General features: G+C 72.4%; 44 protein-coding genes and 1 pseudogene (1 of these 45 only partly in view). 26 read left to right on the forward strand and 19 right to left on the reverse strand.

Going from position 1 to position 41,190, the window contains the following annotated elements:
* Positions 1 to 1,115: the 3' portion of a carbohydrate kinase family protein gene (locus EXE50_RS14400; RefSeq protein WP_137705400.1), read on the forward strand. The gene continues 145 nt to the left of window position 1, outside the view; only the last 1,115 of its 1,260 coding nucleotides appear in the window; its start codon lies off the left edge, out of view; it ends in the stop codon at positions 1,113 to 1,115.
* A 109-nt stretch (positions 1,116 to 1,224) separates the two neighbouring features.
* On the opposite strand, the gene EXE50_RS14405 is transcribed toward EXE50_RS14400, so the two are convergent.
* Positions 1,225 to 1,860 carry a hypothetical protein gene (locus EXE50_RS14405; RefSeq protein ID WP_137705401.1) on the reverse strand — a complete coding sequence of 212 codons (636 nt, stop codon included), beginning with the start codon at positions 1,858 to 1,860 and terminating at the stop codon, positions 1,225 to 1,227.
* Positions 1,861 to 1,965: 105 nt separating this feature from the next.
* Positions 1,966 to 3,021: an asparaginase domain-containing protein gene (locus EXE50_RS14410; protein ID WP_137705402.1), complete on the reverse strand. Its 1,056-nt coding sequence runs from the start codon at positions 3,019 to 3,021 to the stop codon at positions 1,966 to 1,968.
* A gap of 279 nt (positions 3,022 to 3,300) precedes the next feature.
* On the opposite strand from EXE50_RS14410, the gene EXE50_RS14415 reads away from it, so the two are divergent.
* From EXE50_RS14415 to EXE50_RS14425, 3 genes are all read left to right on the forward strand, one after another.
* Positions 3,301 to 3,522, forward strand: a complete 222-nt coding sequence (locus EXE50_RS14415) for a hypothetical protein (protein WP_053770657.1) — start codon at positions 3,301 to 3,303, stop codon at positions 3,520 to 3,522.
* A gap of 177 nt (positions 3,523 to 3,699) precedes the next feature.
* Positions 3,700 to 5,358: a DUF255 domain-containing protein gene (locus EXE50_RS14420; RefSeq protein WP_137705403.1), complete on the forward strand. Its 1,659-nt coding sequence runs from the start codon at positions 3,700 to 3,702 to the stop codon at positions 5,356 to 5,358.
* Positions 5,359 to 5,482: 124 nt separating this feature from the next.
* Positions 5,483 to 6,286, forward strand: coding sequence for a TrmB family transcriptional regulator (locus tag EXE50_RS14425; protein WP_053770659.1), 804 nt, complete (start codon positions 5,483 to 5,485; stop codon positions 6,284 to 6,286).
* 15 nt (positions 6,287 to 6,301) lie between these two features.
* Here EXE50_RS14425 and mptA read toward each other — a convergent pair whose 3' ends face one another.
* Complete coding sequence (gene mptA / locus EXE50_RS14430) at positions 6,302 to 7,228, reverse strand: GTP cyclohydrolase MptA (RefSeq protein WP_053770660.1); 927 nt, start codon at positions 7,226 to 7,228, stop codon at positions 6,302 to 6,304.
* A gap of 271 nt (positions 7,229 to 7,499) precedes the next feature.
* On the opposite strand from mptA, the gene EXE50_RS14435 reads away from it, so the two are divergent.
* The 3 genes from EXE50_RS14435 to EXE50_RS14445 all read left to right on the forward strand — a co-directional run bounded on the left by EXE50_RS14435 (position 7,500) and on the right by EXE50_RS14445 (position 8,661).
* Positions 7,500 to 7,793 carry a 50S ribosomal protein L21e gene (locus EXE50_RS14435; RefSeq protein ID WP_006112901.1) on the forward strand — a complete coding sequence of 98 codons (294 nt, stop codon included), beginning with the start codon at positions 7,500 to 7,502 and terminating at the stop codon, positions 7,791 to 7,793.
* 1 nt (position 7,794) lies between these two features.
* A complete protein-coding gene (locus tag EXE50_RS14440; RefSeq protein WP_053770661.1) occupies positions 7,795 to 8,151 on the forward strand; it encodes an RNA polymerase Rpb4 family protein in 357 nt (118 codons plus the stop codon).
* A 75-nt stretch (positions 8,152 to 8,226) separates the two neighbouring features.
* Positions 8,227 to 8,661: a universal stress protein gene (locus EXE50_RS14445; protein ID WP_053770662.1), complete on the forward strand. Its 435-nt coding sequence runs from the start codon at positions 8,227 to 8,229 to the stop codon at positions 8,659 to 8,661.
* Positions 8,662 to 8,688: 27 nt separating this feature from the next.
* Here EXE50_RS14445 and EXE50_RS14450 read toward each other — a convergent pair whose 3' ends face one another.
* Both EXE50_RS14450 and EXE50_RS14455 read right to left on the reverse strand, forming a co-directional pair.
* Positions 8,689 to 9,438, reverse strand: coding sequence for a class I SAM-dependent methyltransferase (locus EXE50_RS14450; RefSeq protein ID WP_053770987.1), 750 nt, complete (start codon positions 9,436 to 9,438; stop codon positions 8,689 to 8,691).
* Positions 9,396 to 10,199, reverse strand: coding sequence for a hypothetical protein (locus EXE50_RS14455; protein WP_053770663.1), 804 nt, complete (start codon positions 10,197 to 10,199; stop codon positions 9,396 to 9,398). Before EXE50_RS14455 ends, EXE50_RS14450 begins: the two co-directional genes overlap by 43 nt.
* A 102-nt stretch (positions 10,200 to 10,301) precedes the next feature.
* On the opposite strand from EXE50_RS14455, the gene EXE50_RS14460 reads away from it, so the two are divergent.
* The 8 genes from EXE50_RS14460 to EXE50_RS14495 all read left to right on the forward strand — a co-directional run bounded on the left by EXE50_RS14460 (position 10,302) and on the right by EXE50_RS14495 (position 17,090).
* Positions 10,302 to 10,937: a DUF655 domain-containing protein gene (locus EXE50_RS14460; protein WP_053770664.1), complete on the forward strand. Its 636-nt coding sequence runs from the start codon at positions 10,302 to 10,304 to the stop codon at positions 10,935 to 10,937.
* A gap of 73 nt (positions 10,938 to 11,010) precedes the next feature.
* Positions 11,011 to 11,922 carry a 16S ribosomal RNA methyltransferase A gene (locus EXE50_RS14465; RefSeq protein WP_053770665.1) on the forward strand — a complete coding sequence of 304 codons (912 nt, stop codon included), beginning with the start codon at positions 11,011 to 11,013 and terminating at the stop codon, positions 11,920 to 11,922.
* Complete coding sequence (locus EXE50_RS14470) at positions 11,919 to 13,103, forward strand: mechanosensitive ion channel family protein (protein ID WP_394347758.1); 1,185 nt, start codon at positions 11,919 to 11,921, stop codon at positions 13,101 to 13,103. The genes EXE50_RS14465 and EXE50_RS14470 overlap by 4 nt, the downstream gene beginning before the upstream one ends.
* Positions 13,100 to 13,699, forward strand: coding sequence for a HemK2/MTQ2 family protein methyltransferase (locus tag EXE50_RS14475; RefSeq protein WP_137705405.1), 600 nt, complete (start codon positions 13,100 to 13,102; stop codon positions 13,697 to 13,699). Before EXE50_RS14470 ends, EXE50_RS14475 begins: the two co-directional genes overlap by 4 nt.
* 75 nt (positions 13,700 to 13,774) lie before the next feature.
* A complete protein-coding gene (locus tag EXE50_RS14480; RefSeq protein WP_053770668.1) occupies positions 13,775 to 14,791 on the forward strand; it encodes a 5-methyltetrahydropteroyltriglutamate--homocysteine methyltransferase in 1,017 nt (338 codons plus the stop codon).
* Complete coding sequence (locus EXE50_RS14485) at positions 14,791 to 15,864, forward strand: methionine synthase (protein ID WP_053770669.1); 1,074 nt, start codon at positions 14,791 to 14,793, stop codon at positions 15,862 to 15,864. Before EXE50_RS14480 ends, EXE50_RS14485 begins: the two co-directional genes overlap by 1 nt.
* A 154-nt stretch (positions 15,865 to 16,018) precedes the next feature.
* The gene (locus tag EXE50_RS14490) at positions 16,019 to 16,225 is read left to right on the forward strand and encodes a hypothetical protein (protein ID WP_053770670.1); all 207 of its coding nucleotides are present in this window, start codon (positions 16,019 to 16,021) and stop codon (positions 16,223 to 16,225) included.
* A 115-nt stretch (positions 16,226 to 16,340) separates the two neighbouring features.
* Complete coding sequence (locus tag EXE50_RS14495) at positions 16,341 to 17,090, forward strand: sugar phosphate isomerase/epimerase (RefSeq protein WP_053770671.1); 750 nt, start codon at positions 16,341 to 16,343, stop codon at positions 17,088 to 17,090.
* Between the two features lie 6 nt (positions 17,091 to 17,096).
* Here EXE50_RS14495 and EXE50_RS14500 read toward each other — a convergent pair whose 3' ends face one another.
* The 3 genes from EXE50_RS14500 to EXE50_RS14510 form a co-directional block, all read right to left on the reverse strand.
* Positions 17,097 to 17,915, reverse strand: coding sequence for a hypothetical protein (locus EXE50_RS14500; protein ID WP_053770672.1), 819 nt, complete (start codon positions 17,913 to 17,915; stop codon positions 17,097 to 17,099).
* Between the two features lie 75 nt (positions 17,916 to 17,990).
* Entirely contained in the window at positions 17,991 to 19,232 is a 1,242-nt protein-coding gene (gene eis / locus EXE50_RS14505; RefSeq protein WP_137705406.1) for an enhanced intracellular survival protein Eis, read from the reverse strand.
* Positions 19,233 to 19,337: 105 nt separating this feature from the next.
* Positions 19,338 to 20,438 carry an NADH:flavin oxidoreductase/NADH oxidase gene (locus EXE50_RS14510; RefSeq protein ID WP_053770674.1) on the reverse strand — a complete coding sequence of 367 codons (1,101 nt, stop codon included), beginning with the start codon at positions 20,436 to 20,438 and terminating at the stop codon, positions 19,338 to 19,340.
* Positions 20,439 to 20,551: 113 nt separating this feature from the next.
* Here EXE50_RS14510 and EXE50_RS17520 point away from each other — a divergent pair, with 113 nt between their 5' ends.
* Positions 20,552 to 20,713 carry a hypothetical protein gene (locus tag EXE50_RS17520; RefSeq protein WP_167551888.1) on the forward strand — a complete coding sequence of 54 codons (162 nt, stop codon included), beginning with the start codon at positions 20,552 to 20,554 and terminating at the stop codon, positions 20,711 to 20,713.
* A gap of 62 nt (positions 20,714 to 20,775) precedes the next feature.
* Here EXE50_RS17520 and EXE50_RS14515 read toward each other — a convergent pair whose 3' ends face one another.
* The 5 genes from EXE50_RS14515 to tbsP all read right to left on the reverse strand — a co-directional run bounded on the left by EXE50_RS14515 (position 20,776) and on the right by tbsP (position 26,067).
* Positions 20,776 to 21,369: a response regulator gene (locus EXE50_RS14515; RefSeq protein WP_053770675.1), complete on the reverse strand. Its 594-nt coding sequence runs from the start codon at positions 21,367 to 21,369 to the stop codon at positions 20,776 to 20,778.
* A 255-nt stretch (positions 21,370 to 21,624) separates the two neighbouring features.
* Positions 21,625 to 22,902, reverse strand: a complete 1,278-nt coding sequence (locus EXE50_RS14520; RefSeq protein WP_053770676.1) for an aminotransferase class V-fold PLP-dependent enzyme — start codon at positions 22,900 to 22,902, stop codon at positions 21,625 to 21,627.
* 101 nt (positions 22,903 to 23,003) lie between these two features.
* On the reverse strand, positions 23,004 to 23,342 hold the full coding sequence (locus tag EXE50_RS14525; protein ID WP_053770677.1) for a cupin domain-containing protein: 339 nt from the start codon (positions 23,340 to 23,342) through the stop codon (positions 23,004 to 23,006).
* Between the two features lie 89 nt (positions 23,343 to 23,431).
* Positions 23,432 to 25,123, reverse strand: a complete 1,692-nt coding sequence (locus EXE50_RS14530) for a YcaO-like family protein (RefSeq protein ID WP_137705407.1) — start codon at positions 25,121 to 25,123, stop codon at positions 23,432 to 23,434.
* Between the two features lie 122 nt (positions 25,124 to 25,245).
* Positions 25,246 to 26,067 carry a transcriptional regulator TbsP gene (gene tbsP, locus EXE50_RS14535; protein WP_137705408.1) on the reverse strand — a complete coding sequence of 274 codons (822 nt, stop codon included), beginning with the start codon at positions 26,065 to 26,067 and terminating at the stop codon, positions 25,246 to 25,248.
* 232 nt (positions 26,068 to 26,299) lie between these two features.
* Here tbsP and glyA point away from each other — a divergent pair, with 232 nt between their 5' ends.
* The 6 genes from glyA (at position 26,300) to EXE50_RS14565 (ending at position 31,970) form a co-directional block, all read left to right on the forward strand.
* Positions 26,300 to 27,547 carry a serine hydroxymethyltransferase gene (gene glyA / locus EXE50_RS14540; RefSeq protein ID WP_053770680.1) on the forward strand — a complete coding sequence of 416 codons (1,248 nt, stop codon included), beginning with the start codon at positions 26,300 to 26,302 and terminating at the stop codon, positions 27,545 to 27,547.
* Positions 27,548 to 27,624: 77 nt separating this feature from the next.
* On the forward strand, positions 27,625 to 28,035 hold the full coding sequence (locus EXE50_RS14545) for a DUF3054 domain-containing protein (protein ID WP_137705409.1): 411 nt from the start codon (positions 27,625 to 27,627) through the stop codon (positions 28,033 to 28,035).
* Positions 28,036 to 28,223: 188 nt separating this feature from the next.
* Entirely contained in the window at positions 28,224 to 28,478 is a 255-nt protein-coding gene (locus EXE50_RS14550) for a hypothetical protein (protein WP_053770682.1), read from the forward strand.
* A gap of 95 nt (positions 28,479 to 28,573) precedes the next feature.
* The gene (locus EXE50_RS14555; RefSeq protein ID WP_137705410.1) at positions 28,574 to 29,575 is read left to right on the forward strand and encodes an ornithine cyclodeaminase family protein; all 1,002 of its coding nucleotides are present in this window, start codon (positions 28,574 to 28,576) and stop codon (positions 29,573 to 29,575) included.
* 36 nt (positions 29,576 to 29,611) lie between these two features.
* Positions 29,612 to 30,154 (forward strand): metallophosphoesterase, encoded by a 543-nt coding sequence (locus tag EXE50_RS14560; protein ID WP_137705411.1) that lies wholly within the window; start codon positions 29,612 to 29,614, stop codon positions 30,152 to 30,154.
* Between the two features lie 94 nt (positions 30,155 to 30,248).
* Positions 30,249 to 31,970 carry an aldehyde ferredoxin oxidoreductase family protein gene (locus EXE50_RS14565; protein ID WP_053770685.1) on the forward strand — a complete coding sequence of 574 codons (1,722 nt, stop codon included), beginning with the start codon at positions 30,249 to 30,251 and terminating at the stop codon, positions 31,968 to 31,970.
* 28 nt (positions 31,971 to 31,998) lie between these two features.
* On the opposite strand, the gene EXE50_RS14570 is transcribed toward EXE50_RS14565, so the two are convergent.
* On the reverse strand, positions 31,999 to 33,645 hold the full coding sequence (locus tag EXE50_RS14570) for an ATP-binding protein (protein WP_240471123.1): 1,647 nt from the start codon (positions 33,643 to 33,645) through the stop codon (positions 31,999 to 32,001).
* A 2-nt stretch (positions 33,646 to 33,647) separates the two neighbouring features.
* Positions 33,648 to 34,364 carry a DUF5806 family protein gene (locus EXE50_RS14575; RefSeq protein ID WP_137705412.1) on the reverse strand — a complete coding sequence of 239 codons (717 nt, stop codon included), beginning with the start codon at positions 34,362 to 34,364 and terminating at the stop codon, positions 33,648 to 33,650.
* An 89-nt stretch (positions 34,365 to 34,453) separates the two neighbouring features.
* Here EXE50_RS14575 and EXE50_RS14580 point away from each other — a divergent pair, with 89 nt between their 5' ends.
* The 4 genes from EXE50_RS14580 (at position 34,454) to EXE50_RS14595 (ending at position 37,104) form a co-directional block, all read left to right on the forward strand.
* Positions 34,454 to 34,822: a universal stress protein gene (locus tag EXE50_RS14580; protein ID WP_053770688.1), complete on the forward strand. Its 369-nt coding sequence runs from the start codon at positions 34,454 to 34,456 to the stop codon at positions 34,820 to 34,822.
* Positions 34,819 to 35,409, forward strand: coding sequence for a GNAT family N-acetyltransferase (locus EXE50_RS14585; RefSeq protein ID WP_053770689.1), 591 nt, complete (start codon positions 34,819 to 34,821; stop codon positions 35,407 to 35,409). Before EXE50_RS14580 ends, EXE50_RS14585 begins: the two co-directional genes overlap by 4 nt.
* Positions 35,410 to 35,459: 50 nt before the next feature.
* The gene (locus EXE50_RS14590) at positions 35,460 to 36,083 is read left to right on the forward strand and encodes an adenylate kinase (RefSeq protein ID WP_053770690.1); all 624 of its coding nucleotides are present in this window, start codon (positions 35,460 to 35,462) and stop codon (positions 36,081 to 36,083) included.
* A gap of 115 nt (positions 36,084 to 36,198) precedes the next feature.
* Positions 36,199 to 37,104 (forward strand): DUF106 domain-containing protein, encoded by a 906-nt coding sequence (locus EXE50_RS14595; protein WP_137705413.1) that lies wholly within the window; start codon positions 36,199 to 36,201, stop codon positions 37,102 to 37,104.
* Positions 37,105 to 37,149: 45 nt separating this feature from the next.
* On the opposite strand, the pseudogene EXE50_RS14600 reads toward EXE50_RS14595, so the two are convergent.
* From EXE50_RS14600 to EXE50_RS14615, 4 genes and pseudogenes are all read right to left on the reverse strand, one after another.
* Positions 37,150 to 37,349 (reverse strand): annotated as a pseudogene (locus EXE50_RS14600) (PfkB family carbohydrate kinase); the annotation flags it as partial.
* Positions 37,350 to 37,353: 4 nt separating this feature from the next.
* A complete protein-coding gene (locus EXE50_RS14605) occupies positions 37,354 to 38,601 on the reverse strand; it encodes a DHH family phosphoesterase (RefSeq protein WP_053770693.1) in 1,248 nt (415 codons plus the stop codon).
* 74 nt (positions 38,602 to 38,675) lie between these two features.
* Positions 38,676 to 39,140 carry a universal stress protein gene (locus EXE50_RS14610; protein WP_053770694.1) on the reverse strand — a complete coding sequence of 155 codons (465 nt, stop codon included), beginning with the start codon at positions 39,138 to 39,140 and terminating at the stop codon, positions 38,676 to 38,678.
* 129 nt (positions 39,141 to 39,269) lie between these two features.
* A complete protein-coding gene (locus EXE50_RS14615) occupies positions 39,270 to 40,898 on the reverse strand; it encodes a heme-binding protein (protein WP_137705414.1) in 1,629 nt (542 codons plus the stop codon).
* Between the last annotated feature and the right edge of the window lie 292 nt (positions 40,899 to 41,190).

Genomic DNA, 41,190 nt, shown 5'->3' on the forward strand with positions numbered 1-41,190 from the left:
ACGAGTGGGAAGGCGACCCCTCCGGCGACGCGAGCGACGCCGACGGCGACGCGGACACCCACGGCGACGCCGGTAACGGGACCGCCGCCGACGCCGCCTCCGACGACGACGTCGACCCCGCGATCGATCGCGACCCGGACCTGACCCCGGACGACGCCGACCGCGTGCCGAAGGTCGTCTCGGCGGGCCACATCAACTGGGACGTGACGATCCACGTCGACAGCCTCCCCGAGCCGGACGGCGAGACGCGGATCGACCGGCTCGAACAGTCCGGCGGCGGCAGCGCGGCGAACGTCGCGGTCGGGCTCGTCGACCTCGGCGGCCAGTCGGTCGTCTACGGCAGCGTCGGCGGCGACGAGTCGGGCGCGCTGGCGCTGCGCGAACTCGCGAGCGCCGGCGTCGACCCCGGACAGGTGCTCGTCGACGCCGACGAGCCAACCTCGGTGAAGTACGTCATCGTCGACGGCGGCGGCGAGCTGCTCATGCTCGCGAACGACGGCGCCAACGAGTCGTTCTCCGCGGCCGGGCTCGACCGCGACACGCTCGCGGCCGCCGACCACCTCCACCTCACCGGCCAGCAGCCCGAGACCGCCGCGGCGCTCGCGACCGCGGCGGCGGAGGCGGGCGCGACCCGCAGCTTCGACCCCGGTCGCCGCGTCGCCGACCGCGAGTTCGACGCCGCGCTCCACGCGAGCGACGTGCTCTTCCTCAACGACCGCGAGGCCGACGCGCTCGACGCGGCGACAGATGTGGACCCGTGGGAGCCGGACGACCGCGTCGTCGCGATCAAGCTCGGCGACGAGGGCGCGACGGTGCGGACGCCGCACGGCAGCGTCTCGCACCCGGGGTTCGACGCCGACCCGGTCGACACGACCGGCGCGGGCGACGCCTTCGCGGCCGGGTTCCTCGCGGCCGCGCTCCGCGAGCCGGAGATCACCGGCGACGGGTTCTCGCACGACCCGCGCGACTATCAGGCGCCGATACTCGTCGGCAACGCCTGCGGCGCCGTCGCCACCGAATCGGTGACCGCTCGCACCGACCTCTCGTGGGACCGCGTCCGCGAGCGGATGGGCGAGTCGCCCGAGACGGACCTCCTGATCGAAGTACGGGCCTGAACCGGGCGCGGGCGTCGTTCGCGGGTCGCGCCCTCGCGCAGCGGCGCGGAGCGGGCCGCTCCACGTCGTTGTCGACCGAAACAGGAACGGTCGAGCCGTCCCCGGCGGATCAGATCCCGCCGGCGAGCCGGTCCGAGTCCGGGACGCCCTCGCCGTCGCGCACCGTCCCCGTTTCGCCCCAGCCGTCGGTGACGGAGAGCCGGGCCGCGTCGGGGAGCGGGTCGCTCGTGACCCGGATCAGCGCGGCCGAGTAGGTGATCGCGTCGCCGCAGGCGACGTCGTCGCTCCCCGGCCCCCGGACCGTCGCGTCCGCGACGAAGGTCCCGTCCTCGACGCCCATGCCGGTGCTATCGAACGTGATCTCGTCGTGACAGGTGTCGGGACCGACGGACTCGACGTAGACGAGCACCGACGCCGCGAAGTCGGTCTCCTCGACGAACGCGCGGACCGCTTCGGGCGCGTCGTCGAGGAGCCACGAGGCCTCCCCCTCCTCGGTGATCAGCGTGCAGAAGCCGCGCCGCTCGGTCCGGTCCCACGCGGGGCCCGAGAGGGCGGCACCGACCTGCCGGACGACCGTCGTTACCTCCTCGTCGTCGCTGTCGGCCCCGTCGCCGCCGTCTCTGTCGGTTCCGCCGCCGTCGGTCCCGCTCCCGTCCGCCGGGACGCCGGCCTCGGTACACCCCGCGAGCGCGGCGACGCCGCCGGCGACGCCGTAGAGGGCCGCTCGTCGCGTGAACTGACTCATACCTCCACATACGCGGGCGGTACATAAGGGTCTCGTGTAAACGAAAACAACCGTCTGACCGACACCGGCGGGCGATTCCGCCCGTTCAGCGCGTCCGCGGTCGTCTCACGCCGGCGCGAACAGCGCCTCGACCCCCTCGCCGTCGAGGCCGGCGGCGAGGCCGAGCGCGAGCGCGACCCGCGCCTTCGCGGCCGGGAGGTCGCCGGCGAACGTCACCCCGTGGTCCGCGAGCGTGACGGCGCCGCCCGGCGTCCCGTACACCGGCTCCGTCGGCCCGGCCGGTGGGCGGCCGGCGACGACGACCGGCACGGACGCGACCGCCTCGCCGAGCGCGTCGCCGAGCGCCGCCGTGACGTTGCCGAGGCCCGTCCCCTCGACGACGACTCCGCCGACGCCGGCGTCGAGCACGCGCTCGATCGCCCCGACGCCGACGCCGGTCCCGGAGTGGATCACCGGGACCTCGGGCACGTCGGACGCGCTCTCGATCGCGTCTGCCAGCGGGTCGACCGCGACGCCGCGCTCGGGGGTACGGACGAGCCGCGAGGCGTCGCGGGTGAACGTCGCGACCGGCCCCGTCCCCGGCGAGGTCATCGTCGACAGCGCGTTGCTGTGCCCCTTCACGACGTCGCGGGCGGCGTGGAGCTCGTCGTCGAACGCGACGTGAACGCCGCGCGAGAACCGGGCGTCCGCGGCAGCCCGGACCGCGAGCGCGAGGTTCGCTGGGACGTCGCTGGAGGGCTCGTCGAGGCGGCGCTGCGCGCCCGTGACGACGACCGGCGCGCCGAGGTCCGTGAGGAGGTCCAGGGCGAACGCGGTGTCCGCCAAGGTGTCCGTCCCGTGGGTGACGACGACGCCGTCGGCCCCCTCGCCGACCGCGTCGCGGGCGGCCGCCGCGGTCGCGAGCACGTCCCGCCACCGCACGTCGAACCCCGGCTGCGAGCACACCTCGGTCGTCGTCACCCGGGCGTGGTCCGACACGGCCGGCACCGCGGCCACGAGGTCCTCGCCGGTCTTCTCGGGCGCCGCGCCGTCGTCGCCGGGCTCCGAGGCGATGGTGCCGCCGCAGGCGACGACCGCCACCCGCGGGCGGCCGCCGTCGGCGCGCGCGTCGTCTCGGTCCCTCCGGTCATCGCGTCGGTCGCGGCGATCGGTCTCGGTCATGCCCCCCCTCGCCGCCCGACGGACAAAGCGGTTGGTGCCGCGGCAGTCGTCCGGGGCCGCGTTCGCCGGGGCGCCGCGGTCGGTCCCGCGTGACGCCCCGCGAGCGACCGGAGCGCGCGGATCGGAGACGATTCCAGAACAAAGGATTAGCGGGCTCTATGAACGGTTAAAACGTTTCTGCGGCGGTTGTGAAACGACTCGATCGGTCGAGAAACGCCGTGAAATTCGCCGAACCCTCGTCGGGGTATATGTGGGTCCCCGTCGTACGCGGAAGTGTCCATGTCAACCCCCGCTCCCACCCAGATCGCCTCCGGCGACCGGCTCGCCGGGCTGATGACCGGTACCGTCAAGGCGGCCGCCTTCTGGGCGGCCATCGCCATCCCGGCGGCGTACCCCGTGCTGCTGTACTCGGGGCTCGACGGCGGCACCGGGCGCCTGTTCGTCGCCCTCCTGTTCGCGAACGCCCTCGCGCTCGCGCTCGGCCACGACTACAAGCGCTGACGCCGGACCCCTGCCCGAACCGCCCGTCCGAACGCCGACACGTCGCGTGGACACCGACGCAGCGCCCTCCTCTCGCCCTCCGTCGTTTTCCGCACAGCCGCCGCTCTGTCCCCTCCGCTCCCCGCCCCGGCCGCCCGCTCTCGAAGCGCTTACCCCCGCCCCAGTCCGACTGGGGATATGAGCGACGAGACCCGCGTCGAGTGGCGCGACTGGGGCCCCGAGGCGTTCGCCGAGGCCGACGAGCGCGACTGCCCGGTGCTGCTCTCGCTGTCGGCCACCTGGTGCGAGGGCTGTCACGAGATGGACGCGATCACCTACGCGGAGCCGCGGATCGCGGCCAACGTCAACGAGGGGTTCGTCCCCGTCCGCGTCGACGTCGACCGCCGCCCGCGGGTGCGCGAGCGGTACAACATGGGCGGGTTCCCGACGACCGCCTTCCTCACGCCCGAGGGGACGCTGCTGACGGGCGCGGGCTACCTCGACGTGGACGGGATGCGGCAGGTCCTCGAGTCGGTCCGGCAGATGTGGGCCGACAAGGGTCGGGAGGCCGGGCGCGTCCCCCGCGCGCTCGACGCCGACCTGCCGCCCCGCGGCGAGGTGACCGACGCGATAGAGAGCCACCTGGCGGGCCAGCTGGAGGCCAAGTACGACGCCGAACACGCCGGCTGGGGGACCGACGCGAAGTTCCCGCTCCCCCGCACCGTCGAGTTCGCGCTGAAGCGCGACCGGAACCGGGCGCTCCGGACGCTCGACGCGGTCCGCGACCACCTGACCGACGACGTCGACGGCGGGTTCTTCCGGTACGCGGGCACGTCGGACTGGGGCGACGTGGCCTACGAGAAGCCGCTCGACACGAACGCCGCCGTCACCCGCGCGTTCGCCAACGCCTTCCTCTACACCGGCGACGAGGCCTACCTCGACCCCGCGCTCGACGCCGTCTCCTTCCTCACGGACGACCTCTGGACGGGCTACGGCGTCGGCGGGAGCCTCGGCCCGGGGCTCGGCCGCGCCTACTACGCCGCCCCCGCCGAGGACCGCGCCGACCTGGACGATCCCCGCCGCGACCTCACCGTGTTCGCGGGCGGCAACGCGCTCGCCGCGGACGCGCTCCTCGCGGTGGCCGCCTACACCGACGACGAGCGGGCCCGCGAGTACGGCGGGCGCATCCTCGACGGGCTCGAACGCGACCTGATCGACGCCGAGGCCGGCGAGGTGACGCACTACCGCGGCAGCGACGAGGCCGGCGAGTCCGACCTGCTCGAAGACGCCGCCCGCGTCGTCGGCGCGTACGTCCGCGCCGCCGGCGTGCGCGGCGAGGGCGCCGCCGTCGCCCGCGCGGTCGCGGACCGAGCGGTCGACCGGCTCCGCGTCGACGGCTCCTTCGTCGACGGCCCGCGCTCGGGCCCGGGGCTGCTCGACCGGTCGTTCCGCCCGCTCGACGCCAACGTCGAGATGGCGACGGCGCTCTGCGACCTCGCGGCGCTCACCGGCGAGGACCGCTACCGCGAGGTCGCGCGGGAGACCGCCGAGGCGTTCGCCGGCGCCACCGAGCGGCTGAGCGTTCAGGTCGCCGCCTACGGGAGCCTCGCGGCCCGGATCCGGCGCGGCACGACCGCCATCGCCGTCGGGACGGAGCCCGGGAGCGACCTCCACCGCGCCGCGTGGCGGGTCGCCGACCACGAGAAGGTCGTCGCGCCGAACGCCCACGAGGCCGACGCGCCGGCGCCGCGGACGGTCCCCGAGGGGACCGCGGTCGTCCTCGCCGGCGACGGCGCCTCGGAGCCGGCGAAAACGCCCGACGAGTTGATGGACCGGGTCGGCGACGTGCTCGCCTGAGATCCGGGACCGGGCTGGATCGGCGCGTCGGCGGCAGCGGTCTCGCTTCGACGGGCGCCCGCGAGGCACCTCGCGGATCGTAAACGGACGATGCGTTTATACGGGCGCCGGGGCATCCCAGCGTATGGCATCTCTTCGCGACCTGGGGCTCTCCGAGTACGAGGCCCGGGCGTACCGCGCGCTCCTTCGGACCGGGCCGACGACGGCCAAGGACCTCTCGCGGGCCAGCGAGGTTCCGATGGGACGGATCTACGACGTGCTCAACAGCTTGGAGCAACACAGCCTGGTCCGCAGTCAGGCCGCGAGCCGCCCGAAGAAGTACGTCGCGGTCGAGCCGGACGCGGCGCTCGACCGGCTGCTCGACGAGAAGAAGGAGGAGCTGCGGACGCAGGCCGAGCAGTACGAGTCCGTGGTCGACGACCTCTCGGCGGAGCTCGACGCCGGCGAGCCGGTCGACGGCCAGTTCTGGACCGCGGCCGTCGGCGCCGAGGAGGCGACGGACCTCCTCTTAGAGCGGATCGCCGCCGCGGAGCGCCGGGTCGTCGTGGTCGCGGGCGCGCCGGCGACCGGCTTCGACCTCGGAACGATCGGCGAGCAGGTGACCGCCGAGCTCGAGTCCGCGCTCGAACGCGGCGTGGAGATCCGCGTCCTGCTGTCGCCGGCGACGGTCGACGCGCTCCCGCGGAGCGTCGGGCGCCGGTACACCGCGGAGCTGGCCGAGGTGGACGGGTTCGAGGTCCGGACCTCCCCGAACGTGGACGGGACGTTCAACGTGTTCGACGAGATAGAGGTGTGTATCGAGGTCCCGCACCCGCTGTCGGCGGACGAGCCGTTCGCGATGATCGACGTGAAGGACATCGACTTCGCGACGAGCGTGAAAGAGCAGTTCGAGCCGCGCTGGGCGGACTCGGAGCTGCTGACGTTCTGAGTCCGTGGCGGCGGGCTATCGGTCGAGCTCGTCGCGGAGGTCGCCCAGCCGGACCTCGCGCTCGGCGTGGGCGTTGTGCTGGTGGATCGACTCGTCGTTCGACTGCTTCATGTGGATCACGGCGTCGTCCGAGAGGTGCGGGAACTCGGTGACGGTGCCCTCGGCGAGCGCGCGGACGCAGTCCTCGACGAACTTCGCGTCGGCGTGGGCCTCGTAGGTCATGTGGTCCTCGTCGGGCCGTTTCGCCATGTTGTAGATGCGCGCGCTCATCGAGTCGCGGGCGACGTCGATCACGTCCCGGAGGTCCACGTCCGGGTGGCCGTCGGTCGTGATCGTCAGGGTCGCGTGGCCGCGCTGGGAGTGGCCCGGTTGCGGGACGGCGTCGAGGAACTCCTCGGTCGTCTCCTCGTCGACGCCCAGCTCGGCGAGCTTCTCGCGGGCCCGCGACTCGCTCATCCCCTGCGAGCAGGGGCAGACGGTCATGCCGGTGACCTCGGCGCCGATCTCCTCGCGGGTGCCCTCCTCGGTGGCGGTCGCGCTGGCGACGATCGTCGCCGTGCTCTGGGTCTCGATGTCCGACGCCGGCGTGTGCTCGCGGGTGACGAGCTCCGCCGTCATCGACACCTCGGCGGTGGTCGTGTAGTCGTGCTTCTCCAAGAGCCGCTCGGCGGCGTCGCCGCAGACGTCCTCGACGCGGTACGCCTCCTCGCGGGTGATGTCTTCCAATATCTCGTCGACCGTCGCGAGGTTCCGCGACATGTCGATCCCCTTCCGCCCGCTCGGGAGGTCGACGAACACCTCGAACTCCGCCATGAGAACGATGGGGCGCTTGTCGCCGCGCGCCAGCTTGACGAGCTTCTCCACGCCGGTGACGCCGACCTGCGATAGCCCGACGGTGACGTCGGGGGACGACGCCTGTACGTCCGGCAGCTGATGACTCATTACGAACATGATAGGGACTCCCGGGATTAGCCCTTTCGGAAGGGGGAGGTTCGTCTGGTAGTCGCGCGCACCCGGCCGCGCGAGGAGCGGGTGGTGAGAGTAGCGGGTCGCGCGAGAAACCGGGTCGCGAGCGCGGCGTCCTCGAAGCCCCGTCGACCGAGCGGTTCCGGCGTCGTCGGGTCCCGCGGATCGCCGCGTGTGTGAGGAGCCAACGTCCTGCGGGTCGTAACGCACGATTTATAACGGCGGCAGCGGAAGGTATCCCAAGACCATGCCGAGTTCCAATGGGCCGCAGAAGGCGACTCGCGACAAGCTCTCGAACAAGCCCCGCAACCGCGGCACCTCCCCGCCGCAGCGAGCGATCCAGGAGTTCGACGAGGGGTCGCAGGTCCACCTCAAGATCGACCCGAGCGTCCCCAAGGGCCGCTTCCACCCCCGCTTCGACGGCCGGACCGGAACCGTCGTCGGCAAGCAGGGGTCGGCGTTCAAAGTCGAGATTCCGGACGGCGGCAAGACGAAGACCCTCATCGTCACCGCCGCCCATATGCGGGCGCAGCAGAACTGAGATGACGATCTTCAAAGAGAAGCTCGACGAGGAGTACGTCACCACCTCCGAGGCGAAGGAGATCCTCGTGGAGATCGAAGAAGAGCGGGCGGCCGACGAGGACCGCGACCTCCGCTACGAGTTGGCCCGCGCGATCGAGCACGTCAACCGGTTCGCGGACCTCGACGCCGACGAGTCCCGTGAGCTCGTCGAGGAGCTCACCGAGCTCGACCAGATCGACGTGCCGACCGCGGTGAAGATCGCCGACCTGCTCCCCGAGGACCGCACGGAGCTCCGCTCGGTGTTCGCCCAAGAGCGCTACTCGCTCGACGGCGACGAGCTCGACGAGATCCTCGACGTCGTCGCGAAGTACGCCTGACCGCGGGTCCCACCCGGCCCGGCGGGACGGGTCACCGACACGTTTTTTCAGATTTCCGCCCGTACGTCGAGCCGCATGTACCAGACCACCCTCGTGCCGACCGGCGAGGGCGACGCCGCCCTCGACGCGGTCGACGACGCGATCGAGATCACGGCGGCGGAGGGGACGGTACACGTCCTCGGCGTCGTCGAGGAGATTCCGATGTACGAGCGGTCGGGGAAGCCGGAGAAGTTCGACGAGGACGACCCCGAGCGCCGCGAGCGGCTGGCGGCGGCGGTCGACCGGGTCGCGACCGCCGTCGCGGACGCGGGCATCGACAGCGAGACCGCGATCGAGTCCGGGGTCCCCGCCCACGAGATCGCGGCGCACGCGGACGCGGTCGACGCCGACGCGGTCGTGATGGGCAAGCGCGGCCTCGACGCCGCGGCCGACGACCTCCTCGGCAGCACGACCGAGCGCGTCATCCGGACCGCCGACGCGACGGTCGTTTCCGTCCCCGTCTCCGAGTGACCCCGGCCGAGCGCCGGGCCCCGCGCGTCACCGATCGCGGCCGGCCTCGACGACGATCGTTCCGAAGAGCCGCCGGTCGCGCTCGCGCACGGTCGCGCCGTCGTCGAGCGCGCGCCGCGCCGCGGCGGTCCGCTCCGCGAGCATCCCGAGCGGGTCGTCGGTCCGGGCGTCGAAGAGCCGCCCGTTCAGCGCCACGAACGCCCGGAGCGCGGCGTTCGCCGCGCGGTTCCCCTCCGGGACGAACGCCGCGACGACGACGGCGTCCGCCAGGTCGCACCAGCGGCGCACGACCGCGTACGGGTCGGGGAAGAGCGACGTGACGAACGTCGCGAGGACGGCGTCCGCGGCCGCGACCGGCGGGCGCTCGGCGTCCGCCTCGACGAGCGAGACGTTCTCCCAGCCGCGCCGCGCGACGAGCCCCGCGGCCCGGTCGAGCATCCGGGTCGAGACGTCGACGCCGACGACGCGGCCGCTCGCTCCGACGGCCTCGCGGAGCGCGGGGAGGTTCACCCCCGGGCCGCAGCCGAACTCGACGACGGTGTCGCCCGGCGCGAGGTCGAGCGATCGGACGCAGGCGGCGCGGACGCCGCCGACCGACGCCGTGGCCCGCGCGAACCAGTCGTAGACGCGGGCCCACGCGTCGTAGCTGCGCCGGACCCGACGCAGTCGACGCGGGTCCGACTCCGCGGCGGGCGCCTCCGAACCCGCCCGGCCGCCCGCCGCGCCGTCGCGGGTCACGGGTCGGCGCCGACCGCGGCCGGGGGCGTCTTGGGCCACCACCGTGCCGGCCCGTCGCGGGCGACCGTCGACCGGCACTGCTCCGAGCCCGCACAGCCCCGCGGCCGCTGGTAGCTGATCCCGCGCTCCGCGAGGTACGACACGTAGCCGTCGTCGACGCGGTCCAGCTTCTCGTGACACACCCACCGCTCGCCGCACCGCCCGGCCGCGACGTTCCGGTACGGACAGGTGAACGTCGTCTCCTCGATACCGCCCTCGGAGGCCGTCTCGTCGATCCGGACGCCGACCGACCGGTACGCGAGCCGGAGCCGCCGGACGACGGCCCCCGGCGACGACGCCCCGAGGAACAGGACGTGCGCCAGCGCGTAGCCGAAGTCGTGGAGCAGGCGCTCGGCCCGCGTCAGCGACGCGCGGTCGCCCTCCAGCCGCGACCGGAGCGTGCCGTACCACTCCGCGATCTCGCGGACCTCGTCGGTCAGCGCCGCCGCCTCCGCGAGCGCCTCGCGCCGCTCCGTCAGCGCGGTCGGCCCGTCCGAGAGGCGGAACGACGGCACCGCTTCGACGTGTTCGAGCACCCGCTCGCGGAGGCAGTCGCCGTCCGCGTGCGCCGCGGCGCGTCGGCGGAGCTCGGGGTACCAGCGCCGCGTCAGGGCGCCGTACGCGCCGTCGAGCAACTCGTCGACCCGACCGATCTCCGCCGCCTCAGTCGGCCCGCCGCGGTCGGGGCCGTCCGCCTCGACCGACGGTCCGGGAAACGCCTCGACGAGTCGAACCAGCTCCTCGGGGTCCGGTTTCGCCATGGTACCACGTCGCACCCGACGCTATTGAATCCGACCGTCGGCGGCCGCGCCGCGACCCGCCTCGCCAGCGGTTTTTTCACCGCTCGGAGCGATAAACGATATATGGACAACGCCGACGGCGACGGGACGCCGGCAGACGACCGGAACGGGGGTGGCGCCGCCGCGGACGCCGGAGCGGAACAGAGCGACGACGGCGGCGGCCCCACCGCCGTCCTGCTCGACGTGCTGCCGAACGGGCGCCCCGACGACGACCGCCCGCAGTCCCGCAAGTCGCCGGTGGCGTACGCGCTCGGCGCGCCGTCGTTCGCGCTGTACGAACTGACGCTCGCCGGCGACGCGGACGTCTCGGTGGGCGACCGGATCGCCCTCGACGGCCCGGACGTCGGCCGCTACCGCGAGGTGTCGTTCGACGACCTCACCAGGAACGCGGCCGCGGAGGTCGAGTACGCGGTCGAGGCGATCGTCGAGGCCGACGAGGAGCGGTTCGTCGACTTCTACAACGAGGCCGGGCCGATCACCCTCCGGCTCCACCAGCTGAACCTGCTGCCGGGGATCGGCAAGAAGCTGCGGAACGACCTCTTAGACGAGCGGAAGCGCGGCCCGTTCGAGAGCTTCGCCGACGTCGAAGAGCGGATCTCCGGGCTCCACCGCCCCCGGGAGGTGATCCTCGAACGGATCGTCGAGGAGATCCGCGAGTCCGACCTGAAGTACCGGACGTTCGTCGGGCGCGAGGAGTGAGCCGCGCCGCCCCCGGGTCCTCCCGGTGTCCCCGAAACGAGACTTTTACCCGAACACCGCGTGTACCCCGGCTATGACCGACTCATCGGCGGGTGAGGGCACCGCGTACGGGCAGCGCGACCCCGACGCGCTCGCGAGGCGGGCCGGCGCGCGGGCGGACCCCGACCGCGACCAGCACTTCCTCGTCGACGACCGGGTCCTCGACCGGATCCCGGGCTACCTCCCGGACGACGCCGACCGGAGCCGCCTCCTCGAGATCGGCGGCGGCGCGGGGGCGCTCACCGACCGACTCCTGGCCGCGGCGACGGGCGACGCCGCCGCGACCGGCGACTCCCCGTCCCGCCGCGTCACCGTGATCGAACGCGACGGCGCCTTCGCCGAGTTCCTCCGCGAGGAGTTCGCGGCCGCGGTCGCCGACGGGCTCCTCGACGTGATCGAGGGCGACGCGCTCGACGTGGACCTCCCGCCCTTCTCCGCCTGCGTCGCCAACCTGCCGTACGGCGTCTCCTCGGAGATCGCCTTCCGGCTGCTCCCGGAGAAGAAGCCGCTCGTGGTGATGTTCCAGGCCGAGTTCGCCGACCGGATGGTGGCCTCGGCCGGCGAGTCCGCGTACGGCCGCCTCTCGGTGTCGGCGCAGCACTACGCCGACGTGGAGATCGTCGAGCGCGTGCCGAAGGAGGCGTTCGACCCCCAGCCGGCCGTCGAGAGCGCCGTCGTGCGCTGCACTCCCCGAGACCCCGACTACGTCGTCGGCGACGAGGCGTTCTTCCTCCGGTTCGTGAAGGCGCTCTTCACCCAGCGGCGCAAGACGGTGCGGAACGCGGTGCGGAACACGGCCCACATCTCCGGGCTCGACGACCCGGAGGCCGTCGTCGACGCGGCGGACGAGGAGCTGTTGCGCAGCCGCCCCGGCACGCTGGAGCCGGCGGCGTTCGCGGCGCTGGCGGAGCTGGCCCGCGAGCGCGGCTCCCCCGCGGAGGCGTGACGATGACGGGCTGGGTCGGCCTCGTGACGGAGCTTCAGCGCGCGCTCGCGGGCAACGCCGAGCGGTTCGCCGCCTCGGTGGGGATCGTCGTCGCGGTGCTCGGGGTCCGGCTCCTCACGCGGCGGCTGCGGCGCGGGGACAGGGAGCTCAGCTCGACGCAGCGGCTCCTGCTGTCCGCGGGCGTCGGCGGCGCCACCGCGCTGGGCGCGATCACGCTGATCGCGGTGTGGGACCAGAGCGGCGCCCTCTTCGAGACGGCCCGGTCGGCGCTGAGCGCGAACCAGCTGTCGAACGTCGTCCTCGCCGTGCTGCTCTTAGCGATCGCGTACGCGCTCACGGACTTCCTCGGGGGCGTCATCCGCGAGATCGGCGCCGAGAGCGCCTCGATCTCGCAACACCAGCAGGAGGTCATCCTGCGGGTCACGCAGCTGAGCGTCTACACGTCCGCGATACTCGCCGTCGTCGGGCTGTTCACCGACAACGTCGGCAGCCTGCTCGTCGGTGCGGGGTTCCTGGGTATCGTTATCGGCATGGCGGCGCGGCAGACGCTCGGCGCGATACTGGCCGGGTTCGTGCTGATGTTCTCCCGGCCGTTCGAGGTCGGCGACTGGGTGGTGATCGGCGACCACGAGGGGACGGTGACGGAGATATCGATCATGAGCACGCGGCTCCGGTCGTTCGACGGCGAGGTGATCACGATGCCGAACGACGACGTCCGGTCCGGGTCGATCGTCGACCGGTCGCGCCGGAACCGACTGCGGATCGAGATCGAGGTGGGCGTCGACTACGACACCGACGTCGAGCGCGCGGCCGCGGTGGTCGAGGAGGCGGTCGCGGGCGTCGAGGACGTCGCCGAGATGCCCGAGCCGAACGCCGTGACGAAGCGCTTCGGCGACTCCGCGGTCGTGTTGGGGCTCCGGTACTGGATCCGCAACCCGAGCATGCGCAAGCGCTGGCGGACCCAGACCGCCGCGATGGGCGCGATGAAGGACGCGCTCGAAGACGAGGGGATCGTCATCCCGTTCCCGCAACAGACGCTCTCGGCCCGCACGGAAGGCGCCTCCGGCCCCCAACTGGACGCCGCCGTCGAGAGCCGCGCGGCGACGCGCGGCGGCTCCGCCGACGCCGGCAACGCGGACGGTGCGTCGAGCGACGGCGACGCGGCGGAGGGCGACAGATGAGCGGCGACGGGAGCGGGGCCGGCGACGGCCTCGCGGCGCGACGCGGCGCCGACGACGCGGTCGTCTACCAGCCCGCGGAGGACTCCGGCCTGCTCGCGGAGGCGGCGGTCGCGGAGGCGCACGGGCGCGTGCTGGAGGTCGGCACCGGGTCGGGGTGGGTCGCCGAGCGGGTCGCCGAGGAGCGCGGCCTCGACGTGGTCGGAAGCGATCTCAACCCACACGCCGCGCGTCAGGCCCGCGAGCGCGGCGTCGAGGCCGTCGTCGCCGACCTGCTCTCGCCGTTCCGCGCGGACGCGTTCGACACGGTGTGTTTCAACCCACCGTACCTGCCCACCGACCCCGACAACGAGTGGGACGACTGGATGGAGCACGCGCTCTCCGGGGGCGAGTCGGGCCGCGAGCTCATCGAACCGTTCCTCGCGGACGTGGGACGCGCGCTCGCGTCGGACGGCGTCGTCCTCCTCCTCGTCTCCTCGCTGACCGGCTACGACGAGGTGCTCGGCTTGGTCGACGAGGCCGGCTTCGCGGCCGAGCCGGTCGTCGAGGAGTCGTTCCCCTTCGAGACGCTCACCGTGCTGGCCCTCCGTCGGGCGTAAGCCTCCGCAATAAATTACTGTAGAGAATAATACGTATTAGCAAATATTATACGTCGACATATCCAACGGTCGGTGATGACCGAACGTGTCGCGGCGACGCCGGGGCTGTACCCGCTCCCGGACCGGGCGAAAGAGACGCTCTCCGACCTGAAGGGACACCAGAAGGGGGACCTCCTGAGCGGCGACGAGGGCGAAGCGATCGTCGCGGAGTACGACGAGGTGCGCGCCGAGTACGTCGACCACCAACTCGACGCCGGCCTCGACCTGATCTCCGAGGGGCAGGGCCGCTGGGACGACATGATCGCGCACCCGCTGACCGTCAGCGACGCCGTCGAGACCGGCGGGATCGTCCGGTACTACGACAACAACAACTTCTACCGCGACCCGCGCGTCGTCGACGACCTCGGCTTCTCGGGCGACGTGGCGGACGAACTGACTGACGCGGCCGACCTGCTCGCGGCCGCCGACGGCGGCGACGACGCGTCGCTCGCCGCGACGCTCCCGGGCCCGTACTCGCTCGCGGCCCTCGCGACCGACGAGCACTACGGCGACGAGGCCGAGTTCCAGGCCGCGGTCGCCGACTTCCTCGCGGGCGAAGTCGAGGCGTTCCCGGCCCACGAGACGCTGTTCCTCCTCGAACCGTCGCTCGTCACGGACCCGCCCGCCGAGGGCGACGAGTCGACGGCGACGGACGCCATCGCGACGGTCGCCGACGCGACCGACGCCGACGTGGTCGTCCAGACCTTCTACGGCGCGCTCGGCGAGAAGCTGTACGCCCACCTCGTCGACGAGGCGGGCGCCGACGCCCTCGGGCTCGACCTCGTCGCCGGCGACCGCGACGACACCGTCTACAACGTCCAGGAGTTCGGCTCGACCGACTCGCTGTCGCTCGGGCTCGTCGACGGGCAGAACACCCTCGTCGAGGACGCGGAGACGGTCGCGGAGCGCGTCGAGTGGTTCGAGTCGCAGATCCCGCTCGAAGGGTTCGACAGGACCTACCTCACGCCGAACACCGAGCTGTTCTACCTGCCGACGAACAAGTACCGCGAGAAGCTGAACGCGCTCGCCGCCGCCGCGGAGGTGCTCGACTGATGGTCCGAAACCCGTCCGCCAACCGCGACCAGTTCCGCCCGCACGACCACCCGAACGACACGTTCCTGCTGTCGACCGTCGTCGGCTCGTATCCGAAGCCGAAGTGGCTCAACCGGGCCGACGAGCTGGTGGAGGACCCCGACTCGAAGTTCGACGAGTCGGACCTCGAAGAGGCCCACGACGACGCCTGTCGGCTCATCACGCACGAGCACGAGCGCGCCGGCCTCGACACCGTCGTCGACGGCGAGATGCGCCGCAACGAGATGGTGGAGTTCTTCGCCGACCGCATCGACGGCTACGAGTTCAACGGGCCGGTGAAGGTGTGGGGCCACAACTACTTCGACAAGCCGAGCGTCGTCGAGGAGGTCGCGTACGACGAGCCGTGGCTCGTCGACGAGTTCGAGTTCACCTCGAACGTCGCGGAACGCCCGGTCAAGGTCCCGATCACGGGGCCGTACACCCTCGGCTTCTGGGCGTTCAACGAGGCGTACCCCTCCACCGAGGAGCTCGTCTACGACCTCGCGGACCTCGTCAACGAGGAGGTCGAGAAGCTGGTCGAGGCGGGCGCCCGGTACATCCAGATCGACGAGCCCGCGCTGGCGACGACCCCCGAGGACCACGCCATCGTCGGCGAGGCGCTCGAACGCATCGCCGCGGGCATCCCCGAGGAGGTCCGCATCGGCCTCCACGTCTGCTACGGCGACTACTCGCGGATCTACCCCGAGATCAACGACTACCCGATCGACGAGTTCGACGTGGAGCTGTGTAACGGCGACTTCGAGCAGATCCCGACGTTCACCGACCCCGAGTTCGAGCCCGACCTCGCGCTCGGCGTCGTCGACGCTCACACGGCCGAGATCGAGCCCGTCGAGGAGATCAAAGCGAACATCCGGCAGGGCCTGCGCGTCGTGCCGCCGGAGAAGCTCACGGTCTCCCCCGACTGCGGGCTGAAGCTCCTCCCCCGGGAGATCGCGTACGGCAAGACCGAGAACATGGTCACCGCGGTCCGCGAGGTCGAGGCCGAGATCGATTCCGGCGAGATCGACGTGGAGAACCCGCTCGCGGACGACTGAGGCGCCGTCGACGGTTCGCCTCGGGACCGCTCTCGTGGCTCGCCCCTTCGGTGGCGCTCCGGGTCGGCGATAGCCCCTCCGAAGCCTCCGACCGCCGCGAGCACGGTCGGAGCGAGGCCAAACGTTTCGTACTGAGACCGCGTACGGCTCCTCAGTGAACGCCGTTCGGCTGCTGGCGAACCCCGCCGTTCGATGGGCGATCGCGTTCCTGTACCTCGGCACGTCGCTGACGCTGCTCGTCGGGCTCGGCGACCTCCCGAGGGCGGACCAGATCGCGGTGACGATCGCCTGCGTGATTGGCTTCTTCGTGGTTCCGATCGCGTTGAAGGGGTACGTGGACTCCGCGCCGGACCGGTACTGACGGACGCGGCCCCCGGCGGCCGAGCGATCGGGGTTCGGCGCGGCCGCGCTCGGTCCCGACCGCGCTGCGGGGTCCATCCCACTATTTATAAGACCGCGCCGACCCCACCACCGACATGGAGATCGGTCTCACCGTCGGCGACGACCTCGACCGCCTCGCGGCGTCGCCGGCGCGGTTCGACTTCTGCGAGGTCGGGGTCGGCGAGCCGACGCTCGTCCCCGGCGAGATCGACCCGGGGCGGCTGACGGACGCGCTCGCCGGTCGCGACCTGCTCGTCCACCTCCCGTACAGCCAGCGGCTGACGACGTACGTCCCCGAGGTGAACGACGCCATCGTCGACTACCAGCGCCGGCTCCTGTCGGCCGCCGGCGACCTCGGCGCCGAGAAGGCGGTCCTCCACGCCACCTCCGCCGACCGCGACGACGTGGACTTCCGGGAGACCGCGGCCGACCAGCTCCGGCGGGTCGCGGACGCCGGCCGCGAGGCGGGCGTCGAGGTCGTCGTCGAGAACGTCGGCCACCAGCACGCGGGGCTCCAGCTCTCCGTCCTCGGCGACCTCGCCCGCGAGACCGGGACGCCGGTCTGCTTCGACGTGGGGCACGCCTACATGGAGGGCGGCAACAAGGCGATCAAGCGGTTCCTCCGGAGCCACGGCGACCGGGTCTCGCACCTCCACTGCCACGACGTGCGCCGCCGCGGCGACACGCACCTCCCCGTGGGCGCCGGCGAGGTCGACTACGACCTCGTCGCGTCCGAACTCGTCGACTTCGACGGCACGGTCGCGCTCGAAGTGTTCACCGACGACGAGGCGCTCCTCGTCGACTCCGCGGAGCGCGTCGCCGACCGGCTCGGCGCCTCCTTCTGACGGGTGTCAGTCCGCTCGCTCGCCGTCGCTTCGGCCGTCCGCATCGTCGTCCGCGCTCCCGTCGTCTCCGTCGCCGTGCGCATCGTCGGCCTCGACCGCCTCCGCGTCGGTCTCGTCCCCCGCAGCGTCCCCGTCGATCTGGCGCTTTATCGACTCCAGCTCGGACTCGACGTCAACCTCCGGCGGGTCGTCCTCCTCGCTCTCGGCGTCGCCGTCGCCGCCGTCGCCGGGCTCGGTCACGTCGATCCGGACCGGGCTGTCGTCGTCCCGCCCGGCGTCCGGCGCGCTCCGCGGTCCGTCCTCGTCGCCGCGGCCCCGGTCGCGGTCGCGCCCGAGCCGGCGGTCTCGCGCGGCGTCCGCCTCGCGGCGCCCCTCGTCGATCCGGGACTCGATCTCCGCGGTGAGGTCGCGCGCGTCGGCGATGATCGACCGGGAGGCGGCGTCCTCGGGGAGGTCGGCCTCCGAGAGCGCGGTGCGGAGCTCCGACAGCGACCGGGCGAGCCCGGCCGTCGCGCCGTCGCGGACGTCGGCGAGGCGGTCGCCCGCGCCCTCGGTCCCCTCGGCGACGCTCCGGCCGGGGTCGGCGAGCCGGAGGGTGCCCCGGAGCAGTTCGAGCGACTTGATTGTCGTCTCTAACAGCGCGATGAGCGTCGGAATCGTGTACTGCTCGGTGAACCGCACGAGCTCCGAGAGCCGGGGCGGCCGCGGCGGCCCGCGGCGGTCGCGCTCGTTCTCCCGGAGGTCGGCGCGGAGCTCGCTCAACACCGATTCGAGCTCGTCGAGCCGCTCCTCGAGGTCGTCGTCGCGTCGGTCGCGGGAACTCATGCCGCCTCGTAGGCGGGCCGCAAATAAAAAGCCCGGCAGCGCCGCGTGGCGCCCCGACCGGTCGCGGCGCGCCGCTCAGAACCCCTCGCGCAGGAACGTGCGCCGCGGCGGGAACAGAGCGGTCAGGTCGGCCGCGAGGCCGTCCGGGGCGTCGCTCGCGAGGTCGAGGTCGGCGTGCGCCCGGAGGTCGTCGACGCCGCGGTAGCCGGCGTACAGCTGCGAGAGCGCGCCGACGCCGGCGGTCACGTCCGCGACCGCGGAGCCATCCCCGTCGACGTCCTCAACCCGCTCGGCGGCGACCTCGCCGTCCGCGATGGTCACCCGAATCGGTCGGTCGTGCCAGTCGACGAGCGGGTCGTCGACGGCGAGCGTGAACGCGGCGTTGAGGTCGGGGTCGGGCGCCAGCGCGGTCAGTGCGTCGGGGACGTCGACGAGCCGGAACATGGGGCCGGCGCGGACCTCCTCGGTCACCGCGCGCGGGTCGTCGACGCGGTCGAGGAGGCTCACGTCGGCGGGGAGGCGGAGCCGAACGCGCTCGACCTGCGAGTCGTGGTCGCGACAGAACCGGAAGACGCGGTCCCAGTCGGCGGGGTCGGCGACGGCGGCGTCGGAGACGACCATCGCGCGCCCGTCGCCGTCGTCGCGCTCCTCGAAGGTGTACGAGAGGAGTGCCCGGAGGTCGCCGCCGCGCTCGAAGCCGTACACGTACGGGTCCGTCTGCCACCCGCGGAGGCTGCGCTCGCGCCACCACGCCTCGGTCCGCGCCATCGTGAAGTCGTGGCGCTCCGCGGTCGCGGCCAGCAGGTCGGCGGCCGCGCCGTGGTCGTCCTCGTCGAGCCGACGGAACCGCCCCGTCTCGTCGCCGCGCTCGCTCGTCGCGAACGCCAACTGCTCCGGCGGCGCTTTCACCCGTCGGTACCGGCTCACCGTCGCCCAGCCGTACCGGCGGTAGAACGGGTGCTCGAAGGGCCACAGCACGGAGAAGCGCACTCCGTCGTCGCGGTACTCGGTCAGCGACTCGCGGAGGAGCCGCTCGATGTGCCCGTTGCGCCGGTGCTCGGGCGGCGAGGCGACCGCAGAGAGGCCGGCCACGTCGCGGTCGCGTCCCCGGATCCGGAGCGAGAAGTCGTGGTGCCCGCACACCGCGACGGGCTCGTCGCCGTCGAACAGCCCCCGGTAGTCCGCGAGGTGCTCGCGGTCGTCGTCGTCCTCCTCGGGGTCGTACGGTCCCTCCTCGGGCGAGAAGGCGTAGCGCATGAACGCGCTGAACTCGTCGCCGCGCTCCTCGGGGAAGGGCCGGTAGTCGAGGTCGCCCATACGCCGTCGGCGCCCGGGAGCCTGATAAGCCTTCCCGGCGCCTGCGCGCGGTTCTCATGCTCCGATCGCCCGGTCGCCCGGTCGGCGGTCGCCCCGGCGGCTCGTTCAGTCGAACCGACCGCGACGGTACTGGACCGGCCACTCGGCCTCCTCGCCGAGCTCGTGGGCGGCCTCCAGCGGCCAGTACGGGTGGCGGAGCAGCTCGCGGCCGAGCGCGACGAGGTCGGCCCGCCCGTTCCGGACGAGGGCGTCGGCGTGGGTCGGCTCCGTGATCCCGCCGACCGCGGCCACGGGCACGTCGGTCCCCTCGCGGACCGCCTCGGCGTAGGGCACCTGGTACCCCGGGCCCGCGCTCGGAATCTCCTGGTCCGGGTGGATACCGCCGCCGGAGACGTCGATCAGGTCGGCGCCCGCCTCGGCCAGCAGGGGGGCCAACCGGACCGAGTCGTCCACGTCCCACGAGTCGCGGTCGGGGAGCCAGTCGGTCGCGGAGATCCGGACGAAGACCGGCTTGCCGTCGGGCCAGACCTTGCGGACGGCCGCGACGACCTCGCGGAGGAGCCGGGTGCGGTCCTCGAAGCTCCCGCCGTACTCGTCGTCGCGGTCGTTGGTGACGGGAGAGAGGAACTGGTGGAGCAGGTAGCCGTGGGCCGCGTGGACCTCGGCGACCTCGAAGCCGACGTCCCGCGCCCGTTCGGCGGCGGCCGCGAAGGAGTCGATCACCGCGTCGACCCCCTTCCCGTCGAGCCGGCGCGTGTCGGCCAGGTCGTCCTCGTCGACCTCGGAATGCGGGTACGGCTCGTCGGTGGCGGAGACGGTCTCCCAGCCCGCGGGCTCGTCGGCGGGGATCGGACCGCTCCCCTCGCCCGGCGGACTGTGAGAGGCCTTCCGCCCGGCGTGAGCCAACTGAATCCCGGGCGTCGCGCCCTGCGACCGGACGAACTCGACGATCGGTTCGATCGCCTCGGCGTGCTCGTCGGACCAGATCCCGAGGCAGTCCGGGGTGATCCGCCCGCGGGCCTCGACGGCGGTCGCCTCGGTCATCACGACGCCGGCGCCCCCGGCGGCGCGGGCGCCGAGGTGGACGCGGTGCCAGTCGTTCGCCAGCCCGTCCTCGGCGGAGTACTGGCACATCGGCGACAGCATCACGCGGTTTCGGAACTCCGTGTCGCGCAGCGTGAGCGGCGTGAACAGCGTGTCGGTCACGCTGCGGCGAACGACCCCCGTGAGCTAAGGCCCTCCGATCCCCTGCCCGGATCGCCGCTGCTGGTTTAGGCCGACCGAAATCTATAACACCACCGGCCTCTGACCGACTGGTAATGACAACGGGAGACCGGATCGAGCGGGACGTCGAGTCGGCGGCCGACGAACGGCCGACCGTCGCCGCGACCCGCTGTTCTCAAGAGCGGACCGTCTTCGCCGAACAGGGCAACACCGACGCGTGGATCGCGACCGACCTCACGGTCGAACTCGAACGCTGACGAGCCTCCTCTGGCCGCCGCCACGGCGGCTCCGCTTCCGGCGCCGTTCGGCGCCCCCGACTTCACTCCTCGGAGCGGAGCGTCCCGCGGGGCGAGTCCGACGTGCGCGGCGGCGACGCGGTCGCCCGCGCCGCGGCCGTCTCGCGCTCCCGTTCCCCGTCGACGAGCGTGCGGATCCGATCGAGTATCGAATCGAACCGACCGCGCTCGGACCCCTTCTCGAAGTAGGCGTCCGCGCCGGCGCCGAACGCCGCCGCCTCGCGCTCCTCGCCCGGACACGTGGTGTGGAAGACGACCGGGACCTCGTGGCCCGCCTCGCGGAGCCGTCCGGTGAGGCCGACGCCGTCGCCGTCGGGGAGCCGCTGCTCGGTCACGACGCAGTCGACCGCGACCCGCTCGCCGTCGACCTCGACGCCCTCCTCGACCGCGTCGACGGCGGCGGCGACGCGGTCGACGGAGCGGATCCGGACCCGTTCGGTGAGCCGCGTCGCGAACGCCTCTAGCAGCTCGGCGGAGCGCGCGTCGGGCTCGACCTGGAGAACGGTGATCGGCCTGTCGGCCTCCCTCGCGGGTCGGTCTGCTGACTGTGCTGATCGGTCGGCGGCTGCGTTCGTGTCCGCGTGCGCGTCGGACGGCGGAGATGTGTGGTCGGTCATTCGTTTGGCGGCGGGCGACGACTCGGCGAAAGACAACTTACTACGAGAGTTGTAATTTCTCTTCGGACAATAATTGCCGGAGCGGTGTTATAATAATTGTGCGATCACCGTTGTCACGGCGCCTGCGCCGATTATTCGGTGGTATCATCGAAGATACGCCGAGCGGTTCCCCGACGGCGCGGGCGGCGCGTCGTCGGATCGCGTTCGCGTCCGATCACCCGACCGCGGCGGCGGGTCGGCGGGGCCCCGGCCAACTCAGGCGAACAGGTCGCGCGCCTCGCGGACCGCGTCGACGAGCGCGTCCACCTCCTCGACGGTGTTGTAGAAGTAGAAGGAGGCGCGCGCGGAGGCGGCGACGCCAATCTCGTCGTGGAGCGGCTGGGTGCAGTGGTCGCCGGCGCGGATCGCGACGCCGTAGTCGTTGAGGATGCTGGAGAGGTCGTGGGCGTGGACGCCCTCGACGTTGAACGCGACGAGGCCGCCCCGGTCGTCGCCCGGCGGGCCGTATATCTCGACGCCGCCGAGCGCCGTCAGCTCGTCGTAGGCGTACTCGGCCAGCAGGTCCTCGTGGGCCTCGATCCGGTCCATGCCGATATCCTCCAGGTACTCGATGGCGGCCGCGAGGCCGACCCCCTGCGCGATGGAGGGCGTCCCGGCCTCGAACTTCCACGGTAGGTCCTCCCAGGTGGAGTCCTCGAAGGAGACGCGGCGGATCATGTCGCCGCCGTAGAGGTACGGCTGCATCTCCTCTAAGATCGCCTCGCGGCCGTAGAGGGCGCCGATCCCGGTCGGGCCGCACATCTTGTGGCCGGAGAAGGCGAGGAAGTCGACGTCCAGCGCCTCCACGTCGACCGGCCGCGTCGGCACCGACTGCGCGGCGTCGGCGAAGACGTAGGCGTCGTGGTCGTGCGCCACGTCGGCCAGCTCGCGGATCGGGTTCACCGTGCCGAGCGTGTTCGACACGTGGACGACCGAGACCATCTCGGTGTCGTCGTCGATGAGCTCGGCGGCGTGGTCCATGTCGAGCCGCCCCTCGTCGGTGACGTCGATGAACCGCACGTCGGCGCCCGTCCGCTTGCCGATCTGCTGCCAGGTGACGAGCGAGGCGTGGTGCTCCATCTCCGAGAGGACGACGTTGTCGCCCGGGCCGAGCTCCGCGAGCCCCCACGCGTAGGCGACGAGGTTCATCGCCTCCGTCGTGTTCTTGGTGAAGACGATCTCCTCGCGGCCCGCGGCGCCGATGAACTCCGCGACCGCGTCGTGGGCCTCCTCGTAGGCGACGGAGGCCTCCTGGCTCAGCTGGTGGATCCCGCGGTGGACGTTGGCGTTGTAGCTCCGGTAGTAGTCGGCGATGGCGTCGACGACCGGGTCGGGGGTGTGCGAGGTCGCCGCGTTGTCGAGGTAGACGAGGGGTGTGTCGTCGCCCTCGCCCTCCCCGGCGGTCTCCGGGTCCCCGCCGACCTTCCGGTCGAGGACCGGGAAGTCGGCGCGGAGCGCCTCCACGTCGAACGGGTACTGTTCTTGGACTCCCATTACCCGTTATCGGGCCCCGAGCACTAACACACCTTCGGTCCGGTACGTCTTGCGGCTATCGCAGACGCGCCGAACGCCGCGATCCGCGGAGGTTCGCCCCGCTACTCGCCCCAGTCCGGGTTCGCCCGCGGCGGCGCGAAGACGTCGAAGCCGACGACGGGTTCGTCGGTCCGGTTCTCGGCCGCGTGCGGCTCGCCGCCGGGGATCACGTACGTGTCGTCGGGGCCGACGACCCGCTCCTCGCCGTCGACGAGGAACGTCAGCCGGCCGGCCGTGATCACGCCGATCTGCTCGTGCGGGTGGTCGTGTTCGGGCACGCCCTCGCCCGGTTCGATCTCGAACCGCTGGATGCTGGTCTCGTCGCCGACGGCCCCTTGGCTGAGGAACGCGCCGTCGACCGCCTCCACCGCCCTCACGTCCGCGTCTGGTGCGACGTCCATACGCGCTCCGGCGGTCCGGAGGCACCTAAATCCGCGGGGACGGGCAGCCGGTGCCGGGGGCGACGCCGGTGCCTGCCGTGTCCTCGCCCTCACGGGAACGGGTGGTACGGCCGGTCGAGCGCGGGCTCGAACCCCATCGACCGCGGCACCTCGCGGGCCCGGTCGCCGAAGAACGGGTCGCCGGTGAACAGCGGCTGCGCGCCGGGCACCAACACGCGGACCGCCTCGAACCCCAGCGACGCGAGGTCGCGCGTCGTCACCCGCGCGACGTACGGGTCGAGCCCGACGGCCTCGACGCGGTCGACGACGGCGCCGAGTTCGGCCTCGCCCGACAGCTCCGGCTCGCCCAGCCCGTCGGTCGAGACGGTCGCGTCCGGGTCGAAGAACGCCGCGGTCTCGGCGGGGCGGTCGGCGTGGTGACCGATCGCGGCGCCCTGCTCGTCGGCCGCCTCCCGGCCCATCGAGCGGAGCTCGGTCCAGTTCTGGAGCGCCTCCGCGAGCGCGCTCCGGGCCGCCGCGGCCGGGTCGAGGTCGGCGCCCGACCCCGCGGCGAACCGCGGCCAGTCGCCCTCGCGGCCGACGCCGACGGCGACGACCGGCACGTCCACGTCGGTCGTGACGAGCAGCGCCGTCACCGACAGCGACTCGGCGCGCGCCCGCTTCTCCAGCTCGGCGAACCCGGGGTCGTCGACGTCGAGCCCGAGCGGCTCCGTCGTGGAGTACCAGCTGGTCATCGTCGCGTCGCGCTCGATCACCTCGTAGAGCCCGGAGAGCGCGGCGTCGGGGCCCGAGCTCCCGAGCCCGAGCCCGGTCGTGATCGCCGGGCGGTACCGGCGCTCCGGCGGCGGGAAGTGGACGAACTCCGCCGGGAGGCTCGCCGGCTCGCCGGTCCCGAGCCGCTCGCCCCGGACCCACGGGAGCCGGTCGTCGCGGTCGTACGCCTCGGCGCTCTCGGGGCGCACGAACGCGTCCGGCGTGATCGGGTTCGGGACGTTGGCGGCCGGCGCGCGCGTGAACGCGGCCTCGCGGTAGACGCCGGCGGCGTACCGCTCTAACCCCTCGCCGAGCGCCTTCATGAACGCGGCGTCCCAGTCGGCGGCCGCGCCCCCGCCGAAGTCGGCCGCGTCGCCGTCGGAGAAGGGCGTCGTGTCCGCGACCCGCGCGACGTAGTACGGCAGCGGGAACGACTCCTGTTCGCCGACCTCGCTCAGCGCGCCGACCCGCGGGTCGACGGCGCGCTCCGCGCGGTCGAGCGTCTCGCCGAGGTCGCGGTCGGCGTGGTCGCGCGGGAGCGCGTCGCCGGGGTCGGCGCCGCAGCCGCACCCGGGCGCCGGGAGGAGCGTCCGCTCGCCGCCCGGCACCTCCGCGACCGTGTCCGCCACCGGGTCGCCGGCGAGCAGTCGGATCGCCCGCCGCCCGGCCACCGCGCCGGCGTAGCGCACGGCGGAGCGGCGGCCGGTCGGGGCGTCGGCGGGCTCCGCGCCGCCGCTCTCGACCCGGGCGCGCAGGCAGTCGTAGCAGGCGTCGTCGAAGACGGTCACCGCCGCGTCGAGGTCGGCGAGCGGGACGCCGCCGGTCCCGCCCACCTCGACGGCGACCCACCGGTCGAGCAGCTCGTCCGCGGTCGCGAACGCCGCCGACCCGGCGGTGTCGACGACGACGGCGAGGTCGAACCCGTCGAGCAGGTCGGCCTCGACCGGCATCGCGTTCACGTCGACGTCGCCGAGCGCGGCCCCGGCCGCCTCGACCGCGGGGCCGTCGCCGACAAGTCCGATATCCATACCCCGTGGACGCGAGGCGGCGAAAAAAAGCCGCGGGTCCGCGGCGCGGGAGGGCGGACGGGGAACGAACGCTCGGGGACGCGAGGAAAGAGAAGGAGGCGGCGGTCGGGCGGGCGGCCCGCTCAGGCCGGCGTGGCCGCCAGCATCTCGGCGGCCTCGGCGGCGAGGTCGGCGGCGTCGGCCCCTTCGAGCCGCTCGTCGCCGAGCTTCAGGCGGAGCCGGGGGCGGCCGACGTCGATCGGGACCTTCTCGGTGTCGATGATCCCCAAGTCCTCTAAGCGCGTCTTCGTCCGGGAGAACGTCGCCTTCGAGGCGATTCCGACGTCCTCGCCCCACTTCGAGATGTCGTAGAGCAGCACGTCGTTCTTCGCCGCGACGAGCAGCGAGACGGTCACCTCGTCGAGGTCGGTGCCGTCGCCGCCCTCTGTCGCGTCGAGGACGGCGTCGAAGTCGGCGCGGGCCTCCTCGCCGATCTCCGACGTCATCGTCTCGCGGACCCGGCTGATCGCCGGCGTGCGGAGCGTGTACGGCTCGGCGTCCTCGAACGCGCCGCGGTGGGACTCGTACACCTGGTCGACGAACTCGCCGTCGTCGGTCGAGAGCGCGGCGACGTCGTCCCCGGCGGTGACGAGCGCCACGACCCGAGAGGGAGAGACGAACAGCGCGTTGTCGACCTCGCCGTCCAGCACCCTGAGGTCCAAAGCGCCGTCGGCCACGAGGTCGGCCGCCCGGGACGCGACGACGAAGTCGTCCATGACGTCCTTGAGGGTGCGCTCGTCGGCGAGCATCGACAGCTCCGGGAGGTCGTCCCGCCCGACGGCGGTCTCGACCAGCGATACGATCGTCTCCGCGGAGGGGTCCACGACGAGCAGCTCGTCGTCGCCCCCGGCGAAGGCCGCTTCGAGCGCCGCCTCGACGTCGGCCGCCAGTAAATTCGATACCATTTGTCTCTCAGTATAAAAGCCAGTTGCGTATTTAATATTAACGGGGTTCATGCTTCGGACAACTCACGTAGGAGGTCTCAAAAGGCCGAAATCGCCCGATCAGCCCCGACCGCGGTCGCCGGTCGATCGGCGCCTCGACGGTCGCCGTCGACGCCGCGTGCGCGACCGATCGGCGGCGGGGTGCCGCGGCGGCGACGGAAGGATTAATGCGCGGTCGCGCCCGGGTTCGCACATGGACCACGAGCACGTCCGGGAGGTCGACCCGGCGGTCGCCGACGCGCTGGCCGGCGAGCGCGACAGACAGGAGCAGACGCTCGCGATGATCGCGAGCGAGAACCACGTGAGCGAGGCGGTACTGGAGGCGCAGGGCAGCGTCCTCACCAACAAGTACGCCGAGGGCTACCCGGGGTCGCGCTACTACGCCGGCTGCGAGTACGCCGACGAGGTCGAGGAACTGGCGATCGAACGCGCGAAGGAGCTGTGGGGGGCCGAGCACGTCAACGTCCAGCCCCACTCCGGCACGCAGGCGAACCAGGCGGTGTACTACTCCGTCCTCGAACCGGGCGACAAGATCCTCTCGCTGGAGCTGAACCACGGGGGCCACCTCTCGCACGGCCACCCCGCGAACTTCACGGGGCAGCTGTACGACGTCGAGCAGTACGAGGTCGACCCCGAGAGCGGCTACATCGACTACGAGGGGCTCCGGGACACCGCCGAGTCGTTCGACCCGGACATCATCGTCTCGGGCTACTCCGCGTACCCCCGCACCGTCGACTGGGAGGAGATCCAGGCGGCCGCCGACGCGGTCGACGCCTACCACCTCGCCGACATCGCGCACATCACCGGGCTCGTCGCCGCCGGCGTGCACCCCTCGCCGGTCGGCGTCGCGGACTTCGTCACCGGCTCGACCCACAAGACGATCCGCGCCGGCCGCGGCGGGATCGTGATGTGCGACGCGGAGTTCGCGGACGACGTCGACGCGGCCGTCTTCCCCGGCGGGCAGGGCGGCCCGCTGATGCACAACGTCGCCGGCAAGGCGGTCGGCTTCAAGGAGGCGCTCCAGCCCGAGTTCGAGGAGTACGCCCGGAACGTGGTCGACAACGCCGAGGTGCTCGCCGAGACCCTCCGGGAGCACGGCCTCTCGCTGGTCTCCGGCGGCACCGACAACCACCTCGTGCTCGCCGACCTGCGCGACTCGCACCCGGACCTCTCGGGCGGCGAGGCCGAGGACGCGCTCGCGGCCGCGAACATCGTCCTGAACGGGAACACGGTCCCCGGCGAGACGCGCTCGCCGTTCGACCCCTCCGGGATCCGCGCGGGCACCGCCGGGCTCACGACGCGCGGGTTCGACGCGGACGCGGTCGAGGAGGTCGGCGAGCTGATCTACCGCGTCGTCGACGACGTCGACAGCGACGACGTGATCTACGAGGTCGGCGAGCGCGTCGTCGAACTCTGCGAGGCGCACCCGCTGTACGAGTGACGGCCCGGCGCCGTCGCGGAGTCGGGCCGCGCCGACGAATCCGTGCGTAAAAGTGGGGGCGGCCCGCAGGGGTCGGTATGGACGCTCCGTCGTTTCTCGCCGCTCGCCTCGACCGCGACGCCGCCCCGCTGGTCGTCGGCGACGTGAGCGCGTTGATCCTACTCTTGACCGTCGGGACGCTCAACCACCAGTCGGTCGCGTTCCTCACCGCCAACCCGCTGTACCTCCCCGGCGTCTACGCCCCGTTCCTGATCGGCTGGGCGGCGGTGGCGCCGCTCGTCGGCGCCTACTCCGCGGGCGCGGCCGAGACGGCGAAGTCGTCGGTGCCGCTCGTCGTCAGGTCGTGGATCCCCGCGGCGGTCGTCGGGCTGGCGCTCCGCGCGTTCGTCTTCCGCGGCGGCGCCGAGCTCACCTTCGCGGCCGTCATGCTCGTGCTGGGATCGCTCGCGCTCGGCGGCTGGCGCTCGCTCTACTTCCGACTGCGGTAGCTCCCGCGTACCGGCGCCGACTCCGGCGACCGACCGCGTCGCCCCTTCTCGCCGTCCGACCGACACGGCTGCCCGGTCCCCCGCGCGGCTCATAAGTTATGAGTCACATCGGTGTGTACACGTCCGAACCACTTGCGAACCGCGAGAAAAATTTAATACGGACTATCCACTTAGTATTCAACGAAAGCATGGCTGGATACTACGACTACGTCCTTGGGCTCATTCCGGGCGCGTTGATCGGTGTGACCGCCTCGCTCACGCTGGTCGGGCTGCCCCTGACCGCCGCGCTCCCGGTCGGCGCCGCGGCCGCGGGCGCGGTGATGGCTCACGCGATGTTCGTCCGAAATCCAGTCGCGGGCGAGGCGCCCGCACGCCGGTCGCTCGACGGGGAGGCCGGCGAGCGCTCGGCGACCGGCGGCTCCTCGGCGGGCGCCGCCGACTGAGCGCTCGGCCGCCCGGCCTCCCCGGTCCGGGGCCGTCGCCCCGCCCGCTCGCCGCGTCCTGTACCGTTTAGTCCCCCCGCCGCGAGTGGTCGGGCATGACGGAGACCCTGTTCCTGTCGAGCGGCGACGTCGACGACCTCGCGGAGCCGGCCGACTACGTCGCGGCGGTCCGCGACGCGTACCGGCAGGTGGGCGAGGGCGCGCCGGCCGAACCGCGGACGAAGCTGTTCAACCGCGAGCCGCCGGGCATGTTCACCACCTACGCCGCGGTCCTCCCGGAGACGGGGGCGATGGGCGGGTACACCTACTCGGCGGGGTTCGGCGCGGGCGACGCGTGGTTCATGACGCCGCTGTTCGACGCCGAGTCCGGCGAGCCGCTCGCGCTGCTCGACGGCGCGTCGATGAACCCGTTCAAGACCGGCGCCGCGGGCGCCGTCGCGGTCGACGCGCTCGCCCGCGACGACGCGACCGACCTCGCCGTGATCGGCAGCGGCGCGCAGGCGCGCGGGCAGGTCGCGACGACCGCGACGGTCCGCGAGTTCGAGGCGGTCCGCGTCTTTTCCCCGACCGCGGAGAACCGCGTGTCGTTCGCCGCCGACTTCGACGAGCGACTCGACGCCGACGTGTCGCCGGTCGAGAGCGCGGGCGACGCGCTGGCGGGCGCCGACGTGGTGATCACCGCGACGACCGCGAGCGACCCCGTCATCGCCGACGCCGACGTCGAGCCGGGAACCCACGTCACGGCGATGGGCCAGTACCACCCGGAGAAGAACGAGCTGCCGCCCGAACTCGTCGCGCGCGCCACCTACGTCCCCGACCTGAGAGCGCGCGCGACGCAGGACGCCGGTTCGTACCTCGCCGCGGTCGCGGCGGGTCTGATCGCGGAGGGCGAGGGGATCGCGGCCGATCTGGGCGCGGTCGTCACGGGCGACCACCCCGGCCGGACGAGCGACGAGGCGGTGACCGTCTTCGACTCGGGCGGGACCGGGGTCGAGACGGTCGCGGCCGCGCACATGCTCTACGAGCGCGCGAGCGACGCCGGACGGGGCGAGCCCATCGACTTCGCGCCCGCGAGCGAGGCGCTGACCGGGGAGTAGCCGGAGGTTGAAGTGGCCTGCCGGCGTTCGGCCGGTATGCTCGTTGGGATCGTCTCCGACACGCACGACGACCTGGCCGCCGTCGAGGCGGCCGTCTCGCTGTTCGAGCGCGAGGGGGTCGACGCCGTCGTCCACTGCGGCGACTTCGTCGCGCCCTTCTCCGTGACGCCGTTCGACGGGGACTTCGACTTCCACGCGGTCCGCGGGAACAATGACGGGGAGTGGGCCGTCGAGTCGACGGTCGAGGCGTTCGGTGAGTACCACGGGGAGGCCGCCGCGCTCTCGTTCGACGGCGCGGGCAGCGGCGACGCGACCGGCGCCGACGCGGTCGACGTCGCGGTCACCCACGGCACGAGCGGCCTCGTCGTCGACGCGCTCGTCGACTGCGGCGACTACGACTACGTGCTCCACGGCCACACCCACGCGCACGGCGTCGAAGCGCGGGGCGGGACCGTCCGCGTGAACCCCGGCGGCCTCCCCATCCCGGTCGAGGGCGCCGACGACGCGTTCCGGGTCGCGACGCTCGACACGGCGGAGTCCGGCGTCGACGCGGTGACGCACCACGTCCTCGACGGCTGACGGCGCCCGGCGACCGGCGGCGCCGTTCGACGGCGGCGCGGCGCGCGCCGCCCGCACCCCGAGGTTTATCGCCGCTCGCTCGCTCTGTTCGTCCATGAGACACGCACAGGGACCGCTCCTCACGATCGACCTGACGGAGCGGACCGCGTCGACGACGCGGATCGACGACCGGCTCGCGTCGTTCGTCGGCGGCCGCGGGCTCAACACGTCGCTCGCGTACGACCGGATCCCGTTCGACGCCGACCCGCTCGGCCCGGAGAACCGGCTCTACCTCTCGACCGGGCCGATGCAGTACTCGACGACCTCCTACACCGGCCGCATGGCCGCCACGGGCCTCTCGCCGCTGACGAACGGCCTGCTGTCGTCGAACGCCGGCGGGTTCCTCTCGCGGAACTTCACGGGCGCGGGGTACGCCGCGGTCGAGGTCGTCGGCGCGAGCGACGACCTGCTCGCGGTTCACGTCCGGGAGATCGGGGACGACGGCGAGCCGGACGTGACGTTCGAGGAAGTCCCGGACCTCGCGCAGGCGGAGGTGTCCGCCGTCTCGGACCGCCTCGCGGAGACGCACGGCCTGGAGCCGGAACACGTCGCCTGCGTCGGTCCCGCCGGCGAGAACGAGGTCCGGTTCGCCTCGATCATGACCTCGGACACCCGCGCGTTCGGCCGCGGCGGGCTCGGGGCCGTCCTCGGCGCGAAGGGCGTGAAGGCGCTCACCTTCGAGGGCGACGCGGCGGCCGACATCGACCTCGACTGGCCCGACGAGGCGGCCGAGGTCCACCGCGAGGCGGCGACCTCCGACTCGATCATGAAGCGGCAGGGGACGACGAGCGTGACGGAGCTGGCAAACGAGGTGGACGCGCTCCCCTCCTACTACTTCGCCGAGACCTCCTTCGAGGGCGTCGAGGGCATCTCCGGCGACCGCGTCGAGGAGAAGAAGTACAAGCAGGGGACCTGCTCGCAGTGCGCGTTCGCCTGTAAGCTCCCGACCCGCGACGAGGCCACCGGCGTCGAGACGGAGGGACCCGAGTTCGAGACCGTGATGGCGTTCGGGTCGAACGCGGGCGTCGACGACATCGTCGACGTGATGGCCGCCAACGAGCTGTGCGACGAGCTCGGGATGGACACCATCTCCTGTGGCGACGCCGTCTCGATGTACCTCCGGAGCGAAGACGAGTTCGGCAACGCGGAGCTGGTCCGCGAGCTCGTCGAGCAGATCGCCTACCGCGAGGGCGTCGGCGACAAGCTCGCGGAGGGCGTCCACCGCGCCCACGAGGAGTTCGGCGCCGACGACTGGACGGTGAAGGGGATGGCCTTCTCCGGGCACGACGGCCGCGCGCTCAACGGGCAGGGGCTCGCGTTCGCGACCGCGAACCGCGGCGCCGACCACATGTACGGCGAGTTCTACCCGTACGAGTACCCGCTCGTCGACCCCGACGAGGCGTTCGATCCCGAGGGGCTGGCGGGGAAGCCACCGAAGCTCGTCGCGAAGGAGAACCGCAACGCGGTGCTGGACTCCGCGGTCGTCTGTAAGTTCTCCCGGGGCACCGTCACCGACGACCGGCTCGCCGCGCTGCTCGACGCCGACTACGAGGATCTCCAGACGCTCGGCGCCCGGGTCGTCGAGTTAGAGCGCGCGTTCAACAACGCCCGCGGCTTCGACCGCGCGGACGACACGCTCCCGTACGCCGACGCGATCGAGGGGTTCGACGCGGCGCTGTCGGAGTACTACGCGCTCCGCGGCTGGAACGACGACGGCACCGTTCCCGGACATGGCGACGGGATCGACCCCGCGAGCGCGGCGCCCGCCGACGACTGAGCCCGCGAGGCTCCCGCGCGACGCCGCCTCACTCTGCCGGCTCGTCCGGGGGCGCGAACTCGACGCCGCGGAACTCGAACCGCGCGCCGCCGTCGCTGTCGCCGAGTTCGACCGTCCACCCGTGCGCCTCCGCGACCTCGGCGACGATCTTCAGCCCGAAGCCGGTGCCGTCGGGGTCCGTCGTCACGCCCGCCTCGAACACCGACTCCCTGTCGTCGGGGCCGACGCCCGGGCCGTCGTCCTCGACGTAGAAACCGTCGCCGTCGTCGAGCGTCCCGACCGCGACGGCGACGTCCCTCCCCCCGTGTTCGACCGCGTTGCCGAAGAGGTTCTCCAGCGCCTGCCGCAGGCGGCTGCGGTCCGCGGCGACGACGGCGTCCGTCTCGACCGCGAGCGTCGCGTCCTCGGTGTCGACGGTCTCCCAGCACTCCGCGGCGAGGTCGGCGAGGGGGACCGGCTCCGCCTCGTCGATGCCGGCCCCCTGCCGGGCCAGCGCGAGCAGGTCCTCGATGAGCGCGTCCATCCGGTCCAGCGAGCGCTTCACCGCGCTCAGCTCCGCGACCTCTATCGACTCCTCGGCGAGCCGGTCGGCGACCATCTCGAGGTTGCCGGTCGCGACGTTGAGCGGGCTCCGGAGGTCGTGCGAGACGAGGCTGGCGAACTCCTCCAGGCGGTCGCGCTCGCGGGCCACCTCCGCCTCGCGGCGGCGGAGCTGTCGCTCCCGCTCGATGCGGACGAGCACCATCGTCACCGTCGCCGCCCAGATGCGCGCGATCGCCAGGTCGGACTCGGAGAAGGCGTCGGGGACCGTGGCGCCGACGTTCAACACGCCGTACCGGCCGAGCGGGACGACGAGCTCGCTGCGGATCGTCGCGTCCTCTGTGTACCGGTCGGGGTCGTCGGCGACGTCCGCCACGTAGGTCGGCTCGCCGCTCTCGAAGACCTCCCAGGTGATGCTCTGCCCCGCGGCGTCGAACGTCGGGTGGTCGCCGACCACCGCCTCCGCGGTCTCGGTCCAGACGGCCGGTTCGAGCGCGTCGCGCCGCTCGTCGTGGAACCAGATCGCGGCGATGGGGTGGCCGAGCACGTCGTCGACGTACGACACCGCCGCCTCGGCGGCCGCCTCCCTGTCCGTCGTCTTCAGCAGCTCCCTGGTCGCCTCGTGGAGCGATTCGAGCGTCTCCGTGCGGCGCCGGAGCGCCAGCTGCCGCGTCCGCTCGTTCGAGACGTCTATCGCGGTGACGACCGCGTACGAGTCGGCGTCGAGCCCGAAGGCGCCGACGCTGACGCGGACCGGGATCAGGACGCCGTCGCCGCGGCGCACGACGAGTTCGAACCCGTCGGCCAGCGACCGGGACTCCCCGGCGCGCACCGCGTCGACCAGCGCGGCGACGGTGTCGCCCGCGTCGGCCTCCCCGTCGCCCGTCGCCTCGCCGGCGGGCTCGGCGTCGCCGTCGCCCGGGTCGGCGTCGAGGGCCGCGGTCGCCGCGGCGTCGTCTCGGTCCACCTCCGTCGGGTCCTCGAACACGGCGCTGACCGACCGCCCCGAGAGCTCGGCCGGCTCGAGCCCGAAGACCCCCTCGACGCTCGGCGTGCCCGCGCGGACGACGCCGTCGCCGTCGACGACGAGCGTCGGGTCCGGGGTCGCGTCGAGCGCCTCCGGGAAGCCGTCCATCGTCACTCCTCCGGCTCGTGAACGTGACCGCACTCGGGGCAGCGCACTTCCTCGCCGCGGAGGTCCGCCGAGGAGGCGCGCACGTCGCGCATCACCTCGCTGATCTTGTCTTCGGCCTCCAGCTCGTCGGCGACGGCGAGGTCGACGCCCTCCACTTCGAGGAGGAACTTCGCGACCTCCGTCACCTCGTACATCATCTCGTCTAAGTCCTCGGCGGTGAAGAAGCCGGACATCGCCCCGTAGAGGAACGTCGCGCCCGCCTTCGTCACCTTCTCCTCGAAGGAGTAGCGCGCCTGGTTGACCGCCTGCGGGGTGTAGGTGTCGGTCATGAAGGGGACGAGTTCGGGGAGGTTCTCGCCGATCTTCGTCATCTCGACGCCTGTCTCCGTGCGGAAGTCGGCGCAGAGCCGCGCTATCGCCCACTCGCGGGCCGTGATGTACGTCCGGTCGCGGAGGAACTCGTTGACGCGCTCGTAGCGCGCCCCGTCCATCTTCTGGAACCGCTCGTACTTCTGGACGTCGCGGGGCACGTCCGTCGCGTCGTCGGCCGCCGCGTTCTCGCCGTCCGTCGCGTCCTCGGCCGCCGCGTCCTCGTCGGGGGCCGTCGGGTCTCCGCCGGTCGCTTCACCGCCGTCGCCGCCCTCGGAGGGAACGCGGTCCGCGGCGGCGTCGCCGGTCCTCTCGGCGTCGTCGGCCGCCGGACCGGTGTTGTCGCTCATACGTTCGAAACCCCGCGGGCGGGCAAAAGGGTTGTCGGTGGTCGGACGCCGGAGATCCACTTTTGTACCGTCGCGTGGAGGGATGGGGCATGAAAGTGCTCTGCGGGATCGGCGGCAGCGACGACTCGTTCCGCGCGCTCGACCGGACGGTCGAGCGCGCGGCGGTCGCGGACGACGACCTGACGATCGCCGTGGTCGACAACGAGGACTCGTCGGTCGCCCCCGAGGACGTGCTGGACCGCGCCCGGGAGGCGGTCGACGACGCCGCGATAGACGCCGAGGTGCGGCGCGTCGAGGGCGACCCGGGGAGCCGGCTGGTCGAGATCGCCGAGACCGAGGGGTTCGAGGAAATCGTCCTCGGCGGCGGCCACACGAGCCCGATGGGGAAGATCACGATCGGGTCGATCGCGGAGTTCGTCCTGTTGAACGCAAAGACATCGGTGACGCTGGTCAGATGAGCGACCGAGGCTACCCGGACGCGGTGGCGGACGAGTTCCCGCCGCCGCCGACCGCGTTCACTGACCGCGAGGACCGCGAGATCGAGGTCCGGCCGTACGAGGGCGACGAGGCGGCCCGCGAGGCCCTGGTCGAGATGTACGACGACTTCGACCCGGCCGACCGCGCGCAGGGGATCCCGCCGGGCGGGGAGGAGCGCATCCGCGAGTGGCTCGGCGCCATCCTCGCCGACGACTGCTACAACGTGATCGCCTGGTGCGGCGACGAGGCGGCCGGCCACGCGACGCTCGTGCCCGACGGCGACGCCTACGAGCTGGCGATCTTCGTCCACCAGGAGTACCAGCGCGCCGGGATCGGCACCCACCTCATCCGCGGGCTGCTCGGGCACGGGCAGGCGAACGGCGTCGCGAAGGTGTGGCTCACCGTCGAGCGGTGGAACCGCGCCGCGGTCTCGCTGTACAAGAAGATCGGCTTCGAGACCTCGGACGCCGAGAGCTTCGAACTGGAGATGGGGCTGCGCCTCTGCGCCGCCGAGGCGGCCGCGGAGGAGGCCGGCGGATCCGCGGACGAGCCCGACGGCGACGAGTAGGGCTGGCCGGAATCTTCAATCCTTTAGGGGCGGCCCGCGACCGCTCCGGTATGAGTCACCGAATTCTGCTGTTGGGGGCGCCCGGCGCCGGGAAGGGGACGCAGAGCGCGAAGCTCGCCGACGAGTACGGCGTCGAGCACGTCACGACCGGCGACGCGCTCCGCGCGAACAAGGAGATGGAGACGGAGTACGGGACGCCCAAGTCGTTCATGGACGCGGGCGAACTGGTCCCGGACCCGGTCGTCAACGAGATCGTGAAGGCCGCGCTCGAGGACGCCGACGGGTTCGTCCTCGACGGCTACCCGCGCAACCTCGACCAGGCCGAGTACCTCTCTGAGATTACGGACCTCGACGCGGTCGTCCTCCTCGACGTCGACGAGGAGGTCCTCGTGGACCGCCTCACCGGCCGCCGCGTCTGCGACGACTGCGGCGCGAACTACCACGTCGACTTCCAGCCCCCGGAGGAGCCGGGCGTCTGCGACGAGTGCGGCGGCGACCTCGTCCAGCGCGAGGACGACACCGAGGAGACGGCCCGAGAGCGCCTCGAAGTGTTCTACGACAACACCGAGCCCGTGGTCGACCACTTCCGCGACGAGGGCGTCCTCGTCGAGGTCGACGGCGAGGCGACCCCGGACGAGGTCTTCGAGCGGATCCGCGACGTCGTCGAGAACTGACGCGGCGCGCCGAGGGGCGACGCGCGCCGCCGCGAACCGATCCGCGTCGCCCCCGGAAGCGATTCGAGCGGCGATTCTACAAGGTTCTTAACCGTCGACCGCTAACCGGCCGGTAATGAGCAAAGTCGAACGGCGAGTCCGCTCGCTGGTCCGCGAGGACGGCGAGATGCGGGACGCCATCCAAGTCGTCCTCGACAACGCCAGCGGCGGCGAGGTCCGCTGGGTCGACGTTCGCGACGAGATCACGAGCGGGCAGTGGGGCCGGCTCATCGAGAAGGAGATCCTCGTCGACGGCGAGGAGGGGTTCGCGCTGGCCGACCGCGACGGCATCGAGGCCGGCATGGAGGACGACGACGGGGGCGGCGGCGACGTCGAGACGCCCGAGACGACCAGCTGGTCGAAGTGGGACAAGCTCGCCGGGCTGGCGACCGTCGGCGCGTTCGTCGGCTACGCGGTCCCGCCGGTCCGCAACGCGATCGCGGGCGCCATCGACGTGGTCCTCGGCCCGCTCCTGAACCTCGTCCCGTTCTACGTCGTCATCATGGTCATCGCGCTCGGGACGGGGCTGTACTCGACGCTCCTGCGCGCCGGGCTCATGGACATGGAGAAGATGGGCGCGTACCAGGAGCGGATGAAAGACATCCAGGAGCGCCGGAAGGAGGCCGAGAAGCGCGACGACGACGAGGCGCTCGACCAGATCCAGGAAGAGCAGATGGAGGCGATGGGCGACCAGCTCGGCATGTTCAAAGAGCAGTTCCGCCCGATGGTGTGGATCATGTTCCTCACCATCCCCGCGTTCCTCTGGATGTTCTGGGTGATCGGCTACCGCGGCTCCGACGCCGCGTACCCGGCCGTCGCCGCCCAGGAGCTCGTCGTCCCGCTCGCCGGGACCGTCACGTGGGACACGGGGATCGTCGGCCCAATCCAGATGTGGATCCTCTGGTACTTCCTCTGTTCGATGGCGTTCACGCAGCTCGTCCAGAAGAGCCTCAACATCGAGATGTCGCCGTCCTCGTCGTAGGCGACGCCCCGACCGCTCGGTTCGTTTCCTCCCCGCTCACTTTCGCTCCGCGAGGAGCTCCCCGAACGCGTCGTCGCCGAGGCCCGTCCGGAACGCGGGCGGCGAGCCGAGCCGCGCGAGGCCGACCGCGACGTTGGCGGGCGCGCCGCCGGGGCGGCGGGCGTCGCCGTCGACCTCGCGCAGCGTCTCCTCCGCCTCGGCGCGAAGCCGACGAGCGCCTCGCCGGCGACGAAGACGTCCGCCATCCATCTACTCGGCTGTCGCGGCCCCGTCCTCGCCGCCCGCGGCGTCGACCTCCTCGGCGACCGCCTCGAACGCCGCGAGGATGACGCGCTTACACGCCTGTCCCTCGGTGCTCCAGTGGTGGGCGTAGTCGAGCATGTCGTCGTAGATGTCGGGCTTACAGCCCGCCGCCTGCGGGTGGCCGCCGCCGTTCACGCGACCGGCGACCTCGTGCGCGTGGCGGAAGTCCTCGGAGCCGCGGATCGACGCCGACCCGGCGGGCTTGACGATCACGGCGGCGTCGGCGCCGGCCTCGCGGAGCGCCTCCGCGACCTCGTTCTGCGAGCAGCGGCCGTAGGTGACCGCGACGCGCCAGTCGCCGACCTCGTGGGTGACCGCGCGGCCGACCGCGAGGTCGATCCGGGCCTCCTTCTCGACGCGTCGCTCCTCGACGAACGACCGAACCGTCTCGGGGAGGTCGACGCCGTACGCGCCGATCACGGCCGCGTACTCCTCGGCGCCGGCCCAGTAGGAGTAGTCGGCGAGGTCGTCGGAGCGCGGGTCCTCCTTGATCCAGAGGTCGTGGTCGCGCGTGACCGCGGCGAGGTCGGTCCAGCGGTCGCCGAACGCGTGGTCGAGCGACCGGAGCGTCACGTCGGCGGTGCACTCCTCGTCGGAGTCGCCGACGACGAGGTCGACGCCCGCGTCGCGCACCGCGGCCGCGGTCGCGTCGTCCCACTGGTGGTGGTCGAACCAGCGGATCGCCGCGGTCGCGTCCGCGAGCGCCTCCAGCGGCTCCGCGATCGGCTCGTAGTCGTCGGGACAGAGGTCGCAGACGAACAGGTCGATCCCGTCGTCGGCGTACGCCTCGACCCGTTCGAGCGCGGTGTCGATCGAGTACGGCCCGGCCGAGAGCAGCCCGACCGGCGACTCGGCGTGGGCGTCGGCGAGCGGGTCGCCGTCCGCCGTCTCGTCGCCGTCGTCGTCCGCGTCGTCGCTCTCGTCGTCTGCCTCTTCCAGCCGCGCCGCGATGGCGTCCTCGAAGGGCGCGACGTCGAGCGCGGCGTCGTACGCCTCGCGGACCATCGCGGCGCAGGCGAGGCCGTCGGCGTCGCCGTCGGCGATCACGACCGCCTCGCTGCCCTCGATCGCCTCCCGCGCTCGGCGCTCGGCGCGCTCGTCGTCCAGCGAGTCCGGGTAGAAGAATCCCTTCCCCGGGAGCTTCGTGTACCGCGACCGGGGGGCGTCCCCCGCGTCGATGAGGTCGTCGTCCATACCGTCGTGGCGGGCGGCAGCCGGAAAACTCCGCCGCTCTCGCGTCGGCCGCGGCGTCGGGCCGCCACGCTCCCTCAGACGGTCGTCCGGCGCGGGTCCTCCTCGGTCAGTTGGCGGACCGTCAACACGGGGATCGGACAGGTCCGAACGACGCGCTCGGCGACGGAGCCGATGAGGAAGCGGTTCTCGCCGTGGCGCCCCCTGGTACCCATCGCGACGAGGTCGGCGTCGACCGAGCGGGCGTACGCGTCGATCTCCGACGCCGGCCGGCCCTCGCGGACCTCGATGGTCACGTCGAGGTCGCCGTCGCGTTCGTGCGCCGCGGCCGAGACGCGGTCGAGCGCGTCGCGCCCCTGGTCGTCGAGCGCGTCGCGGAGGTCCTCGCGGACCGTGTCCGGCGACGACTCCACCTCGCCGGCGTCGACGACGTACACCGCGTGGACCTCGGCGTCGAACCGCGCCGCCACGTCGACCGCGACCGAGACGGCCCGCCCGACGCTGTCCGAGCCGTCGGTCGCGACCACGATGGTGTCGAACATGCCCGTTCGTTCGCCGCAGCGCTACCTAAAACCCGGCGGTCGGAGGGGGACGCGCAAGCCCCGGACGGCGAGAGCCGATCGACCGGGTCCGCCCGACGGCGAGAGCCGACCGCGCGGTGGCCGAGCGACCTACGCCAGGAAGACGTGCCGCGGGCGGTCGGCGAGCACGTCGCGGCCCCACTGGACGGTCTCGGAGAACTCGTTGGAGCGGAAGAAGCCCATCGCGTCCTCCTTCGCGTTCCACTGGCTGGCGATGAACATGTCGTTCTCGTCTTCGACGTTCACCATCAGGTCGGTCTCGACGTGGCCGTCCATCTCGCCGAGCAGGTCGCCGACGTCGTCGAACGTCTCGACGAACTCCGACTGGTAGTCGGGCTTGACGGTGTAGAACATCCCCATCGTCCCGAAGCCGGACTCCTCGCCGGCGCGGGCGACGATGTCGGGCAGCTCCGAGAGGAAGCCGCCGGCCGTCTCCGCCGCCGACGCCGTGTCCCAGATGGAGACGACCGCGGCGCGGTCGGTGTGGCGCCCCTCGTACACCGCGGTCTTGACGTGGGTACCGTAGTGGTCGAAGTTGCCGCGGAGCCCCTCGACCTCGTCGAACAGCTCCTCGGTGTCGGCCTCGCTGTACAGCACGGTGGCGTACACGTCCTCGCCGTGAGGCTTCCCGGCGTAGATGTCGAGGTCGGCGAGCTCGCCGCGGATGTCCTCGTCGTCGGCCCCGTCGCCGTCGTGACCCCCCTCCTCGCCGTGTCCGCCGCCCTCGCCGTGGGGGTGGTCGCCCTCGCCGGCGTCTCCGTCGCCGTGCGGGTGGTCGCCGTGCGCGGGACCGCCGCCCGCGCCCGAGCGGTCGTGGCCCTCGCCGCGGCCGTGCCCGTCGTCGCCGTGATGGCTCCCCTCGCCGTGATGACCCCCCTCGTCTCCGTGGCCGCCCCCGCCGTGGGGGTGGCCGGCGCTGTCGCGCTCGGGGACGCGGCCGGTCGGGACCGTCTCCCCGGCGAGGAAGGCGTCGAGGTCGGTCGGCGGGAACCGCCGGCCGACGTAGAAGTCACCGAACTCGCCGTACCGCGAGGAGGCGGGGTCGAACCGCATCTCGTAGACGATGTCCTTGATGTCGGTCGGGTCCGCGCCGAACAGCGTGACGCCCCACTCGTGCTCGTCGAAGCCGACCGAGGAGGCGATCACCTGCTTGATTTTCCCGGCGTACTCCTTGCCGACCTCGCCGTGGCTCGCCATCAGCTCGGCGCGCTCCTCGAACTCGAGGTCGTACCAGTTGTGTTCCTCGCCGCGGCGCTTGCTCATCGGGTAGAAGCTGACGTACTCCTCGTCCGGGATATCGGGCTTCAGCTTCCCCTCGATGTACCGGCGGAGCCCCTCGTCGACGGCGTCGGCGCCCGCCTCGAAGTAGTCGTCGGAGACGTACCCCGACACCTCGGTGACGGAGACGTAGGAGGTCTCGCGCTCGGTGAACTTCGCGAGCGCGGTGTCCTCGAAGCGGCGCTCGATCGCGGAGAGGTCGTCGAGCGACGGCCGGAAGTGTAAGCAGAGGAGGTCGGCCTTGTGTCCGAGCACGGAGAACAGCGCCGACTCGCCGTCGTCGGCGTCGGCGACCAGTTCGCGGTGTTTCAGAAAGGCCTCGCCCTCTTCGATCGCCCGCTCTCGCTCGGACTCGGGCGCCTCGCGCCAGGCGTCCCAGTCGATCGAGCGGAAGTCGTGCAGCGAGAACCACCCTTCGGCGGTCTGTGGAGCCTCGACCATACGCCGGGTTGGTGCCCCGCGACTTAGGGGTTTGCGGGTCGTCCCGAGACGCGGTAACGGGCCGGACCGTCGCGGCTCGCGTCGGAGCGGAAAGCGGCACTGACGGTTCCGAAGTCCCAGCCCTTCGGATGTACCTGAGTACCTTGGCCAACAGGGACTCCGTTGCCGAGACCGCCGAAGCCCCAGCCGGGAGGCGGGCGCACGCTCGCTGCGCGCCTCACTCGGTCGCTTTGCTCCCTCGTTTCGGTGCTTACGTCGCCTGTGCCCGCCTCCCGGCTGCCCCTTCGAGTCC

Origin of the sequence: Halorubrum sp. ARQ200 (assembly GCF_005435115.1) — an archaeon.
Classification (GTDB): domain Archaea; phylum Halobacteriota; class Halobacteria; order Halobacteriales; family Haloferacaceae; genus Halorubrum; species Halorubrum tropicale.

Bases quoted from the DNA above. Each gene is read 5' to 3' on its own strand.
- EXE50_RS14550 (WP_053770682.1), top strand. From the start codon at position 28,224: ATGGCTGGATACTACGACTACGTCCTTGGGCTCATTCCGGGCGCGTTG.
- tbsP (WP_137705408.1), bottom strand. From the start codon at position 26,067: ATGGTATCGAATTTACTGGCGGCCGACGTCGAGGCGGCGCTCGAAGCG.
- EXE50_RS14565 (WP_053770685.1), top strand. From the start codon at position 30,249: ATGAGACACGCACAGGGACCGCTCCTCACGATCGACCTGACGGAGCGG.
- EXE50_RS14570 (WP_240471123.1), bottom strand. From the start codon at position 33,645: ATGGACGGCTTCCCGGAGGCGCTCGACGCGACCCCGGACCCGACGCTC.
- EXE50_RS14485 (WP_053770669.1), top strand. From the start codon at position 14,791: ATGGTCCGAAACCCGTCCGCCAACCGCGACCAGTTCCGCCCGCACGAC.
- EXE50_RS14575 (WP_137705412.1), bottom strand. From the start codon at position 34,364: ATGAGCGACAACACCGGTCCGGCGGCCGACGACGCCGAGAGGACCGGC.
- EXE50_RS14420 (WP_137705403.1), top strand. From the start codon at position 3,700: ATGAGCGACGAGACCCGCGTCGAGTGGCGCGACTGGGGCCCCGAGGCG.
- EXE50_RS14405 (WP_137705401.1), bottom strand. From the start codon at position 1,860: ATGAGTCAGTTCACGCGACGAGCGGCCCTCTACGGCGTCGCCGGCGGC.
- EXE50_RS14460 (WP_053770664.1), top strand. From the start codon at position 10,302: ATGGACAACGCCGACGGCGACGGGACGCCGGCAGACGACCGGAACGGG.
- EXE50_RS14515 (WP_053770675.1), bottom strand. From the start codon at position 21,369: ATGACCGACCACACATCTCCGCCGTCCGACGCGCACGCGGACACGAAC.
- EXE50_RS14520 (WP_053770676.1), bottom strand. From the start codon at position 22,902: ATGGGAGTCCAAGAACAGTACCCGTTCGACGTGGAGGCGCTCCGCGCC.
- EXE50_RS17520 (WP_167551888.1), top strand. From the start codon at position 20,552: ATGACAACGGGAGACCGGATCGAGCGGGACGTCGAGTCGGCGGCCGAC.
- EXE50_RS14455 (WP_053770663.1), bottom strand. From the start codon at position 10,199: ATGGCGAAACCGGACCCCGAGGAGCTGGTTCGACTCGTCGAGGCGTTT.
- EXE50_RS14545 (WP_137705409.1), top strand. From the start codon at position 27,625: ATGGACGCTCCGTCGTTTCTCGCCGCTCGCCTCGACCGCGACGCCGCC.
- eis (WP_137705406.1), bottom strand. From the start codon at position 19,232: ATGGGCGACCTCGACTACCGGCCCTTCCCCGAGGAGCGCGGCGACGAG.
- EXE50_RS14530 (WP_137705407.1), bottom strand. From the start codon at position 25,123: ATGGATATCGGACTTGTCGGCGACGGCCCCGCGGTCGAGGCGGCCGGG.
- EXE50_RS14435 (WP_006112901.1), top strand. From the start codon at position 7,500: ATGCCGAGTTCCAATGGGCCGCAGAAGGCGACTCGCGACAAGCTCTCG.
- EXE50_RS14475 (WP_137705405.1), top strand. From the start codon at position 13,100: ATGAGCGGCGACGGGAGCGGGGCCGGCGACGGCCTCGCGGCGCGACGC.
- EXE50_RS14445 (WP_053770662.1), top strand. From the start codon at position 8,227: ATGTACCAGACCACCCTCGTGCCGACCGGCGAGGGCGACGCCGCCCTC.
- EXE50_RS14590 (WP_053770690.1), top strand. From the start codon at position 35,460: ATGAGTCACCGAATTCTGCTGTTGGGGGCGCCCGGCGCCGGGAAGGGG.
- EXE50_RS14615 (WP_137705414.1), bottom strand. From the start codon at position 40,898: ATGGTCGAGGCTCCACAGACCGCCGAAGGGTGGTTCTCGCTGCACGAC.
- EXE50_RS14580 (WP_053770688.1), top strand. From the start codon at position 34,454: ATGAAAGTGCTCTGCGGGATCGGCGGCAGCGACGACTCGTTCCGCGCG.
- EXE50_RS14415 (WP_053770657.1), top strand. From the start codon at position 3,301: ATGTCAACCCCCGCTCCCACCCAGATCGCCTCCGGCGACCGGCTCGCC.
- EXE50_RS14500 (WP_053770672.1), bottom strand. From the start codon at position 17,915: ATGAGTTCCCGCGACCGACGCGACGACGACCTCGAGGAGCGGCTCGAC.
- EXE50_RS14495 (WP_053770671.1), top strand. From the start codon at position 16,341: ATGGAGATCGGTCTCACCGTCGGCGACGACCTCGACCGCCTCGCGGCG.
- EXE50_RS14440 (WP_053770661.1), top strand. From the start codon at position 7,795: ATGACGATCTTCAAAGAGAAGCTCGACGAGGAGTACGTCACCACCTCC.
- EXE50_RS14605 (WP_053770693.1), bottom strand. From the start codon at position 38,601: ATGGACGACGACCTCATCGACGCGGGGGACGCCCCCCGGTCGCGGTAC.
- EXE50_RS14410 (WP_137705402.1), bottom strand. From the start codon at position 3,021: ATGACCGAGACCGATCGCCGCGACCGACGCGATGACCGGAGGGACCGA.
- EXE50_RS14585 (WP_053770689.1), top strand. From the start codon at position 34,819: ATGAGCGACCGAGGCTACCCGGACGCGGTGGCGGACGAGTTCCCGCCG.
- EXE50_RS14525 (WP_053770677.1), bottom strand. From the start codon at position 23,342: ATGGACGTCGCACCAGACGCGGACGTGAGGGCGGTGGAGGCGGTCGAC.
- glyA (WP_053770680.1), top strand. From the start codon at position 26,300: ATGGACCACGAGCACGTCCGGGAGGTCGACCCGGCGGTCGCCGACGCG.
- EXE50_RS14560 (WP_137705411.1), top strand. From the start codon at position 29,612: ATGCTCGTTGGGATCGTCTCCGACACGCACGACGACCTGGCCGCCGTC.
- EXE50_RS14425 (WP_053770659.1), top strand. From the start codon at position 5,483: ATGGCATCTCTTCGCGACCTGGGGCTCTCCGAGTACGAGGCCCGGGCG.
- mptA (WP_053770660.1), bottom strand. From the start codon at position 7,228: ATGAGTCATCAGCTGCCGGACGTACAGGCGTCGTCCCCCGACGTCACC.
- EXE50_RS14595 (WP_137705413.1), top strand. From the start codon at position 36,199: ATGAGCAAAGTCGAACGGCGAGTCCGCTCGCTGGTCCGCGAGGACGGC.
- EXE50_RS14480 (WP_053770668.1), top strand. From the start codon at position 13,775: ATGACCGAACGTGTCGCGGCGACGCCGGGGCTGTACCCGCTCCCGGAC.
- EXE50_RS14465 (WP_053770665.1), top strand. From the start codon at position 11,011: ATGACCGACTCATCGGCGGGTGAGGGCACCGCGTACGGGCAGCGCGAC.
- EXE50_RS14555 (WP_137705410.1), top strand. From the start codon at position 28,574: ATGACGGAGACCCTGTTCCTGTCGAGCGGCGACGTCGACGACCTCGCG.
- EXE50_RS14610 (WP_053770694.1), bottom strand. From the start codon at position 39,140: ATGTTCGACACCATCGTGGTCGCGACCGACGGCTCGGACAGCGTCGGG.